At 74.8% G+C, this 57,671-nt stretch carries 35 protein-coding genes (1 of these 35 running past the window's edge); 22 read left to right on the plus strand and 13 right to left on the minus strand.

From position 1 onward, the window contains the following. The first annotated feature begins 78 nt into the window (after positions 1–78). The 10 genes from AB0I16_RS23095 (at position 79) to AB0I16_RS23140 (ending at position 30,027) form a co-directional block, all read left to right on the plus strand. Positions 79–10,659 (plus strand): amino acid adenylation domain-containing protein, encoded by a 10,581-nt coding sequence (locus AB0I16_RS23095; RefSeq protein ID WP_363251382.1) that lies wholly within the window; start codon positions 79–81, stop codon positions 10,657–10,659. Positions 10,660–10,671: 12 nt separating this feature from the next. Further along, positions 10,672–21,939, plus strand: a complete 11,268-nt coding sequence (locus AB0I16_RS23100; protein WP_363251383.1) for an amino acid adenylation domain-containing protein — start codon at positions 10,672–10,674, stop codon at positions 21,937–21,939. Between the two features lie 48 nt (positions 21,940–21,987). Further along, positions 21,988–23,196, plus strand: a complete 1,209-nt coding sequence (locus AB0I16_RS23105; protein WP_363251384.1) for a cytochrome P450 — start codon at positions 21,988–21,990, stop codon at positions 23,194–23,196. A 79-nt stretch (positions 23,197–23,275) separates the two neighbouring features. Further along, entirely contained in the window at positions 23,276–24,388 is a 1,113-nt protein-coding gene (locus AB0I16_RS23110) for a cytochrome P450 (protein ID WP_363251385.1), read from the plus strand. Positions 24,389–24,403: 15 nt separating this feature from the next. Next, positions 24,404–25,609: a cytochrome P450 gene (locus tag AB0I16_RS23115; protein WP_363251386.1), complete on the plus strand. Its 1,206-nt coding sequence runs from the start codon at positions 24,404–24,406 to the stop codon at positions 25,607–25,609. Positions 25,610–25,649: 40 nt separating this feature from the next. Further along, positions 25,650–25,868 carry a ferredoxin gene (locus tag AB0I16_RS23120; protein WP_363251387.1) on the plus strand — a complete coding sequence of 73 codons (219 nt, stop codon included), beginning with the start codon at positions 25,650–25,652 and terminating at the stop codon, positions 25,866–25,868. Between the two features lie 160 nt (positions 25,869–26,028). Next, positions 26,029–26,628 (plus strand): hypothetical protein, encoded by a 600-nt coding sequence (locus AB0I16_RS23125; RefSeq protein WP_363251388.1) that lies wholly within the window; start codon positions 26,029–26,031, stop codon positions 26,626–26,628. Beyond that, a complete protein-coding gene (locus AB0I16_RS23130) occupies positions 26,625–28,040 on the plus strand; it encodes an efflux RND transporter periplasmic adaptor subunit (RefSeq protein WP_363251389.1) in 1,416 nt (471 codons plus the stop codon). Before AB0I16_RS23125 ends, AB0I16_RS23130 begins: the two co-directional genes overlap by 4 nt. Beyond that, positions 28,037–28,780, plus strand: a complete 744-nt coding sequence (locus AB0I16_RS23135) for an ABC transporter ATP-binding protein (protein WP_363251390.1) — start codon at positions 28,037–28,039, stop codon at positions 28,778–28,780. Before AB0I16_RS23130 ends, AB0I16_RS23135 begins: the two co-directional genes overlap by 4 nt. Beyond that, positions 28,777–30,027, plus strand: a complete 1,251-nt coding sequence (locus AB0I16_RS23140) for an ABC transporter permease (RefSeq protein ID WP_363251391.1) — start codon at positions 28,777–28,779, stop codon at positions 30,025–30,027. The genes AB0I16_RS23135 and AB0I16_RS23140 overlap by 4 nt, the downstream gene beginning before the upstream one ends. 97 nt (positions 30,028–30,124) lie before the next feature. On the opposite strand, the gene AB0I16_RS23145 is transcribed toward AB0I16_RS23140, so the two are convergent. Then, on the minus strand, positions 30,125–31,135 hold the full coding sequence (locus AB0I16_RS23145) for an MsnO8 family LLM class oxidoreductase (protein ID WP_363251392.1): 1,011 nt from the start codon (positions 31,133–31,135) through the stop codon (positions 30,125–30,127). A 102-nt stretch (positions 31,136–31,237) separates the two neighbouring features. Between AB0I16_RS23145 and AB0I16_RS23150 the strand changes: the two genes are divergently transcribed. Next, positions 31,238–31,726, plus strand: coding sequence for a hypothetical protein (locus AB0I16_RS23150; protein ID WP_363251393.1), 489 nt, complete (start codon positions 31,238–31,240; stop codon positions 31,724–31,726). A gap of 21 nt (positions 31,727–31,747) precedes the next feature. On the opposite strand, the gene AB0I16_RS23155 is transcribed toward AB0I16_RS23150, so the two are convergent. Continuing rightward, the gene (locus tag AB0I16_RS23155) at positions 31,748–31,969 is read right to left on the minus strand and encodes a dodecin (RefSeq protein ID WP_363251394.1); all 222 of its coding nucleotides are present in this window, start codon (positions 31,967–31,969) and stop codon (positions 31,748–31,750) included. 225 nt (positions 31,970–32,194) lie between these two features. Between AB0I16_RS23155 and AB0I16_RS23160 the strand changes: the two genes are divergently transcribed. After that, on the plus strand, positions 32,195–33,451 hold the full coding sequence (locus AB0I16_RS23160) for an extracellular solute-binding protein (RefSeq protein WP_363251460.1): 1,257 nt from the start codon (positions 32,195–32,197) through the stop codon (positions 33,449–33,451). A gap of 53 nt (positions 33,452–33,504) precedes the next feature. Here AB0I16_RS23160 and egtD read toward each other — a convergent pair whose 3' ends face one another. From egtD to AB0I16_RS23185, 5 genes are all read right to left on the minus strand, one after another. Further along, complete coding sequence (gene egtD / locus AB0I16_RS23165) at positions 33,505–34,467, minus strand: L-histidine N(alpha)-methyltransferase (protein ID WP_363251395.1); 963 nt, start codon at positions 34,465–34,467, stop codon at positions 33,505–33,507. After that, complete coding sequence (gene egtC / locus AB0I16_RS23170; RefSeq protein ID WP_363251396.1) at positions 34,464–35,219, minus strand: ergothioneine biosynthesis protein EgtC; 756 nt, start codon at positions 35,217–35,219, stop codon at positions 34,464–34,466. Before egtC ends, egtD begins: the two co-directional genes overlap by 4 nt. Then, positions 35,219–36,562: an ergothioneine biosynthesis protein EgtB gene (egtB, locus tag AB0I16_RS23175; protein WP_363251397.1), complete on the minus strand. Its 1,344-nt coding sequence runs from the start codon at positions 36,560–36,562 to the stop codon at positions 35,219–35,221. The genes egtC and egtB overlap by 1 nt, the downstream gene beginning before the upstream one ends. Then, positions 36,559–37,887 carry an ergothioneine biosynthesis glutamate--cysteine ligase EgtA gene (egtA, locus tag AB0I16_RS23180; RefSeq protein ID WP_363251399.1) on the minus strand — a complete coding sequence of 443 codons (1,329 nt, stop codon included), beginning with the start codon at positions 37,885–37,887 and terminating at the stop codon, positions 36,559–36,561. Before egtA ends, egtB begins: the two co-directional genes overlap by 4 nt. Before the next feature lie 303 nt (positions 37,888–38,190). Next, on the minus strand, positions 38,191–39,594 hold the full coding sequence (locus AB0I16_RS23185) for an amidase (RefSeq protein ID WP_363251400.1): 1,404 nt from the start codon (positions 39,592–39,594) through the stop codon (positions 38,191–38,193). Positions 39,595–39,748: 154 nt separating this feature from the next. On the opposite strand from AB0I16_RS23185, the gene AB0I16_RS23190 reads away from it, so the two are divergent. After that, on the plus strand, positions 39,749–40,783 hold the full coding sequence (locus tag AB0I16_RS23190) for a LacI family DNA-binding transcriptional regulator (RefSeq protein WP_363251401.1): 1,035 nt from the start codon (positions 39,749–39,751) through the stop codon (positions 40,781–40,783). A 12-nt stretch (positions 40,784–40,795) separates the two neighbouring features. Here AB0I16_RS23190 and trxA read toward each other — a convergent pair whose 3' ends face one another. Beyond that, the gene (gene trxA, locus AB0I16_RS23195) at positions 40,796–41,182 is read right to left on the minus strand and encodes a thioredoxin (RefSeq protein ID WP_363251402.1); all 387 of its coding nucleotides are present in this window, start codon (positions 41,180–41,182) and stop codon (positions 40,796–40,798) included. Positions 41,183–41,347: 165 nt separating this feature from the next. On the opposite strand from trxA, the gene AB0I16_RS23200 reads away from it, so the two are divergent. From AB0I16_RS23200 to crcB, 3 genes are all read left to right on the plus strand, one after another. After that, on the plus strand, positions 41,348–42,772 hold the full coding sequence (locus AB0I16_RS23200; protein WP_363251403.1) for an NAD(P)/FAD-dependent oxidoreductase: 1,425 nt from the start codon (positions 41,348–41,350) through the stop codon (positions 42,770–42,772). Between the two features lie 482 nt (positions 42,773–43,254). Further along, the gene (locus tag AB0I16_RS23205; protein ID WP_363251404.1) at positions 43,255–43,746 is read left to right on the plus strand and encodes a CrcB family protein; all 492 of its coding nucleotides are present in this window, start codon (positions 43,255–43,257) and stop codon (positions 43,744–43,746) included. Further along, the gene (crcB, locus tag AB0I16_RS23210; protein WP_363251405.1) at positions 43,743–44,117 is read left to right on the plus strand and encodes a fluoride efflux transporter CrcB; all 375 of its coding nucleotides are present in this window, start codon (positions 43,743–43,745) and stop codon (positions 44,115–44,117) included. The genes AB0I16_RS23205 and crcB overlap by 4 nt, the downstream gene beginning before the upstream one ends. A 259-nt stretch (positions 44,118–44,376) precedes the next feature. Here the strand turns inward: crcB and AB0I16_RS23215 are convergent, their stop codons facing one another. Beyond that, positions 44,377–44,736: a tetratricopeptide repeat protein gene (locus AB0I16_RS23215; protein WP_363251406.1), complete on the minus strand. Its 360-nt coding sequence runs from the start codon at positions 44,734–44,736 to the stop codon at positions 44,377–44,379. A gap of 172 nt (positions 44,737–44,908) precedes the next feature. Here AB0I16_RS23215 and AB0I16_RS23220 point away from each other — a divergent pair, with 172 nt between their 5' ends. Beyond that, complete coding sequence (locus AB0I16_RS23220; protein WP_363251407.1) at positions 44,909–47,614, plus strand: NACHT domain-containing protein; 2,706 nt, start codon at positions 44,909–44,911, stop codon at positions 47,612–47,614. 85 nt (positions 47,615–47,699) lie between these two features. Here the strand turns inward: AB0I16_RS23220 and AB0I16_RS23225 are convergent, their stop codons facing one another. Then, a complete protein-coding gene (locus AB0I16_RS23225) occupies positions 47,700–49,016 on the minus strand; it encodes a hypothetical protein (RefSeq protein ID WP_363251408.1) in 1,317 nt (438 codons plus the stop codon). Positions 49,017–49,266: 250 nt separating this feature from the next. Here AB0I16_RS23225 and AB0I16_RS23230 point away from each other — a divergent pair, with 250 nt between their 5' ends. Next, positions 49,267–50,478 (plus strand): amidohydrolase, encoded by a 1,212-nt coding sequence (locus tag AB0I16_RS23230; protein WP_363251462.1) that lies wholly within the window; start codon positions 49,267–49,269, stop codon positions 50,476–50,478. A gap of 82 nt (positions 50,479–50,560) precedes the next feature. On the opposite strand, the gene AB0I16_RS23235 is transcribed toward AB0I16_RS23230, so the two are convergent. Next, entirely contained in the window at positions 50,561–52,027 is a 1,467-nt protein-coding gene (locus AB0I16_RS23235; protein WP_363251409.1) for an ornithine decarboxylase, read from the minus strand. A gap of 109 nt (positions 52,028–52,136) precedes the next feature. Between AB0I16_RS23235 and AB0I16_RS23240 the strand changes: the two genes are divergently transcribed. Then, complete coding sequence (locus AB0I16_RS23240; RefSeq protein ID WP_363251410.1) at positions 52,137–53,231, plus strand: glutamate--cysteine ligase; 1,095 nt, start codon at positions 52,137–52,139, stop codon at positions 53,229–53,231. Positions 53,232–53,846: 615 nt separating this feature from the next. On the opposite strand, the gene AB0I16_RS23245 is transcribed toward AB0I16_RS23240, so the two are convergent. Next, complete coding sequence (locus AB0I16_RS23245) at positions 53,847–54,218, minus strand: helix-turn-helix domain-containing protein (protein ID WP_363251411.1); 372 nt, start codon at positions 54,216–54,218, stop codon at positions 53,847–53,849. 117 nt (positions 54,219–54,335) lie between these two features. Between AB0I16_RS23245 and AB0I16_RS23250 the strand changes: the two genes are divergently transcribed. From AB0I16_RS23250 to AB0I16_RS23260, 3 genes are all read left to right on the plus strand, one after another. Beyond that, positions 54,336–54,974 (plus strand): NAD(P)H-binding protein, encoded by a 639-nt coding sequence (locus AB0I16_RS23250; protein WP_363251412.1) that lies wholly within the window; start codon positions 54,336–54,338, stop codon positions 54,972–54,974. Positions 54,975–55,524: 550 nt separating this feature from the next. After that, positions 55,525–56,007, plus strand: a complete 483-nt coding sequence (locus tag AB0I16_RS23255; protein WP_363251413.1) for a hypothetical protein — start codon at positions 55,525–55,527, stop codon at positions 56,005–56,007. Between the two features lie 31 nt (positions 56,008–56,038). Continuing rightward, positions 56,039–57,460: a M1 family metallopeptidase gene (locus tag AB0I16_RS23260; RefSeq protein ID WP_363251414.1), complete on the plus strand. Its 1,422-nt coding sequence runs from the start codon at positions 56,039–56,041 to the stop codon at positions 57,458–57,460. A gap of 94 nt (positions 57,461–57,554) precedes the next feature. Here AB0I16_RS23260 and AB0I16_RS23265 read toward each other — a convergent pair whose 3' ends face one another. Continuing rightward, positions 57,555–57,671 carry the final stretch of a VCBS repeat-containing protein gene (locus AB0I16_RS23265; protein WP_363251415.1) on the minus strand. Its footprint extends 2,088 nt past the window's final position, so 117 of the gene's 2,205 nt are visible here — the last part of the coding sequence; the start codon falls outside the window, past its right edge; the stop codon is at positions 57,555–57,557.

The following is a 57,671-nucleotide window of genomic DNA, read 5'->3' on the forward strand; positions in this document are numbered from 1 at the left end:
GTGGTGCTCGGCGCCCCCGCCGGCCTGGGCCTCGACGTCCTCACCGCCGGGCTGAACGCCGTACTGGACACCCACGCCATGCTGCGGGCCCGCACGCTCCCCGCAGAGCACACGTCACTGGTGGGCGCGCCGGGTTCCGTGGCAGCGGGGCGCCTCGTCGAGCGCGTGGGCGTGGACGTGGGCGGGAACGTGGCGGCGGACGCGGCCTTGGACGAGGCCGCGGGGCGGGCGGCGCGCGAGGCCGTGGAACTGCTCGATCCGGGCGCCGGCGTGATGGTCCGTGCCGTCTGGGTCGACGCGGGACCCGGCCAGGTGGGCCGGCTGGTGCTCGTGGCCCACCACTCGGCGGTGGACGGAGTGTCCTGGCGGGTGCTGACGGCGGACCTGCGGGCCGCCTGCGAGGCGGTCGCCGCCGGACGCGCGCCGCGCCTCGACCCGGTCGGGACCTCGTTCCGCCGCTGGGCGGAGCTGCTGACCGCCGAGGCCACCGGTGAGCGGCGGGCCGCCGAGCTCCAGCAGTGGCTGGCCCTGCTCGGCGCGGCGCCACAGTCCCCGCTCGGGCACCGGGCCCTCGACCCGGACGTCGACACCGTGCGCACCCTGCGCCAGCGCGCGTGGACCGTACCGCCCGCCCAGGCCGAGTGGGTGCTGAACCGGATGCCGAACGCGTTCCACTGCGGCGTGGACGACGTGCTCCTCGCCGCGCTGGCGGGCGCCGTCGCGCACTGCCGGCCGGACGCCGGCCCGGGAATCCTGGTCGACGTCGAGGGCCACGGCCGGGAGCCGGTCGGGCAGGCGGACCTGTCGCGCACCGTGGGCTGGTTCACCAGCGCCCGGCCCGTGCGCCTGGACGTGACGGGGATCGACCTCTCCCGGGCCCTGGCGGGCGGCACCGACGCGGGCAGGCTCCTGAAGACCGTCAAGGAGCAGGCGCGGTCCGTGCCGGGCGACGGGCTCGGCCACGCCCTGCTGCGCCACCTCAACCCCGCGACCGCCGCCGCCCTCAAGGCCGCGCCCGCCCCGCAGATCGGCTTCAACTACCTCGGCCGGTTCACCCCGGGCGGCACCGGCGCGGGCGCCCCCTGGCAGCTGACCGGCGAGACCGCGATCGGCGGTTCCGTACCCCCCGACGCGCCCCTGCCGCACGTTCTGGAGGCGAACGTGGCCGTGCGGGACACCCCGCACGGCCCCGCCATCGAACTGCGGCTGAGCTGGCCGGGGGCCGTCCTCGGCGAGCAGGAGGCCGAGCGGATCGGCAGCACCTGGACGCGGCTGCTCGGCGGCATCGCGGAACACACGGCGAGCCCCGGCGCGGGCGGCCACACGCCCCGGGACTTCCCGCTCCTGACCGCCGGGACCCTGACGCAGGACGGAGTCGAGCGGCTGGAGGCGGCGGTGCCGGACCTGGCCGACGTATGGCCGCTCTCGCCGTTGCAGGAAGGCATGCTGTTCCACGCCCTGTTCGACGGGGAGAACCCGCGGTCCGCGGCCGGGGAAGGCCCTGACGCCTACCAGAGTCAGCGCGTGCTCGCCGTGGACGGGCCGCTGGACGCCGCCAGGCTGCGGGCCGCGTGGCAGGGGCTGCTCGTGCGGCACGACGCGCTGCGCGCGAGCTTCCACCGCCTCGCGTCGGGCGAGGCCGTGCAGGCCGTGGCGCGGGAGGCGGAACTGCCCTGGCGCGAGGTCGACCTGTCACACCGTACGGAGGCCGAGGCGCTCGCGGAGGCGGACCGCCTCGCCGCGGCCGAGGCGGCCGAACGCCTCGACCTGACGGCGGCGCCCCTGCTGCGGCTCCTCCTGATCCGCGTCGGCGAGCGGCGGCACCGGCTGGTCGTCACCAGCCACCACATCGTCGCGGACGGCTGGTCGACGCCGATCCTCCTCGCCGAGGTGGCCGCCGCCCTCGCGGCGCCGGGCGAGCCGTCCCCGCCCGGCCGCACGGCCTCGTACGGTGACTACCTGGCGTGGCTGCGACGGCAGGACACGGAGGCGGCACGGACCGCCTGGCGCGACGAGCTGGCCGGGGCCGAAGAGCCGACCCTCGTGGCCCCGGCGGAGCTGGGCAGCGCCCCCGTCCCGTGCGAGGAACGCTCGGTGCGCCTGTCGCGCGATGCGACCCGCGCCGTGACCGAACTCGCCCGCGCCCGGGGCCTGACGGTCAACACCGTGGCGCAGGGGGCGTGGGCGCTGGTCCTCGCCCGCCTCGCCCGGCGCACCGACGTGGTGTTCGGCACCACGGTCGCGGGACGCCCCGCGGAGATCCCCGGCGTGGAGTCGATGATCGGCCTGTTCATCAACACGCTGCCGGTCCGCGTACGGCTCGACGCCCGGCAGCCGGTCCTCGCCATGCTGAGCGAACTCCAGGAGCGGCAGACGGCACTGATGGCACATCAGCACCTCGGGCTGCCGGACATCCAGGCGGCCGGTGGGGCCGGTGCCGTCTTCGACACCATGCTGATGTTCGAGAGCTACCCGCGAGGCACCGCGCCCCGGCCCGAGCCCGGCCCGTCCGGCGCCGGCGTCGCGCTCACCCAGGTGGACAGCCGGATCGGCACGCACTACCCGCTGGCCATCGGTGTCGTACCCGACGAGCGCCTGGGCGTCCGCGTCACCTACCGGCCGGACGTGTGCGACGGGCGGCAGGCCCTGCGCGCGGGCAGGCAGCTCGTCCGTGTCCTTGAGCGGCTCGCCGCCGACCCGGCGCTGCGGGTGGGCGACATCGACGTACTGGAGGAGGCCGAGCGTTCCGCGGTGCTCGACCGGTGGAACGCCACCGACAGGCCCGTCCCGGCGGGCACGCTCGGAGAGCTGTTCGCAGCGCAGGCGCGGCGGACCCCGGACGCGGTGGCGGTGATCGCGGCGGACCGGCGGTGGACGTACGCGCGCCTCGACCGGGCCGCCGACCACGTGGCGCGCGAGCTGCGGGCGCGCGGCGTGCGCCGCGGCGACCTCGTCGGCGTGGTCATGGAACGCTCGGCCGACGTGGTCGCGGTCCTGCTGGGCGTGGCCAGGGCGGGAGCGGCGTTCGTCCCGGTGGACCCGGCCCACCCCGCCGAGCGGATCGCGCACGTCCTCGCCGACGCCAGCCCCGCGCTCGTGGTCTGCACGGGCACGACCGAAGCGGTGCTCCCGGCGGACGTGCCCCGCTGGCCGTACGACGCGACGTCCCGGCCGCGCGACGGACGGGCACACCGGGCCGGGCACGGCCGGGCCCGCGCGACGGACCCCGCCTACGTCATCTACACCTCCGGCTCGACCGGGACACCGAAGGGCGTCGTGGTCACCCACGCCGGCCTCGGCAACCTCGCCGCCGGCCAGATCGAGCGGTTCGCCGTACGCCCCGACTCCCGCGTCCTGCAATTGGCGGCCTGGAGCTTCGACGCCGCCGTCTCCGAGCTGTGCATGGCGCTCCTCTCGGGAGCGGCGCTCGTGGTGGCGGGCGCGGACCGGCTGCCGCCGCACGTCCCGCTCGCCGACGTCGCCGCCGAGTTCGGGGTGACGCACATGACGGTGCCGCCCTCGGTCCTCGCGACGGTGGACGCGCTGCCGGACACCGTGGAGACCCTGATCGTCGCGGGTGAGGAGTGCCCGCCGTGGCTGGCCGGGCGCTGGGCCGGCCGCCGCCTCGTCAACGCCTACGGACCGACGGAGGTGACCGTCTGCGCCGCGATGAGCCAACCGCTGCGCGCGACGGGGGAAGGGCCGGTGCCGGTCGGACGCCCGCTCACCAACAGCCGGGTGTACGTCCTCGACGACTTCCTGAGGCCGGTCGCCCCCGGAACCGTCGGCGAGCTGTACGTCGTCGGCCCCGGCCTGGCGCGCGGCTACCTCCACCGGCCGGACCTGACGGCCCAGCGGTTCGTGGCGAACCCCTTCCGGCTGCCGGGCGACCCGGACCGCATGTACCGGACGGGCGACCTGGCGCGCTGGACGCCCGAGGGCGAGCTGCTCTTCGCGGGGCGCGCGGACGAGCAGGTCAAGGTGCGCGGGTTCCGGGTGGAGCCGGACGAGGTGCGGGCGGTCCTCGCCGGACACGAGGCGGTCGCCCAGGCCGTGGTCCTCGCGCGTCAGGACGTGCCGGGGGAGCGGCGGCTCGTCGGGTACGTGGTCCCGGTTCCGGAGCGCCCGGACGTGGACGGGCGGGAGCTGCGGGCCCACCTGGCGGACCGGCTCCCGGAGTACATGGTCCCCGCGGCGGTCGTCGTCCTCGACGCCCTGCCGCTGACCGTCAACGGCAAACTCGACCGGGGCGCGCTGCCCGCGCCGGACTTCGCCGCCCGGGTGACGGGACGCGCGCCGCGCACCGGGACCGAGCGCGTCCTGTGCGGGCTGTTCGCGGACGTGCTCGGCCTGGAGCGGGTCGGGGCGGAGGACGGCTTCTTCGAGCTGGGCGGCGACTCGATCAGCTCCATGCAGCTCGCCGCGCGGGCCCGAGAGGCGGGCCTCGTGCTGACGCCGCGGCAGGTCTTCGAGGAGAAGACGCCGGAACGGCTCGCACGGGTCGTCGCCGCGGCCGGGCAGGAGGCCGAGGCCGCCGACGTGGGCGTGGGCGACGTGCCCTGGACGCCGGTGATGCGGGCGTTCGGCGAGCGCGCCACCGGGCCCGGATTCGCGCAGTGGGTGGTCCTCGGCGTCCCGGCCGGCCTCGGACTCGACGTGGTGGCCGCCGGGCTCGGCACGGTCCTGGACACGCACGACATGCTGCGGGCCCGCACGGTCCCCGGCGAGCCGAAGCTGGTCGTCGGGGAGCCGGGGACGGTGGACGCCGCCGCGCTGGTGTCCCGGGTGACCGCGGCGCCCGGGGACGGCCACGACGTCGCCGAGCGGGCGGCCCGCGAGGCGGCGGGCCGCCTCGACCCGGCATCGGGCGCGATGGTGCGCGCGGTGTGGGTCGACGCCGGACCCGGGCACCAGGGGCACCTGGTGGTCGTCGCGCACCACCTGGTGGTGGACGGGGTGTCCTGGCGGGTGCTCGTACCGGACCTGCGGGCCGCCTGCGAGGCGGCGGCAGCCGGGCGCGAGCCGCGGCCCGCACCGGTCGGCACCTCCTTCAGGCGCTGGGCGGAACTGCTGGCGGCGGAGGCCGCCGACGAGCGGCGCACCGCCGAACTCGACGACTGGCTGACCCTGCTCGGCGAGGACCGGCGGCCCGTCGGCAGCCGGGCGCTCGACCCGGACGTGGACACCCTGCGGACCCTGCGGCGGACGTCCTGGACGCTGCCGCCGGAGCAGGCGGCCACACTGGTGGGCAGGACCACGGCGGCCTTCCACTGCGGAGTCGACGCCGTCCTGCTCGCCGCCCTCGCGGGCGCCGTCGCGCACTGGCGGCCCGAGACCGCCACGGGGCTCCTGGTCGACGTCGAGGGGCACGGCCGGGAGCCGGTCGGGGAGGTGGACCTGTCGCGCACGGTCGGCTGGTTCACCAGCGCCCACCCCGTGCGCCTCACCGTGGCGGGGCTGGACCTCGACGAGGCGCGGGCGGGCGGCCCCGCGGCCGGCGCACTCCTCAAGGCGGTCAAGGAGCAGGTGCGCGCGGTGCCGGGCGACGGCCTCGGGCACGCGCTGCTGCGCCACCTCAACCCCGCGACCGCCCCCGCTCTTGAGGCCGCCCCCCGCGCGCAGATCGGCTTCAACTACCTGGGCAGGTTCGGAGCGGGCCCCGCCTCCGCCGACGGCCTGTGGCAGCCCGCGGGACAGAGCGCGATCGGCGGTTCGGCCGACCCCGGCATGCCCGCCACCCACGCCATCGAGGCCGGGGCCGCGGTGCGGGACACCCCGGAGGGGCCCGAGCTGACGCTCACCCTCAGCCACCCCGCCCTCCTGGTCACGGAGGCGGACGCCGAACGGCTCGGCCGGGCCTGGGCGGCGACCCTCGCCGGCCTCGCCGCGCACACCGGGCAGCCCGGCGCGGGCGGGCACACCCCCGGCGACTTCCTCCGCGCCACCCTGGCGCAGCACGAGGTGGCGGAGCTGGAGTCGGCGGTCCCCGGCCTCGACGACGTCTGGCCGCTGTCGCCGCTCCAGTCCGGCATGCTCTTCCACGCCACCTTCGACGAGGCCGCGCCGGACGTCTACGAGGGCCAGCGGGCCCTCGCCCTGGACGGGCCGCTGGACGCGGGCCTGCTGCGCGCCGCGTGGGAGACCGTGCTGCGCCGGCATCCGATCCTGCGGGCGAGCTTCCACCGCCTCGCGTCGGGCGAGGCCGTGCAGGCCGTGGCGCGGGACGTCGCACTGCCCTGGCGCGAGGCCGACGTGTCGGGCCTCCCGGAGGCACGGGCACACGCGGAGGCGGAACGCCTCGCCGAGGAGGAGCGGGCGGCACGGATCGACGTGACGCGCGCCCCGCTGCTGCGGCTCCTCCTGATCCGCGTCGGCGACGACCGGCACCGCCTCGTCATCACCAGCCACCACATCACGATGGACGGCTGGTCCCTGCCGGTCCTCATCACCGACCTGCGGGCGGCGTACGCGGCACACGCCGCCGGCGGCGACGGGAGCGGCCTGCCGCCCGTCACGTCGTACCGCGACTACCTGGCATGGCTCGACCGGCAGGACAGGGAGGCCGCACACGAAGCCTGGCGGACGGAGCTGGCGGGACTCGACGCGCCGACCCTGGTCGTGCCCGAGGAGTCGGTACGGGTGCCGATGGAGCCCGACCGCATCCGGTTCGCCTTCCCCGCCGAGCTGTCGCGGGGCGTCGCCGAACTCGCCAGGAGCCGCGGACTCACCGTCAACACCGTGGTCCAGGGCGCCTGGGCGCTGCTCCTCGCCCGGCTCGCCCGCCGCACCGACGTGGTGTTCGGGGCGACCGTGGCGGGCAGGCCCACCGACCTGCCGGGAGCGGATTCGGCGGTCGGCCTGTTCATCAACACCGTGCCCGTCCGGGTTCCGCTGACGGCGGGCCAGGCCGCCTGCGACATGCTCGCCGCCCTGCAGGAGCGCCAGGCGGCGCTCATGGCCCACCAGTACATGGGCCTCTCCGAGATACGGCAGCTCGCGGGGCGGGCGGCGACGTTCGACACGCTCGTGGTGTACGAGAACTACCCCCACCCGCCCGCGGAGGCCGCCGACCCGCACTCCCCGCGCATCAGCCCCGCGGGCACACCCAGGGACATGGGGCACTACCCCCTGACCTTCGTGGTGTCGCCCGGTGAGCCCATGCACGGCGACTTCGTCCACCGCCCCGACGTCTGCGACCGGGCCCGCGCCGAGGAACTGGTCGCGGCTCTGGTGCGCGTCCTTGAGCAGTTCGTCGCGGACCCGACGACGCCCGTGGGCCGGGTGGACGCCGTGGCCGCCACCGGACGCGACCTCGTCGTACGGGAGTGGAACGGCTCGCCCGAGGTGGCGCCCGGCGCGGTACCGTTGCCCGAACTGTTCGCGCGGCAGGCGGAGCGCACGCCCCGCGCGGTGGCGCTCGACGCGGGCGAACGGACCTACACCTACGCGGAGTTGGCCGAGTCGGCCGGGCGCCTCGGACGGTATCTGGCACGGCACGGCGTCGGCCCGGAGAGCCGGGTGGCGGTCATCGGCGAGCGGTCGGCCACCATGGTCGAGTCGCTGCTCGCGGTGTCGATGGCCGGCGGCGCTTTCGTGCCGGTGGACGCCGGATACCCGGCGGAGCGCATCGCGTACGTGCTGAACGACGCGGCCCCACCGGTCGTGCTGTGCACCGAGGGCTCACGGAGCGCGGTGCCCGCCGCTTTCCCCGGCCGGATCGTGGTGACCGACGACCCGCACGTCGCGGCCGAGGTGCGGCGGTGCGCGGGCGGCCCCGTGCGCGCCGACGAGCGGACGGCGCCCCTGGGGGCGGCCAACGCCGCGTACGTCATCCACACATCGGGGTCGACGGGTGCGCCCAAGGGCGTCGTCGTCACCCACGCGGGCCTCGGCAACCTCGCGCGGGCGCAGATCGACCGCTTCGGCGTGCGGCCGGACTCACGCGTGCTCCAGTTCGCCTCCCCGAGCTTCGACGCGGCGGTCTCCGAACTGTGCATGGCGTTCCTGTCGGGCGCGTCCCTGGTGGTGGCGGCGCCGGACGAGCTGCCGCCGCGGGTGTCGCTCGACGAGGCGGTGCGCCGGGCGCGGGCGAGCCACGTCACCGTGCCGCCGAGCGTCCTCGCGGCCGAGGAACGGCTGCCGGACGAGCTGGCGACCGTCGTCGTGGCGGGCGAGGCGTGCCCGCCCGGGCTCGTGGACCGCTGGTCGCCCGGCCGGCGGATGGTGAATGCGTACGGCCCCACGGAGACCACGGTCTGCGCCGCGATGAGCGCCCCGCTGGCGCCGGGCGGCGACCTCGTGCCCATGGGGCGCCCGATGACCGGCGTACGGGCGTTCGTCCTCGACGCGTTCCTGCTGCCGGTGCCGCCCGGCGTGGCCGGTGAGCTGTACGTCGCCGGGGCCGGGCTCGCGCGCGGCTACCTGGAGCGTGCGGGGCTCTCGGCGGAGCGGTTCGTGGCCTGCCCGTTCGGGGCGGGGGAGCGGATGTACCGCACCGGGGACGTGGCGCGGTGGACGGCCGGGGGCGAACTGCTCTTCCTCGGCCGGGCCGACGACCAGCTCAAGATCCGCGGCCACCGCGTCGAACCGGGCGAGATCGAAGCGGTCCTGACCGCGCACCCCGACATCGTGCAGGCCGTCGCCGTCGCGCGCGCCGACCACACCGAAGGTAGCCGTCTCGTCGCGTACGTCGTCGCGGACCCCGCGCGGCACACCGGCGGGACGGACGCCACCGCCTGGGTCGCCGAGCTGCCCGCGTACCTGCGCGCACGCGTACCGGAGCACCTGGTGCCCTCGGCGTTCGTGCCGCTCGACCGGCTGCCGCTGACCGCCAACGGCAAGGTGGACCGGGCGGCCCTGCCCGCGCCCGACTTCGCGGGGCGGGTGACGGACGGCGGGCCGCGCACCGCGGACGAGCGGGTCCTGTGCGACCTGTTCGCCGAGGTGCTCGGCCTGGAGCGGGTCGGGGTCCGCGACAGCTTCTTCGAGCTGGGCGGCGACTCGATCATGTCGATGCAGCTCGCCTCGCGGGCGCGCGGGGCGGGGCTGCTCCTGACGTCACGTCAGGTCTTCGAGGAGAAGACCCCCGAACGCCTCGCGGAGGTGGCGGAAGCCGTGGGCTCCGAGGCCCCCGTCACCGACATCGGTGTCGGCGAGGTGCCCTGGACGCCCGTGATGCGGGCGCTCGGCGAGCGCGCGGCGCGCCCCGGGTTCGCGCAGTGGACGGTCCTCGGCGCCCCGGCCGGCCTCGGCACGCGGACGCTGGCGGCAGGTCTCGGCGCCCTGCTCGACACGCACGACATGCTGCGGGCCCGCACGGTGCCCGGCGAACCGAAGCTGATCGTCGGCGAGCGGGGCCCGGTGGACGCCGCCGGCCTGGTCGACCGCGTGGACGCGACCGGTGCCGCCGACGCCGCGCTGGACGGGATCGCGGGGCGTGCGGCGCGTGCGGCGGTGGAGCGCCTCGACCCCGCGTCCGGCGTCCTCGCGCGGGCCGTCTGGGTCGACGCGGGGCCCGGACGCACGGGCCGCGTCGTGCTGGTGGTGCACCACCTGGTGGTGGACGGGGTGTCGTGGCGGGTCCTCGTACCGGACCTGCGGGCGGCGTGCGAGGCGGCGGCCGCGGGGCGCGAACCGGCGCTCGACCCGGTCGGCACGTCCTTCCGCCGCTGGGCGGAGCTGCTCGCGGCGCAGGCGGTGGACGAGGCGCGGACCGCCGAACTCGACGCGTGGCTGACCCTGCTCGGCAAACCCCGGCCACCGCTCGGAGCACAGGAGCTGGACCCCGGCCTGGACACCGTGCGCACCCTGCTGCACCACACGTGGACGCTGCCGCCCGAGCAGGCGGCCACCCTGGTGGGCCGGGCCACGGCCGCCTTCCACTGCGGGGTCGACGACATCCTCCTCGCGACGCTCGCGGGCGCGGTCGGTCACTGGCGGCCGGACGCCGCCGCGGGGCTCCTCGTCGACGTCGAGGGACACGGCCGCGAGCCGCTGGACGGCGTGGACCTGCTGCGCACGGTCGGCTGGTTCACCAGCGTGCGTCCCGTGCGCCTGGAGGTGGCCGCTGAGCACTTGGACGCCGCTATGGCGGGCGGCGCGGCTGCCGGTAGCTTGGTGAAGGCCGTCAAGGAACAGGCCAGGGCGGTGCCCGGGGACGGCCTCGGGCATGAACTGCTGCGCCATCTCAACCCCGTGACGGGGCCGGTCCTGCGGGCCGCGCCCGCCGCGCAGATCGGCTTCAACTACCTGGGCCGGTTCGCGGCGGGCGGCGACGCGGGCGGTGGCACCGCCGCGGGCCCGGCAGGGCCCTGGCACCTGGCCGGCGAGACCGCGATCGGCGGTTCCGTCGACCCGGGCATGCCCGCCACGCACGTGGTGGACGCCGGCGCGGTGGTGAGGGACACCGCCGACGGGCCCGAGCTGACGCTCACGCTGAGCTGGGCGAGCCGGCTGCTGGAGGAAGCCGACGCACGGCGGCTCGGCGACACCTGGCTGAAGATGCTGGACGGCCTCGCCGGTCATGCCGCCGACCCCACGGCAGGTGGACACACCCCGTCCGACTTCCACCTCCTCGACCTCGCACAACACCAGATCGACGAACTCGAAGCCGGATTCTCCGGTGAGCAGCCCCAGCCGTCAGGCACCCAGCCGTTGTGAGGAGAGAGAACGATGACCCGACCCCGATCCCTCGTCGAGGACGTGTGGCCCCTCTCGCCGTTGCAGGAGGGGATGCTGTTCCACGCCTCCTTCGACGACCAGGGCCCGGACGTCTACACCGTGCAGTCGGCGGTGGACGTCAACGGCCCGGTGGACTCGGGTCGGCTACGGGCGTCGTGGGAGGCCCTGCTGGCCAGGCACGCCGCGCTGCGGGCCTGCTTCCGGCCGGTCACCGGCGCCCACATGGTGCAGGTCATCCCGCGCGAGGCCGTGCTGCCCTGGCGGGAGGCGGACGTCAGCGGGCTCACGGAGAGCGAGGCCGCGGCGGAGGTCGACCGGCTCACGGCGCGGGAGCGCGCGGAGCGCTTCGACCTCGCGGTCCCGCCGCTGCTGCGCCTCCTGCTCGTCAGGTTCGGTGAGGACCGGCACCGCCTCGTCATGACGCTCCACCACATCCTGCTCGACGGCTGGTCGATGTTCGTGCTGCTGGGTGAACTCTCCGCGACGTACGCGGCGGGAGGCGACACCTCTGCCCTCAAGCGGGTCGCCCCCTACGGCGAGTACGTGGCCTGGCTCGCCCGCCAGGACAAGGACGCGGCCTCGGCGGCCTGGCGGGCGGAGCTCGCCGGGGCCGAGGGACCGACCCTGGTGGCACCGGCCGACCCGGGCCGCACCCCCCTGCTCCCCGAGCAGGCGCACGCGGCCGTATCCCCCGAACTCACGGGCGCGCTCGCGGAGTTGTCGCGCGCCAGGGGGCTGACGCTGAACACCGTTGTGCAGGGCGCGTGGGCCCTGGTCCTCGCGCGGCTCGCGGGCCGCACGGACGTCGTGTTCGGCGCGACGGTCGCCGGGCGCCCCGCCGAACTGCCGGGCGTGGAGTCCATGGTCGGCCTCTTCATCAACACCCTGCCGGTGCGCGTGCCCCTCGACGGCCGCAGGCCGGTCGTCGAGACGCTGACGGAACTCCAGGAGCGCCAGTCCGCGCTGATACCCCATCAGCACGTCGGACTCGCCGAGGTCCAGAAGCTCGCCGGGGCCGCCGCCGTCTTCGACACCCTCGTGCTGTACGAGAACTACCCGCTGCCGCCGGCCGGGCCCGCGCCCGGACCCGGCGCGGTGACGCTCAGCCCCGCGGGCGCCTCGCGCGACGCCTCCCACTATCCCCTCACGCTCGTCGCGGTCCCCGGCGGCGACCGGATGCGCCTGAAACTGGACTACCGCCCCGACCTGTTCGACCGCACCGCGGCCGAGTCGATCGTCCAGCGGTTCGTACGGGTTCTGGAGCAGATCGCGGCCGACCCCTCGGTGCGGGTCGGCGACATCGACGTGACGGACGGGACCGAGCGCGCGACCGTCGTGGAGCGGTGGAACGCCACGGACAGGCCGGTCGCCGCGGGCTCGGCCCTGGCGGCGTTCCAGGAGTGGGCGGTGCGCTCACCCGGCGCCGTGGCCGTGCGCTGCGGCGCGGACGAGGTGACGTACGGCGAACTGGAGGCGCGCGCGAACCGGCTCGCCCGGCACCTGGTGGGGCTCGGCGTCGGCCGCGAGGACCGGGTGGGACTGTGCCTGCCGCGCGGCGTCGACATGGTGGTGGGCGAGCTGGCGGTGTGGAAGGCGGGCGGCGCGTTCGTCCCGCTGGACCCCGAGTACCCGGCGGACCGGCTGGCGTACATGGTGGCCGACAGCGGCGCACGGGTGGTGCTCCGCGCCGGTGGGCCGCCCGTCGAGGCCGACCGCGTCGTCCGCCTCGACGACCCGGACACCGGGCGGACGATCGCGGCGGAGTCCGCCCGGCCGCTCGGCCTGCCCGTCCATCCCGAACAGCTCGCCTACGTCATCTACACCTCGGGCTCGACGGGCCGCCCCAAGGGCGTGGCCCTCGCCCACCACGGCGTGGCGAACCTCGCGGAGGCGATGCGTCCGGCCCTCGGCATCGGCACGGGCGTGACGATGCTCCAGTACGCCTCGTTCGGCTTCGACGGTTCCGTGCTCGACGTGGCCGTCACGCTGGCCGCGGGCGGCACCCTGGCCATCGCCGGGGCCGAGGAGCGCACCGACCCCGCGGCGCTGGCGGGCATGATCCGCGAGAGCGGCGTCGGGGCCGCCAGCGTCGTGCCCTCGGTGCTGCGCGTCCTGGACCCGGACGACGTGCCCGGCGTACGGAACTGGGTCCTCGGCGGCGAACTGCTGACCGCGGACCTCGCGAGCCGCTGGACCCCGCGGGCACGGGTGTGGAACACCTACGGCCCGACCGAGGCCACCGTGATGGCGACCTCGGGACCGGTGGCGAAGGACATCGGCCCGCGGGACGAGCCGCCGCCCATCGGACGCCCGCTGGGTAACATGCGGACCTACGTGCTCGACGGCTTCCTGCGGCCGGTGCCGCCCGGCGTGACCGGCGAACTGTACGTCGCCGGGCCGGGAGTGGCGCGCGGGTACACGGGACGGCCGGACCTGACGGCCGAGCGGTTCGTCGCCTGCCCCTTCGGCGCGGGCGGCCGGATGTACCGCACGGGCGACCTCGCCCGCTGGACCGGCGAGGGAGAGCTGGTCTTCGCCGGGCGCGCCGACGACCAGGTGAAGCTGCGGGGCTTCCGCGTGGAGCCCGGCGAGATCGAGGCGGTCATCGCCCGGCACCCCTCGGTGGGCCGGGTCGCGGTCATCGCCCGCGAGGACCGGCCCGGCGACCGCCGCCTGGTCGCCTACGTCGTCCCCGGCACCGGCCCTGCCGACGGCGCGGTCGACCCCGAGGCGCTGCGCGCGTACGCGGGCATCCGCCTCCCCGACCACATGGTCCCCTCGGCGGTGGTCGTCCTCGACGCGCTGCCGCTCACCGTGAACGGCAAGCTCGACCGCGACGCCCTGCCCGCGCCCGAGCGGACCGCGCGGGGCCGCGATCCGCTGACACCCGTCGAGGCGGTCCTGTGCGGACTGTTCGCCGAGACGCTCGGGATCGAGCGGGCCGGCGCCGACGACTCGTTCTTCGCCCTCGGCGGCGACTCCATCCAGTCGATGATGCTGGTGTCGGGCGCCCGCCGCGCGGGCCTCGCGATCACCGCGCGCCAGGTCTTCGAGCACCGCACTCCGGCCGCCCTGGCCCTGGTGGCCTCGCCCGTCGACGGCCCGGCCGGGGACGGCGGCGATCCCGGCACCGGTGAGGTGCCCCTGACGCCGGTCATGCACGAACTGCTCGACCGCGTCGGCGCCGGACACGTGGGCCGCGTCGTGCAGTCCGCCCTGGTCGAGGCCCCGGCCGCGCTGCGGTCCGAGACCCTGGCCGACGCGGTGCGCGCCGTCGTCGACCACCACGACGTCCTGCGCGCCCGCCTGGAGACGGAACCGGAGCGGCGGCTCGTGATCTCGGGCCCCGGCACGGCCCCGGCCGGATCGTGGGTGCGCCGGGTCGACGCGGCGTCCGTGCCCGCCGACGACCTGCCCCGGACGATCGCCGAGGAGAGCCGGGCCGCGGTGGCGCGGCTCGACCCGCGCTCCGGCGTCATGCTCCAGGTGGTCTGGTTCGACCTCGGCCCCGACACGGCGGGACGGCTGCTGCTGGTCGTCGACCACCTCGTGGTCGACGCGGTGTCGTGGCGCATCCTGCTGCCCGACCTGGAACAGGCATGCGCCGCGCTCGCCGCGGGACACAAGCCCGAACTGGAACCGGTCCCCACCTCGTTCCGCCACTGGGCGCGCGCACTGGCCGAACAGGCCGGCGGCGCGGAGCGGACCGCGGAACTCCCGCGCTGGAAGGAACTGCTCAAGGGCCCCGACCCGCAGCTCACCGAGGTCCCCGCCGACCCGGCGCGCGACGTCGCCGCCACCGTCCGGCGGGTCTCGGTGACGGTGCCGGCCGACGTCACGTCGGCCCTGCTGACCGGCGTGGCCACCGCCTACCACGCGGGCGCCGACGACGTACTCCTGACCGGTCTCGCCGCCGCGGTCACGCGCTGGCGCGGGGACGGCGACACGGCGGGCGGCTTCCTGGTGGACGTGGAGGGCCACGGCCGGGTGGAGCTGACCGACGGCATGGACCTGTCGCGGACCGTCGGCTGGTTCACCGGCACCCATCCCGTACGCGTCGACGTGGGCACCGCCGACCTCGACGAGATCCTGTCCGGCGGCCCGGACGCGGGCGACACCGTGAAGCGCGTCAAGGAACAGCTGCGCGCCGTGCCCGGCGACGGTCTCGGCCACGGCCTGCTGCGCCACCTCAACCGAGCGACCGCGCCCGAACTCGCCGCCCTGCCCGCCGCGCGGGTCGGCTTCACCTACCTCGGCCGGGTCCCCGGCGCCCCCGCGGACACGGACGACGCGCCGGCGGGCGGCGCCGCCGACGGGCACCTCCCCGTCGCCCACCCGCTGGAGGCCGTCGCCGTCGTCCACGACCTCGCGGAGGGGCCGCGGCTCACGCTGAGCCTGGCCTGCCCGGAACACCTCGTGGCCGAGGAGGCGGCGCGCGCCCTGGTCGAGGGCTGGGCGGCGATGCTGGCCGGCCTGGCCGCCCACGCGGGCGACCCGGCGGCGGGCGGCCACACCCCCTCAGACTTCCCCCTGGTCACGCTCACCCAGGCCCAGGTCGAGAAGCTGGAGCAGGCGGCACCGGGCCTGGCCGACATCTGGCCGCTCTCACCGCTCCAGGAGGGCCTGCTGTTCCACTCGATGTTCGCGGACGAGGGCCCGGACGTGTACGTGGAGCAGATGATCGTCGGTCTCGAAGGGCCGCTGGACACCGAGGTGCTGCGGGCGTCCTGGCAGTCGCTCCTCGACCGGCACGCGAGCCTGCGCGTGGGCTTCCGGCAGGTGGCGGGGTCCGGGCAGGCCGTCCAGACCGTCATGCCGAAGGCCGTCCTGCCGTGGCGCGAGGAGGACCTGTCGGACCTCGGCGAGGACGAGGCCCGCGAGGAGTCCGACCGCATCGGGGCGCAGGAACGGGACAAGGGCTTCGACCTGACGCGCCCGCCGCTGGTGAAGGTGCTCCTGGTCAAGACGGGCCACGAGCGGTACCGCATGATGGTGACGCTCCATCACATCGTGCTCGACGGCTGGTCGCTGCCGGTCCTGCGGCGCGAGCTGTGGGCCTGCTACGAGGCGGGGGGCGCCGCCGGCGGGCTGCCCGCGGTCACCCCCTACTCGGAGTTCCTCTCCTGGCTGGGACGCCAGGACAAGGAGGCCGCGCAGGAGGCGTGGTCGGCGGAGCTGTCCGGCGTGGAGGAGCCGACGCTGGTCGTGCCCGTGACGCCGGGGGCGACCGTCGAGGCGTCCGGAGCCTCCGGCGAGGTCTTCACCGTCGCGGACGAGGAGCTGAACGCCGCGCTCGGCGAGCTGACCCGCGCCCACGACATCACCCTGAACACGGTGATCGAGGCCGCGTGGGCACTGGTCGTCGGTCAGCTCGCGGGCCGCAAGGACGTGGTCTTCGGCGCGTCCGTCGCGGGCCGCCCCGCCGAACTGCCGGGCATGGAGAACATGCTGGGCCTGTTCATCAACACCGTCCCGGTGCGCGTGCCCTGCGACCCGGCACGGACCGTGGCCGAGCTCCTGACCGACGTACAGGCCAGGCAGTCGGCCCTGATGGACCACCAGTACCTGAGCCTGGGGGACATCCAGCGGATCGCGGGGCCGGGGGCGACCTTCGACTCCCTCATGGCGTTCGAGAGCTTCCCCACCGGGATGGACGCGCCCGAGCAGTCCGGTGAGGGCGGCCCCCGCGAGCCCGCGCCGGCCGGCCTCGTCCTCACCGAGGCCGGGATGCGCGAGTCGATCAGCTATCCGCTCGGTCTCGTGGTGGACCCGCTCGGCGGGCTGCGGATGCGGCTCAGCTACCGCTCCGACGCCTTCGACGAGCCGGCCGCCCGCGCCCTGCTCGACCGGCTGGTGCGGGCCCTGCGGCAGATGACCGCCGACCCCGGGCTCGCGGTGGGCCGCATCCGGCTCTCCGACGAGGCCGAGCGGTCCCTGGTGACCGAACGGTGGAACACGCCCGCGGCGGAGGTCCCCGCCGCGCCGGTGCCGGAGCTGATCCGCACGCGGGCCGGCCGGTCGCCCGGCGCGGTCGCGGTGCGCGGCGGCCAGGAGACCCTGACCTACGCGGAACTCGAAGCCCGCGCGAACCGCCTGGCGCGGCATCTGGCCGGGCTCGGCGTGGGACGGGAGACGCGGGTGGGCCTGTGCCTGCCGCGCGGCATCGACATGGTCGTCGCGGAGCTGGCGGTGTGGAAGGCGGGCGGCGCCTTCGTCCCGCTCGACCCGGAGTACCCGGCCGACCGCCTCGCGCACGTCGTCGCCGACAGCGGCGCGCGGGTCGTCGTCGGCACGGGCGACACCCTGGACGGCCTGTCGGCGGGCGCGGCGCGGGCGGTCCTGCTCGACCAGGTGGAGACCGTACGGGCGCTCGCCGCGGAGTCCCCCGAACCCCTCGGAACCGAGGTGGCCCCGGACCAGCTCGCGTACGTCATCTACACGTCGGGCTCCTCCGGCCGCCCCAAGGGCGTGGCCGTGGCGCACGGCGGCGTGGCGAACCTGGCCGAGACGATGCGGCCGGCCCTGGGCGTGGCCGAGGGAGTGGCCGTCCTGCAGTTCGCGTCGTTCAGCTTCGACGCGTCGGTCCTCGACGTGGCGGTCACCCTCGCGGGCGGCGGCACGCTCGTCATCGCCTCGGGGCAGGAGCGGGCCGAGCCGGGAGCGCTCGCCGAACTGGTGCGGGCGTCCGGCGTCAGCACCGCCAGCGTGGTGCCCTCGCTGCTGGGCCTGCTCGACCCCGACGAACTGACCGGCGTGGAGAACTGGGTCCTCGGCGCGGAGCTGCTCACCGCGGACCTGGCCAGCCGCTGGACCCCGCAGGCGCGGGTGTGGAACACCTACGGCCCCACCGAGGCGACCGTGATGGCCACCGCGGGGCCCGTGGACGAGGAGATCAGGTCGAACGACGCGGCACCGCCGATCGGCCGCCCGCTGGGCAACGTCGCCACATACGTCCTCGACGGCTTCCTCCACCCTGTCCCGCCGGGCGTCACCGGTGAGGTGTACATCGCGGGCCCCGGCGTGGCGCGCGGCTACGTCGGACGCCCCGACCTGACCGCGGAGCGGTTCGTGGCCTGCCCGTTCGGTGACGCCGCCCGCATGTACCGGACGGGCGACCTGGCCCGCTGGACGGCCGGCGGGGAGCTGCTGTTCGCGGGGCGTGCGGACGAGCAGATCAAGATCCGCGGGTTCCGGGTGGAGCTGGGCGAGATCGAGGCGGTGCTCGCCGCCCACCCGCTGGTGCGCCAGGCGGTGGTGGTGCTCCGCGAGGACCGGCCGGGGGAGCAGCGCCTCGTCGGCTACGTGGTCACCGCGGGCGAGGACGGCGAAGGCAGTGGAGCCAGTGGAGCCGGTGAGGGCAGTGAGGGCAGTGAGGGCGGCGAGGGCGGCGAGGGCACGGACACCGAGGTGTTCCGCGAGCACCTGGCGCGCACGCTGCCGTCGTACATGGTCCCCGCGGCGGTGGTCGTCCTCGACAAGCTGCCGCTGACGCGCAACGGCAAGGTGAACCGCAGGGCGCTGCCCGCCCCGGACTTCGCGGGACGGGTCTCCGGGCGCGAACCGGAGAACGAGACCCAGGCGAGGCTCTGCGCGCTGTTCGCCGAGATCCTGGACCTCGAACGCGTGGGCGTCGACGACAACTTCTTCGACCTCGGCGGCGACTCGGGCCTCGCGATGCGGCTCGCCGCGCGCATCCGCGAGGAGTTCGGCACCGAGCTGAGCATGCGGCGCTTCTTCGGCTCCTCCACCCCCCTCGGCGTCGCCAGGCTCCTGACGTCGAAGGAACTCCCCGAGCTGCGGCCGGTCGACCACCCCGACGAGATCCCCGCCACGGCGAGCCAGCAGCGCACCTGGCGCCTGGAGCGGGAGGACCCCGGCTCACCGGTCCGGCGGGCCCCGATCGCGCTGCGCCTCAGCGGCGCCCTGGACCGCGCGGCACTGGAGGCGGCCCTCGGCGACGTCGCCGCACGGCACGACATGCTGCGTACGACGTTCACCTGCTCCGACAGCGGTGACCTCCACCAGCGCGTCCTGGACGCCGAAGCGGCCCGGCCCGCGCTGCCGGTGACACCGGCGGCCGAGGACGAGCTGCCGCGCCTCCTCGCCGACCACGCCGACCACGAATTCGACCTCACCAGGGAGACCCCCTGGACGTGCCGCCTGTTCGCGGTCTCCGCCACCGAGCACGTCCTGCTGATGGTGGTGCACCGGGTCGCGACGGACGACCAGTCGCTGACCGTCCTGGTCCGCGACCTGGCGGCGGCCTACGGCGCGCGCCGCGAGGGCCGCGCCCCCGAACGCGCCCCGCTGCCGCTGCAGTTCGCCGACTACGCGCTCTGGGAGCGCGAGATGCTCAGGGACGAGCAGGACCCCGACAGCCTGATCGGCGAGCAGGCCGCGTACTGGAAGAAGGCCCTGGCCGGTCTGGAGCCCGAGCAGGAACTGCCGACCGACAGGCCGCGCCCGCCGGTCGCCTCGCACCGGACGGACTCGGTGCCCCTCGCCGTCGACGGCGACCTGCACGCCCGCCTGATGGAGGTGGCCGAGGCCGAGAGCGCGACGCTCTTCATGGTCGTGCAGGCCGCCCTCACGCTGCTCCTCTCCGGCCTCGGCGCGGGCCCCGACGTCACCTTCGGCACCGTGCTGGCCAACCGGGACGAGGAAGGCGACCTCGACGGCCTGGTGGGGCCCTTCGCCGACCCGCTGGTCCTGCGCACGGACGCCTCGGGCAACCCCACCTTCCGCGAACTCATCGGCCGGGCACGGGACACCTTCCAGCAGGCGGTGCAGAACCCGGACGTGCCCTTCGCGCGCCTCGTCGACACCCGGTCACCGCAGGCCCCCGCGGCGCGGCACCCGCTGTTCCAGGTCCTCCTCGACCTGCGCAGCGACGCCTCCCAGGTGTGGGAGTCGCCGGAGCTGCCGGGCCTGAGCACCACCCGCCTGCCGGTGGGACGGCCGGTCGGGGAACTCGACCTCGTGCTCGCCCTCACCGAGCGGCACGGGAGCGGAGGCACCCCGAAGGGCGTCGACGGCACCGTCCGGTACGCCACCGACCTGTTCGACCGGCCCACCGTCGACGCGTTCGCGCGACGGCTCGGCAGGGTCCTCGAACAGATCGCGGCCGACCCCGGGCTGCGCATGGCCCAGGTGGACCTGCTCCTCGGCCCGGACGAGCACCACCAGGCGATCGGAGCCGGGCACGACGAGGCACCCGCGCTGCCGGAGGGCACCGTCGTCGCCCGCCTCGCCGAGCAGGCCGCGCTGCGCCCCGACGCGCCGGCGGTCCTCGGCGGGGACGGCGCGCTCACCCATGGCGCACTGGACGCCGCGGCCGGCCGGCTCGCGCGCAGGCTGGCCGGGCAGGGCATCGGCGCCGAGGACGTGGTCCTCGTCGCGCAGCCGCCCACGGCCGCGCTCGTGGTCGCGCTGCTCGGGGTGCTCAAGGCCGGCGCCGCCTGCCTCCTGGCCGATCCGAACCGGCCCATGGAGGACATCCCCGCCTGCCTGCGCAGGGCCGAACCCGCCGCGCTGGTCTGCGACGCGGCGACGGCCCCGCTCCTGGCCGACGGCATCACCGTACCGATGCTGCCGCTCGACGACCCGCGGACGGCCGTGGCCGACGGCGGGCGCGCGGCGGACGGCGCGGCGGGGCCGCTGCCGCTGCCCCTGCCCGGGCAGGCGGCGCTCGTGCTCGGCACCACGGAGCCCGAGGGCGCCGACGGCCCCGGCACGGGAGCGGTCATCGAACACCGGACGCTGCTCCACCAGGCGGCACACCGCGCGCGTGTCTCACCGGCGGGGCACGCGGTGACGGCACTCGACCTGCGCGCCCCCGTGCCGGCGCTCCTGGCACCGCTGTTCGCGGCCCTGTGCGAGGGCGGCGCCGTCCGCCTGGCGGCGGCCGACGACGGCCCCGTGCTCGCCGCGACGGACGGCGCGGCACTGCTCGTCACCACCGACGAGCTGCTGGCCACCGCCCCCGAACCGGGCCCCGGCGAGGCGCGGCCGGCCGGCGCCACGGTCGTGGGCGGCACCGGGACGCCGGCGGGCGCGGACGCCGCCCGGCAGTGGCTTGAGCGCCATCCGCGGGCCGCCCTGGTCAGCGTCCACGGCAGCACGGAGACCGCGGGCGCGTGGCTCGACCACACGACCGCGCCCGGCGGACGGCTCCCCGCCGAGGCCCCCGCGGGACGCCCCGTCGCCCGCACCCGGGCCTTCGTCCTCGACGACTACCTGCGCCCGGTACCGCCCGGCGGCACCGGCGACCTGTACGTCGCGGGAGCCGCGCTGGCCCGCGGGTACGCGGGCGGTCCCGCGCCGACCGGTGAACGGTTCGTCGCCTGCCCGTTCGGGACCGGCGGCGAGCGGATGCTGCGCACCGGCGAGCGCGCGAAGCGGACGTCCGGGGGACTGCTCGCCCTGCGCGGCAAGGCCAGGGACGGCCGTCCCGTCACCAGGGCGGCCCGCGGCGGCGGGGACCACGAGGACGTGGAGATGCTGCTGCCGCTGCGCCCGACGGGCGACAGGCCGCCGCTGTTCTGCCTCCACACCGGTACGGGACTCAGCTGGGCGTACGCGGCGCTCCTCCGGCACCTGCCGCAGGACCTGCCCGTCTACGGCGTGCAGGCGCGCGGACTCGCGGGACCGGAGCCCATGCCCCGGAGCATGGCCGAGATGGCGGCCGACTACGCCGAACAGATCAGGACCGTCCAGCCGACGGGCCCCTACCACCTCCTCGGCTGGTCGCTCGGCGGCCTCATCGCCCAGGCGGTCGCCACGCACCTCGAAGAGCAGGGCGAACAGGTCAGGCTGCTCGCGGTGATCGACGGCTACCCCGAGGGGACCGGCGGGGCCGACTACCGCGACGTGTCGCCCGGCGCCCGCCCGGACGGCGACGTCCAGCCGCGGCCGGGAGACCGGCGGCAGCCGATGAGCCAGGACGTCGGCGAAGGCATGGACGAGGGCCTGAGGTCCCACATGCGCGAGGTGATCGACAACCTGGGCCGCATCACCCCGCACCACACGCCGCGCCGCTTCCGGGGCGACCTGCTGCTGTTCATCGCCGCCGAGGACAGGACCGCCGAGCGGCCCGCGCCGGACGCGAAGGAGAGCTGGGAGCCCTTCGTCGAGGGCGAGGTCGAGGCGCACGAGATCGCGGCGAGCCACTTCACCATGCTCCAGCCCACGCCGTCGTCGCACATCGGAGGCGTCCTCACGGCGAAGCTCCGGGCAGCCGGCGACACCGGAGAGGAGTGAGTCCGACATGCCCCTGACGCGGAACACGGCCGGCGAGAGGAACCCCTGATGTCCAAGCCGATCAACACCGCCGCGCACATCCGCCGCAACGGCATCGAACCACCGCCCGAACTGGCGCGGATCAGCGCGGAGACACCACTCGTCCAGGTCGAGGCCGAGGGGCTGCTGTTCTCCGGCCGCCACTGGCTCGCCACCGGCTACGACGAGGTGCGGGCGATCCTCGGCGACAACCGGTTCAAGATGCTGCCGCCCGCACAGGCCAAGCTCGGCGGAGGAGGACAGGTCGAGGTCGGCAACCTCCTCCAGTACGACCCGCCCGACCACACCCGGCTGCGCAAGATGCTGACGCCCGAGTTCACGCTGCGGCGGATACGGCGCCTCGAACCGTTCGTCGCGGAGATCGCGGAGGACTGCCTCGACGCCCTGGAGAGCGCCGGGCAGCCCGGCGACCTCATCCGCACCTTCGCCGTGCCCATCCCGGGACTCGTCGGCTGCGCCCTGCTCGGCGTGCCCCGCGACGACGCGGCCGACCTGGCACGGAACTTCAACGCCAGCCGCGCCGTCGCCAACTTCGGCAACCGCATCGACGACCGCGAGCGGGAGCGGCAGCGCGCCGCGGGCAACGCCTTCGTGACGTACATGCGCAGGCTCGTCCGGCAGAAGCGCCGCGCACCCGGCGACGACCTGCTCAGCATGCTGATCCGCGACCACGGCGCGGACATCACCGACGAGGAGCTGACGGGCACCGCCGCGACCCTCATGGGCTCCGGCATCGAGAACGTCGGCGGGATGCTGGCACTCGCCCCGCTCGCCCTGCTCCAGTACCCCGACCAGCTCGCCCTCCTGATGGACCGGCCCGAACTCATCGACCGGGCCGTGGAGGAACTCATCCGCTACCTCTCGTCCGTCCCCAACTCCATCCCGCGCTACGCGGGCGAGAACCTGCGCGTCGGCGGACACCTGATCAAGACGGGCGAGCTCGTGATGTGCTCGCTGCTGGCCGTCAACCGCTCCCAGCTCCCCGGAGTGCCGAGGGACACCCTCGACATCACCCGGGAGAACAGCGGCCACATGGCCTTCGGGCACGGCATCCACCACTGCCTGGGCGCGTCGCTCGCCAGGATGGAGCTGCGGATCGGGCTGCCGGCCCTGCTGCGCCGGTTCCCCAAGCTGCGTGTCGCGGTGCCGCCCGAGGAGATCCGCTTCCGGACCTGGACACCCAACTACGGGGTGGACGAGCTGCCGGTGGCCTGGTGAACGCACATCCGCACAGCACACCGGACAACCCATCGCCGAGGTCGCCGTACAGGACCCGTACCGGAGAGGAAGGCCCCCCATGCCCAAGTCGTTGAAGGCCCCCGACCAAGCGCCGCTCGTCGAGACCGTCGTGCCGGGGACCTCCGACCGCGCCTGGATCGCCAACGGCTACGACGAGGTGCGGGCGATCCTCAGCGACAACAGGTTCTCCACCACGCCGCCCGCCGAGACCGCGGAGGCCTCGCGCCGTCTCGTGCAGCCCGGCAACCTGCTGCAGTACGACCCGCCCGAGCACACCCGGCTGCGGAAGATGCTGACCGGGGAGTTCACGCTCCGCCGGGTCCGCGCCCTCGAACCCCTCGTCGAGGGCATCGTCGAGGACCGGCTCGACATCGTGGAGGGCGCCGGGCGGCCGGTCGACCTCGTGGGGCAGTTCGTCTGGCCGATCGCGAGCCTGACAGGCTGCGCGATGCTCGGCATCCCGCGCGACGACCAGACGGAACTGACCCGCCACCTCGACAACAACCGCCTCGACAACCCCGACAGGGAACAGCGGGACATGGCGGGCACCGCCTACCTCGTCTACCTGGGCAAGCTGATGCGGCAGAAGCGCCGCGCCCCCGGTGACGACCTGCTCGGCCGGCTCGTCCGCGACCACGGCAGGAGCCTCACGGAGGCGGAGCTGACCGGCACCGCCGCGACCCTCCTCGCCTCCCTCATCCCCATCACCGGCGGCACCCTGGGCCTCGGCCTCGTCGGACTCCTGGAGAACCCCGACCAGCTCGCCCTGCTCGTCGAACGCCCCGAACTGCTCGACCACGCGGTCGAGGAGGTGATCCGCAGCGTCACGATCATCCCGCACGCCTCACCCCGTACCGCCAAGGAGGACGTGCCCGTCGGGGATCAGGTGATCAAGGCCGGTGACTTCGTGGCCTGTTCCCTCCTGGAGGCCAACGGGGCCAGGCCGCCCGGGGAGCCGCAGGACAGCCTGGACATCACCCGTGACAACAGCGGCCACATGGCCTTCGGCCACGGCCTCCACTACTGCCTGGGCGCGTCACTGGCCCGCATGGAGCTGCGGGCCGCCATCTCGGGGCTGCTGCGGCGCTTCCCGAAGGTGCGGCTCGCGGTGCCGCGCGACGAGCTGCGCTTCACGGCGAAGTCCGTGGAGACGCTCCCGGCCACCTGGTAGGGGAGGGACGCCGCCGTGCCGCACGAACCAGCGCCTCTGCCGCTGCACACCCGCCGTACCCGCTTCGACCCGGCCGACGAACTGCGCCGCCTCGCGGCGGACGGCCCCGTCTCCCGGGTCAGCCTGGCGCCCGGCGCCGGTGACCGGCCCCTGTGGCTGGTCACCGGCTACGACGAGGTGCGCCAGGTACTCGGCGACCACGTCCGGTTCTCCACCAGCCGCTTCGTCCCCCGGACAGCGGCGGGCGGCAGACCCGCCCGACGGCCCGACGAGGGCATCGGGCTGCTCATGGACTACGACCCGCCCGAACACACCCGGCTGCGGAAGATGCTGACACCGGAGTTCACGGTGCGGCGGATACGCCGGCTCGCGCCCCGCATCGAGGCCATCGTCACCGAGCGCCTCGACGCCGTGGAGCGCGCCGGGCCCCCGGCCGACCTGGTGGAGCTGTTCGCGTCCGCCGTCTCCGGGCCCGTGCTGTGCGAGCTGATCGGGGTGCCGCGCGACGACCGCGACGACTTCCTGCGCCGCTGCGCCGCCCATCTGGAGACCGGCAACGAGCGGGGGGAGCGGACGGCGGCGGGAACGGCGTTCACCCGCTACCTCGCCGCCCTCGTGGCCCGGCAGCGCAGGAACCCCGACGAGGGCTTCCTCGGCATGCTGGTACGCGACCACGGCGAGGACTTCACCGACAAGGAGCTGCGCGGCATCTGCGTCCTGCTGATGCTCGCGGGCCTGGACAACATCTCCGGCATGCTGGGCCTCGGGGCGCTCGCGCTCCTGGAGAACCCCGCGCAGCTCGCCCTGGTCCGCGACGACCCCGCGGCCCTCGACCGGGGCATCGAGGAGCTGCTGCGCTATCTGTCCGTGCCGCACGCCCCCACGCCCCGCACCGCCGTCGAGGACATGACGCTCGGCGGCAGGCGGGTCAGAGCGGGCGACACCCTCGTCTGCTCGATCCCGCTCGCCAACCGCGACCCGGCGCTCACCGACGACCCGGACCGCCTCGACGTCACCCGCGAACCGCCGCCGCACGTGGCGTTCGGGCACGGCGTCCACCACTGCCTGGGCGCCGCCCTCGCCCGGATGGAACTGCGCATCGCCCTCACCGGCCTCCTGCGGCGCTTCCCGGAGCTGCGCCTCGCGACGCCCGCCGAGGACGTGCCGTTCAGGACCCGGTCGACCGCCTACGGGGTGGAGCGGCTGCCGGTCACCTGGTGACCGGGGACGCGAGCACGGGGACGAGGGAGAGGAGATGGGGATGGCGATGGAGATCCGGGTGGACCGCGACCGATGTGCCGGTTCCAGCCTGTGCGTGAGTTATCTGCCGGACGTCTTCGACCAGTCGGACGACGACGGCAAGGTGCTGCTCAGGACGGCCGAGCCCGGCGCCGACGCCGCGCAGGCGGTGCGCGGCGCGGTCACGAGGTGCCCGACCGGCGCGATCACCGTGCACGCGCGCGACGCCCAGGACGCGTAGGCGGCGGACCGTCACGCGCCCCTGGACACGACGGCCACCTGCCCTCGCGGCACGTGGCCGTCCGGCATGCCCGCACACGGGAACGGAGGCGATGAGCGCACTGTGTGAGCCCCGTTCTCTGTGTCCGCCGTGTGACCGCCCACCGCGTAGAAGTTGGCCCATGTCCTTCACACACAAGCGAGCGACCGCGCAGGAACGAGTCGCACACAGGCGGGTCGTCGCACCCGTCCTCCTGGCCGTCACCGCCCTCGTCGGGGGAGCCCTCGCGGGCTGCTCGGGCGACGGCTCGTCCAACGCGTCGTCGGAAGACGACCCGGGGACCAGCGCCTTCGACCGGGCCCTCGACTACTCGAAGTGCATGCGGAGCAACGGGGTCCCCGACTTCCCCGACCCGGAGGAGGACAGTGGCGGCGTCAAACTGACCCCGGAAGGGGGCGCCGACCCCAACTCCGACGCGTTCAAGAAGGCCGTGGAGGCCTGCAAGGACAAGGCGCCGCAGGGCCTCGGCGGTGGCGGTGGCGGCGGCGGAGGGGGCGAGGAGCTCGACTCCGCCAAGGTCGCCGCCTGGGCGAAGTGCCTGCGCGAGAACGGCGTCCCGAAGTTCCCCGACCCCGACATCAACGGCTCCAGCATGAACATCGACCTCGTCGGCGCCGGCGTCGACCCCCAGGACTCCAAGTTCACCGAGGCCATGCAGACCTGCCAGAGCAAGTACCCGGGCGGGGGCGTCATGTTCGGGCCCGCCGGAGGTGGCCAGTGACCACGGACGGCACCGATGCGCCGGCCGTGGCGGGCGAGCACTCGGGGGCCCTGGAGCGCCACACCTCCGGGCAGGTGGCCACGAAGACCGCCAAGGACCTCGACAAGGCCGCCGAAGCCACGGAAGCCACAGAACCCGCAGGGGCCGCGGGGGAGAGCCCCGTCAGGACCCTCGACACCGAGTCCGGCAGGGACGGGGCCGGGGACCTGGAACCGGCGGCGGCCACCCGCAGGCGCCGCCCGCTGCGCACCTCGCTGATCGTGCTGGCCGCGACGGCCGTCGTGGCGGCGGCCGGGATCACCGCCACCGGCGCCCTCGGCGGGGACGGCGAGGGCTCCGCGGGCACCGCGCCCTCCGCGCCGCCCGACACGGCCGAGGTGGAGAGGACCACGCTGACCGACTCCGAGACCGTGGACGGCAACCTGGGCTACGGCGACGCGTCCACCGTCCAGGCACCGGCCTCCCCCTCGGGAACGGGCTCCGACACGGACAGCGGCCAGTCGGGATCGGGACAGAGCGGGCAGGGCAGCGCGGCGGGCGACGGCATCGTCACCTGGCTGCCCGAAGAGGGCAAGGTCATCGAGCGCGGCGACACCGTCTACCGCGTCGACGAGCAGCGCGTACCGCTCCTGTACGGCTCCTTCCCGCTCTACCGCACCCTCCAGGCGGGCACCGAGGGCGCCGACGTCCGCATGCTGGAGAAGAACCTCCGCGCCCTCGGCTACAACGGCTTCACCGTCGACGACACCTACGACGCGGCCACGGCCGCCGCCGTACGGGACTGGCAGGACGACCTGAACCGCGAGGAGACCGGCACCGTCAGGACCGGGGACGCCCTGGTGGCCCCGGGCGCCCGTCGCGTCGCCGACGTGCAGGCCTCCCCGGGCGCCGCCCTCAGCGGCGGTCTGCTGTCCTGGACCGGCACCGAGCGCATCGTCGGCGTCGACCTGGACGTGCAGTTCGAGGACCTGGTCGAGAAGGGCACCGAGGCCAGGATCACCCTGCCGGACGACACCACGGTCAAGGCCGAGGTGACGGACGTCGGTACACCGTCGACGTCCAAGGGCGACGACTCCGCGAGCGGATCGGGTGACTCCGGGTCGGACTCCGGCGGGTCCGGCGACGACGACCCCACGCTGCCCGTGGAGCTGACGGTGAAGGACCAGAAGGGGCTCGGCCGCTACCAGGCCGCGGCCGTCGACGTCACCCTGAAGGCCGAGAGCCGCGAGGACGTGCTCGTGGTCCCCGTCAACGCCCTGGTGGCACGGAAGGGCGGCGGGTACGCGGTGGAGGTCGTCACGGCCGACGGCACCGAGTTCCGCCCCGTCAAGACCGGCATGTTCGCGGACAGCAGGGTCGAGATCTCCGGCAAGGGCATCAAGGAAGGCACCGTCGTGGGGGTCCCCAAGTGACCTCACGCCTCCCGGAGCCGCCGAAGGACCACCCGGTGGTCGAACTGGCCGGTGTGACCAAGACGTACGGGGACGTGGCCGCCCTGCGCGGCGCGGACCTCGTCATCCGGCGCGGCGAACTCCTCGCCATCGTCGGCCCCTCGGGATCGGGCAAGTCCACGATGCTCAACATCATGGGCACCCTGGACCGGCCCTCCGAGGGAAGCGTGCGCATCGACGGCCACGACATCGCGGGGCTCAGCGACCGCGAACTGTCCGCGCTGCGGGCCGGCACCATCGGCTTCGTCTTCCAGCAGTTCCACCTGGCCTTCGGGGTACCGGCGCTGGACAGCGTGGCGGACGGGCTGCTCTACAGCGGCAGGCCGCGCGCCGAGCGGCGCCGCCTCGCCGAACAGGCGCTGCGCAGGGTGGGCCTCGGCCACCGGCTCTACCACGAGCCGCACCAGCTCTCCGGCGGTGAGAAGCAGCGCGTCGCCATCGCGCGGGCGGTGCTCGGCGATCCGCCGCTGCTCCTCGCCGACGAACCCACCGGTGCCCTCGACTCGCGCTCGGGCGCGATCGTGATCGAACTGCTCAACGAGCTGCACGAGGCGGGCACCACGGTCGTCGTCATCACGCACGACCGCGACATCGCCGCCACGCTGCCCCGCGAGGTGCGGCTGAAGGACGGCCACATCGAACACGATTCCGAAGGTGTGCCGTCCTCCCGATCCCTCGTGCCCGAGGAGGCCGCGCGATGACCATGACGAACGCCCCCGGGGAACTCGACCGCCGCGCGGACGCCGAACCGCGGCGGAAACCGCGGCCCGCCCGCATGCGCCCCGCCGACGTGCTGCGGGTCGGCGGCTCGGGGCTGCGCTCACGCCCGATGCGGGTCTTCCTCTCGGCGCTCGGCATCGCCATCGGCATCGCCGCCATGGTCGGCGTCGTCGGCATCTCGACCTCGTCGACGGAAGACCTCGACCGGCGGCTCTCCGCGCTCGGCACGAACCTCCTCACCGTCACGCCCGGCCAGTCCTTCACCGGCGGCGCCGCCCATCTGCCCGCCGAATCGGTCGGGATGATCGGCGCCATGGACCACGTGGAATCGGTCTCCGCCATCGGCAGGACCAGCGCCAAGGTCTACCGCAACGACCGCACGCCCAAGCAGGAGACCGGCGGCCTCAGCGTCGCCGCCGCCCGTACCGACCTGCCGCGGTCCGTCGGCGCCGAGATCGTCGACGGCCGCTGGCTCAACGCCGCCAACAGCCGCTACCCCTCCGTCGTCCTCGGCCCCAAGGCCGCCGAGCAACTCGGTGTGCACAAGGCGGGCCCCGACGTGCGGGTGTGGCTCGGCGGGCGCTGGTTCACCGTCGTCGGCCTGCTCGCGCCCAACGAACTCGTCCCCTCCCTGGACTCGTCGGCCCTGGTCGGCTGGTCCGTCGCCAAGAGCGAGCTGGGCTTCGACGGCTACCCCACGACGATCTACACCCGCGCCGACGAGTCCTCCGTGGGCGACGTCCAGGCCGTCCTCGGGGCCACCGCCAACCCGGAGACCCCCAGCGAGACCACCGTCTCGCGGCCCTCCGACGCGCTCGCCGCCAAGGAGGCCACCGACGACGCGCTCAGCGGGCTGCTGCTCGGCCTCGGCGGAGTGGCGCTGCTCGTCGGCGGTGTCGGCGTGGCCAACACCATGGTCATCTCGGTCCTCGAACGCCGCTCCGAGATCGGACTGCGCCGCTCGCTCGGCGCCACCCGCGGCCAGATCCGCACCCAGTTCCTCGCCGAGGCCCTGCTGCTCTCCGCCCTCGGCGGCCTGGGCGGCGTCCTGCTCGGCATCGCCGTCACCGGCGGCTACGCCTCCTACCAGGGCTGGCCGTCCGTGGTCCCGGTGTGGGCCATGGCGGGCGGGGTCGGCGCCACGCTGGTGATCGGCGGCCTCGCGGGGTTCTATCCGGCCGTGCGGGCGGCGAGGCTGCCCCCGACGGAGGCGCTGGCCACCACCTGAGACCGCGGTGCTCCCGGTGGATCTTCCCCCGGACCTCTGGGAGCACCGCGCCCGTCCGCGCCGCTCCCGGTGACGCGGACGGGGCCCCTCGGGGGTCTCAGCGCGCGGAGGGCAGCTCCGCCACGCGGGCCAGACGCCGGAAGGAGTCGAGCAGGCCCTCCCTGTCGTGCGTACTGGTGGTCACCATGACCTCCTGGGCGCCGCTCTCCCCGATGACCCGCTCCAGCTCGCCGGCGACCTGCTCCTCCGTGCCGTACACCTGGCCCCGGAGCCCCGCCTCGTAGAACCCGCGCTCCTTGCCGGTCATCGTCAGCGACTCCACGCGCTCGGCCGTCGGGAGCGGCGGGAACGTGCCGTGCGTGCGCGAGTACGCCATCGACCAGGCCTCCGGCAGCAGCAGCCGGCGCGCCTCCTCCTCGCTCGCCGCGACCGCGACGGTGCCCGCGATCACGACGTACGGCTCGGCCCGCCAGGGCGAGGGGCGGAAGGCCCGGCGGTAGGCGTCGATGCCGCGCAGCATCTTCTCGCGGCCCCTGATGTCCCCGATGACCAGCGGAAGCCCGGCCTCGGCGGCGATGGCCGCCCCCTCGCCCACCGCGAGGACGAACGGCGGGACGGTGAGCCCTTCGGCCGGGCGGGCGTGCACGCCGGTGCCCGACGTGCCGCGGAACCAGGCCAGCAGCTCGGCGAGGAGCGCCGCGAAGTCCTCGGCGTCGTGCTTGCCGCGCCCGAGGGCCTTGCGCACCCCGTCCGTGAATCCCACGGAGCGGCCGAGCCCCATGTCGATCCGGCCGGGGAACAGCGATTCGAGGACGCCGAACTGCTCGGCCACGACGAGCGGCCGGTGGTTCGGCAGCATCACGCCGCCGGTGCCGACCCGGATGGCGCGCGTGGCCGAGGCGACGGCCGCCGCGAGGACCGTGGGCGCGGAGCCCGCGACCCCGGGCACACCGTGGTGCTCGCTGACCCAGAAGCGGTGGTAGCCGAGGCCCTCGACGTCCCGCGCCAGGCGCACGGTGTCACGCAGGGCCTCGGGGCCCTCGTGCCCCTCACGGGTGCGCGAGCGGTCGAGGACGGAGAAGCGGGTTGCCGCGATCACGGAGCTCACAACTGGTTCAACGCCGGGCGCCCGGCAGGATTCCCGCCCCGCCGCCGGGGCCCGCGGCGTCCGCGCCGATGCCGCGGCGTCCGCGCTGGCTACGCTGGGTCCGTGACCGGAAGCAGCAGGCCCCTGGCCGTCTTCGACCTCGACAACACCCTCGCGGACACCGCCCACCGCCGGCGGCACCTGGAGCGCAGGCCGCGCGACTGGGACGCGTTCTTCGCCGCGGCGCCGCACGACCCGCCGCTGCCGCGAGGCGTCGCGCTGGCCCTGGAGAGCGCCCGCGCGTGCGAGGTCGTCTACCTCACCGGGCGCCCCGAGCGCTGCCGCGCGGACACCCTCGCCTGGCTGGCGCGCCAGGGGCTGCCGGAGGGGCGCGTGTGGATGCGCCGTGACGGCGACCGGCGCCCCGCCCGCCGCACGAAGCTGGAGATCCTGCGGAACCTGGCGCGCACCCGCGAGGTCCGGATGCTCGTCGACGACGACGAGCTGGTGTGCGACGAGGCGGAGCGCGCGGGCTTCACCGTCGTACGGGCCCGCTGGGCGGACCCGTCCGACGACCTGAGGGACGCCCAGGAGCGCGAGGGCAGGACCTGAGCGGCGCCGGCCGTGCGGTGGTCAGGCGCTGTCGCCGTCCTCCAGGCGGAAGCCGACCTTGAGGCCCACCTGGTAGTGCTGGATCTGCCCGTCCTCGATGTGGCCGCGGATCTGGGTGACCTCGAACCAGTCCAGGCCGCGCAGGGTCTGCGAGGCGCGGGAGATGCCGTTGCGGATCGCCTGGTCGACGCCCTCGTGCGAGGTGCCGTAGATCTCGGTGACGCGGTAGGTGTGGTCCGACATGAGGGGGTTCCTCCCGGCCTGGGTGATGTCATGGCGTGCGTCACTCCACCGTGCCCCAGCCGGTCCCGACGCGCGAGATGACGAACGCCCCTTGACCGACTCATTGGTACATACCTAGATTCAGCCGTACCCGTTCGAGCCATCCGCTCACCCCCCACGTCGGGCCGACCTTCCCCTGTCCGCAGGCAGAAAGTGACCCACGTGAAGCCGCACCGCCGTGCCGCCATGCCCTTGGCGCTCGTCCTCTCCACCACCGTCCTGCTGGGCGGCTGCGGGCTGCTGCCGGGGAACGAGGACCGCAGGACCGTCACCGTCTGGCTGATGAAGGGAAGCGCGTCGCCGGACTTCGTCGAGCGCTTCACCGAGGACTTCGAGAAGGAGCACGACGACATCCGCCTGGACATCCGCGTCCAGGAGTGGAACGGCATCACCACGAAGGTCAAGGAGGCGCTCAAGTCCTCCGGCGGGGACGGCCCCGAGGTCATCGAGGTCGGCAACACGCAGGTGGCGCAGTACGTCGAGCAGGGCGGCCTGTACGACCTCACGCTGGAGTCCGCGCGCGACCTCGGCATGGACGACTGGCTGCCCGGCCTCGCCGAACCCGGCCGCTACGACGGCGCCCAGTACGGCATCCCCTGGTACGCCGCCAACCGCGTGGTGATCTACAACAAGGACCTCTTCGAGAAGGCCGGCATCACCCGCCCGCCCCGCACCCGCGCCGAGTGGCTCGCGGCCACCGAGAAGCTGAATTCCGGCGGCGACCAGGGCATCTACCTGGCGGGCCAGGACTGGTACACGCTGGCGGGGTTCATCTGGGACGAGGGCGGCGACCTCGCCACGGAGACCAAGGAGTCCTCCGGCGACTGGCGCGGCAGCCTGCACACGGCGGCGGCTCTGCGCGGCATGGACTTCTACCAGCGCCTCCAGGCGCTCGGCCGCGGCCCGCGCGACGCCGACGAGGAACACCCGCCGCAGACCGGCGTCTTCGCCAAGGGCGACGTCGCCCAGATCATCGCGGTGCCGGGCGCGGCACGGCTCATCGAGGAGAAGAACCCGGCCCTGAAGGGGAAGCTCGGCTACTTCCCCGTCCCGGGCAAGAAGGCGGGCGAGCCCGGCGCGGTGTTCACCGGTGGCTCCGACTTCGTCGTGCCCGAGCGCAGCGACGACCACAAGGGCGCGGTCGCGGTGATCGAGGCGCTCGCGGGCAAGAGGTGGCAGGCCGACCTCGCGAGGACCATGGACTACGTCCCGAACAAGGCGAAGCTGGCCCCGGCCGTCGCGGGCCAGGAGGGCGCGGCGGCCATGGCCGCGGGCGCGGCGAACGGCCGCGCGACGCCCAACTCGCCCCGCTGGGCCGCCGTCGAGGCCGACAACCCCATCAAGGGCTACATGACGGCCGTCCTCACGGGCGGCGACCCGGCGGCCGAGGCCCGCAAGGCCTCGGAGCGCATCACCAGGGAACTCGGCGTCGGCAGCATGTGAGGCGAGGTCCGGCCCCGCCGGGCGGCGGACCGGACCGTACGGCTCCGCCGCCCCTACGCGGCCGTGCTCAGGGACAGGGCGAAGCGGCCCCGCTCGTCGGTCCACCAGTGGTCCAGGTGGAGTCCCGCCGCGGCCAGTTCGGTGCGCACGCCCTCCTGCCGGAACTTGGCCGAGATCTCCGTGCGCAGCTCCTCGCCCTCGGCGAAGTCGACGGCCAGGTCGAGCGCGGCGATCTTCACCGTCTGGTGGACGGTGGAGCGCAGCCGCATCTCGATCCACTCGTTCTCCGCGTCCCAGACGGCGACGTGCTCGAAGGCGCCGGGGTCGAAGTCGGCGCCGAGTTCACGCACCATGACGGCGAGCACGTTCTTGTTGAACTCCGCCGTCACCCCCGAGCGGTCGTCGTACGCGGAGACGAGCACCGAGGGGTCCTTGACCAGGTCCGTGCCGAGGAGCAGCGCGTCGCCGGGGGAGAGGAGGTCGCGTACGGAGGCGAGGAACGCGGCGCGCTCGGCGGGCAGCAGGTTGCCGACCGTGCCGCCGAGGAACGCCACGAGGCGCGGCCCCGGGGTGCCCGGCAGCGCGAGGCCGCGGGTGAAGTCGGCGATCAGGGCGTGCACGGCGAGCGAGGGCCGCTGGGCGAGCAGGGTGTTCGCGGCGCCGGTCAGCGCGCTCTCGCTGACATCCACGGGGACGTAGGTGTGCAGGGACTCCATGGCGTCGATCAGATGGCGGGTCTTCTCCGACGAACCCGAGCCCAGCTCGATCAGCGTGCGGGCGCCGGTGATCCGCGCGATCTCGCCGGCCCTGGTGATGAGGATCTCGCGCTCGGCGCGCGTCGGGTAGTACTCGGGCAGGGTGGTGATCTCCTCGAAGAGGACGCTGCCGCGGGCGTCGTAGAACCACTTGGGCGGCAGCGTCTTGGGGGTGCGGCTCAGGCCGTGCAGGACGTCGGCGCGCAGGGCGGCCCCGGTGGCGTCCTCGGGCAGGGTGCGGGTCAGCAGGAACGGGCTCACGCGGAAGGCTCCTTGAGCGGTGTCAGCAGTACGTCGGTGCGGCTCGCGGCGAGCAGGGTGCGGTCGGGCACCTCGCACCAGTGGGGGTCGTCGTCGTAGGGCTCGGAGGCGACGACGGTGCGGCGCCCTGGTTCGGCGAGGTACCACAGGGTGTCGCCCCAGGCGGTCGCCGTGATCGTGTCGCCGCCGGTGAGCAGGAGGTTGAGGCGGGACCCCGGGGCCGCCGCTGCGACCTCCAGGACGGTGTCGGCCAGCGCCCGCGCCTCGTCGTCGCCGCGCCGCAGCCGGTTGAGGACGAGCGCCCACACCAGCGCGGAGTCGCAGCGCGCCTCCATCGAGAGGAGTTCGTCGGGCGGCAGGCCGCGGGCCAGCGGGGCGAGCGAGCGCGGCCAGCCCGTCACCGCGCCGTTGTGGCTGAACAGCCAGCGCCCGGCGGCGAAGGGCGCCGCCGCCGCCTCGCCGTCCGCGCCCGCCTCGGTGGCGTCGCGCACCGCGGCGAGGAGCGCTCCCGACCGGACGACACGGGCGATGTCGGCGAAGGAGCCGTCGGCCCAGATCGGTCCCGCGCGCCGGTAGCGGGCGGGCTCCGGGTCCCCATCGGCGTACCAGCCGACCCCGAAGCCGTCGGCGTTGACGGTGCCGTGGCGCTGGCGCCGCGGCGCCCACGACTGGCGGTAGAGGCCGTGCGGGGGCGCGACGACGAGGCTTCCCAGCGGCTCCGGCGGGCCGAGGAAGGCGAGGTGACGGCACATCAGCCGACCACCGGGTCCGGGGCGTCGGCGGGCCCGGCGTCACGTGCCGTGCGGAAGCCGGAGAAGATCTGCCGCCGCACCGGATGGTCCCAGTTGCGGAAGGTGCCGCGGCAGGCCACCGCGTCCACGGAGAACGCCCCGCCGCGCAGCACCTTGTAGTCGCCGCCGAAGAACACCTCGGAGTACTCCCGGTAGGGGAAGGCGGCGAACCCCGGGTAGGGCAGGAAGTCGCTGGACGTCCACTCCCACACGTCGCCGATGAGCTGCCGTACGCCGAGCGGCGACGCGCCCGCGGGGTAGCTGCCCGCGGGGGCCGGGCGCAGGTGCCGCTGGCCCAGGTTGGCCCGCTCGGGCGTGGGGTCCTCGTCCCCCCAGGGGTAGCGCAGCGAGCGGCCCGTCGCCGGGTCGTGGCGCGCGGCCTTCTCCCACTCCTCCTCGGTGGGCAGGCGCCGGCCCGCCCAGCGCGCGTAGGCGTCCGCCTCGTACCAGCTCACGTGCAGGACCGGTTCGTCGGCGGGCACCGGCTCGGTGGTCCCGAAGCGGCGCCGCAGCCACTGCCCGCCCTCGCGGCGCCAGAAGAGCGGCGCACGCAGCTCGTTCTTCCGCACCATCGCCCAGCCCTCGGGCGTCCACCAGCGGATCTCGTCGTAGCCGCCGTCGTCGATGAAGCGCTGGTACGCGGCGTTCGTCACCGGCGTGGTGTCGATGAGGAACGGCGGCACCAGGCGGCGGTGCGCGGGGCGTTCGTTGTCCAGGGCCCACGGCTCGGTGGAGGTGCCCATCGTGAACGGGCCGCCGGGGACGAGGACCTCGGCGGGCCCGGTGAAGGGCAGTCCCGGCAGCGGGTCGGGGGCCGTGAGCACGGCCGGGCCCGAGCGGAGCTGGTGGGTGACGAGCATCGTCTCGTCGTGCTGCTGCTCGTGCTGCGCGATCATCCCGAAGGCGAAGCCGGCCTCGGTGAGCGCGGTGCCGCGGAACGGCGTCCTCTCCAGCACGTCGAGGACGCGCCCGCGCACCTCGGCCGCGTAGCCGCGGGCCTCACCGGGGGCGAGCAGCGGCAGGCTGGGCCGCTCGGCGCGCGGGTGCTCGAAGGCGTCGTACAGCGAGTCGATCCCGGGCCGCATGGCGTCGCGGCCCGCGACCGCGCGCAGCAGCCACTGCTCCTCCTGGTTGCCTATGTGCGCGAGGTCCCACACGAGCGGCGACATCAGCGGTGAGTGCTGTGCGGTCAGTTCGCCGTCCTCGACGCTGTCGGTCAGGGCGGCGGTGCGCCGCCGCGCCGTCAGGAGGGCGGCGAGCGCGCGTTCCCTGAGGACTTCCGGTTCGGTGCTCGGCCCGGTCATCGATGTGTGTCCTTCCCCGTGGCGTCGTGCGGTCGTGAGGCGTCGAGCAGGTCGTCAGCGGGGCAGCGGCCCCGGGCGACGTACTCCTCGGCGTACGTGGCGACGGCGTCCCGCACGGACATGTCGGCGCCCATCCGGGCCAGCGCGTCGCCCGCGGCGGCGAAGCAGGTGACGGCCGCCTCGCGCAGCTCCGCGTCGGCGGGCCCGTGGCGCGCGGCGTCCAGCCAGAGCGGGCTGTGCGGCCCCGTGCCCGAACCCGGCGGCCCGTCGCGCTCGGCCAGCGGCTTGACGGTCCGGTAGGCGGTCTCCGCGGCCTCCGGATCGTCGAAGAGCGCGGTCGTCACGGCCAGCGGCACGATCCAGCCGTCCTCGCCCGGCTGGGCGTCGACCATGCGCAGCTCCAGGTGGCCGCGGGCCCTGACCGGCGGAAACAGCGTGGTCAGGTGGTAGTCGAGATCGTCACGGGTCGGGGGCCTCGGGGCGGCCGAACGGACCCAGGAGCGTAAGGAGAGCCCGTCGGGGACGCTCCACGGCCCGTCCGACTCCGTATTCCTGACGCACATGACCGGTGCGTCCATGACGTGCCGGGCCCAGGTCTCGCGCGGCTCCCCCTCCAGCGGCGGGGCACCCGACCTGCCGGGCGCGATGCCCGCCCACACGGCCTGCCGCGTGGACCGCCAGCCGGTGGGACGGCCCTCCGACAGGGGCGAGTTGGCGAACGAGGCGACCAGGACGGGCCCGAGGAGGTGCGCGAGGCGCCAGCGGCGCGCGTACCCCAGCGGGCCGGGCTCCTCGTGCCCCGCGTCCAGGCAGATCTGCACGGACGCCGTGGAGCACATCATGCGGCGCCCGGCGGGGCCGCCGCGGTCCAGGGAGGCTTCGAGCGCGTCGTAGCGGGGCTCGCGCAGCACCCGTACCGGCGGCCGCCACGGATCGGCGCCGAATCCGCTGAGGGTGAGGCGATGGGAGTGCAGGGTGCGCCGGACGGCTTCGAGATCGGCCCGGACGGTCGTCACGCACTCCGTCAGTGAGGCGGCGGGCAGCGAGCTGAGCTCCAGCTGGCCGCCGGGTTCGACGGTGAGGGGGGAGGTGAGGGGCAGGGCCCGCAGCGCGGCGAGTGCCGCTTCGAGGCGGGCGGCGGAGACGGGCAGATGGGGCTGCCCCGGCTCATGGACAAGCCATTCCAGTTCCACGCCGACAGCGCGGGGCGGGCCCGTCTTGAAGCAGATGCCGCGGATCAGCGCCTCCACCTCGGCCTCGGTCACCGCGTCCGCCGCCTCGCTGCGGGGCGGCGGACGGTGCTTCGTACAGTCTCCTTCGGACATCCGGAGATCCTTCCGCTCGAGAAGTGCTCGATATACCCAAAACCCTTCGGGCGTTCCGCACAAGAGTGCCCCCCAGGCCGATTCCGCACCGGGAATTTCCGTTGCGCCGCCCGACACGCGCGGCTCACCATGCGTTCACGAACGACACGGGCCCCGCCGATGAGCACCAGACCGCGCGGACAGGCGCAGGAGACCGCCGGGAGCAGCTTCGAAGCGGCGCGCGGGCTCACACGGGACGCGGTGTCACCGGTGGCGGTGCTCAGAGCCTGTGCCACCACCCGCTCGACCGCACGAGGGGCACGGTCACTCCGGCCACCGCTCGTACCACCGCTGGTCCGCCTCCAGTTGGGCGGCGAGGGAGATCAGGAGCGGCTCGCTGTTCGCGGGGCCGAGGAGCTGGGCGCCGACCGGGAGACCGCCCCCGACCCGCCCTGCGGGGACGTTGACGCCCGGCCAGCCGAGGACGTTCCACGGCCACGCGTAGGGGCAGGCCGCGATCATCGCGCGGTCGGTGCGCCAGCCGCTCATGGCCGCCAGGGTGCCGATGCGCGGCGGGGGAGTGGCCGTGGTCGGCGTGAGCACCACGTCGTACGCGGAGAAGACGCGGCCCACCCGTCGGTGCAGCGCCGCCTCCGAGCGGCGGGCGAGCCGCAGCGGGGCGCCGCCGAGCAGCCGCCCCATGCGCGCCGCCTCGCGCGTACGCCGGTCGAGGAGCGCGGCGTCCGGCACGCGCCGCGCCCACTCGGCGATGCCCGCCGTGGCGCGCGGCACGAAGGCCGGGCCGATCGGGCCGTAGGCCGGGTCGGCCTCCGCCACGTCGTGCCCGAGCGCGGCGAGGCGGTCCGCGAGCGCCAGGACGCGCCGCCGCACCGCCGGGTGCAGCCGCTTGGGCGTCCCGGTGAACGGCATGCGCAGCGAGAGCGCGATCCGCAGCCGCCCGGGGTCCCGCGTCGCCGCGTCGGCCGCGCGCACGGCGGGCGGCCGGTGCGGATCACCCCGGTGGTTGCCGCTCGCCGCGTCCAGGAGCAGCGCCGCGTCCGCGACGGTCCTCGCGAGCGGGCCGTTGACGGTGATCCCGTGGAACGCCTCGGGCCACGGCCACGTCGAGATCCGGCCCCGCTGCGGTTTGATCCCCACCAGATGGGTCCAGGCCGCGGGGATGCGCACCGACCCCGCCCCGTCCGAGCCGAGGGCGGCGGGCACGAGCCCCGCGGCGACCGCCGCCGCCGAGCCGCCCGACGAGCCGCCCGGCGTATGGGCGGTGTGCCACGGGTTGCGGGTGTCACCGAAGCCGGGGCCTTCGGTGAACGGCCACTGGCCCAGCTCACAGGTGTTGGTCTTGCCGACGACGACCGCGCCGGCCGCCCGCAGCCTGCGCACCGCCTCGCAGTCCTCGGTCCGCGGCGGGAACGCGCCCCGGCAGCCGAACGCGGTCGGCTCGCCCGCCACGTCCATGTCGTCCTTCACGGCCAGCGGCACACCGAGCAGCGGCCGGCCCGCGAAGGGCCCGCCCTTCGCGAGCGCCCGGTCGGCGGCGTCCGCCTCGGCGAGCGCGGCGTCCGCCCGCACCCGCTTGAAGGCGTTCAGCGTGGGCTGCGCCGCCTCGATCCTGGCCAGGGCCCGCTCGGTCAGCTCCCGCGACGACACCTCTCCCGCGGCCAGCGCGCGGGCGGAGCGCGCGAGCCCTTCGGCACGGTCGCCGGTCATGGGGCACCTCCGGATCAGGACGGGTGCCCGAACGTTAGCCGTCCGGCGGCCCAACGGGGAACGGCGGCCCGGGAGTTCGCGGCGGAACCGGCGGGAAGACCGGCCCTCGCCCGCTCGAAGAGCGCTCGCGGGGGTCTGCGAAGATGCCGGTGTCATGGTGCACATACCGAAGAAGCAACCCGCGCGGCGCTCCGTGCCGACCAGCGCCGACGTCGCGCGTCTGGCAGGGGTCTCCCGCGCGACCGTCAGCTACGTCCTCAACAACACCAGCGCCGTCCGGATAAGCGAGCCCACGCGCCGCCGCGTCCACGCCGCCGCGAGGGAACTGGGCTACGTCCCGCACGCCGCCGCCCGCAGCCTGCGCGCCGGGCACAGCCGCATGGTCCTCATGCCCACCTCGGAGACGCCGCTGGGCCCGCTCCTCAGCCGGTTCTTCAACGAACTCCAGTGGGCGCTCAGCCGCCTCGACTACACCGTCGTGCAGTACGCGAGCCTCGGCATGACCGGCGAGGGCGCGGCCCGCGCCTGGGCCGAGCTGCGGCCCGTCGCGGTCCTCGCGCCCGACGCCTCGGCCCTGGGGCCGCGCGGCGTGGAGGTCCTGAAGCGGTCCGGCGCCAAGGCCGTCTTCACCCTCGGACCGCAGCGCGTCGAGGGCGCGCACGCGCTCCTGATGGACGGCCGCCGGGTGGGGGAGGCCGCGGCCCTGCACCTGCTGGCCCGCGGCAGGCGCAGGATCGGTGTGATCGTCCCCGAGGAACCCGGCCTGGAGATCTTCTCGGAGCCCCGCGTCGAGGGACTGCGCAAGGCACTGCGCACCGTACGCATCACCGGCGCGTCCATCACGGAGGTGCCCCTCGCCTACGACGAGGCGTCCGCCGCGCGGCTCGCGGCGCGCTGGCGCTCACTGGGCCTCGACGGCGTCTTCGCGTACAACGACGAGTACGCGATGCTGCTGCTGCGGGCGCTCCAGGACGAAGGCGTCGAGGTCCCCGGCGAGACGGCCGTCATCGGCTCCGACGACCTCATGCTCGGCAGGCTGCTGCGGCCCCGGCTCAGCACCGTCCGCATCGAGCTGCCCTCCGGGCGCGGGCTCGCCGAACTCGTGGACCGCGTGGTCCGCGACCCGGGAACCGAACCCGAGGTGCACGACGTGCTCGGGGCGGACGTCGTGCACCGCGAGTCCAGCTGAGAGCGGTGCGCCCTACTGGCCCTGCTCCTGCTGCTTGGCCTGCTCCTCGGCGACCTGCCTGCGGACCTCGTCCATGTCCAGGTTCCGCGCCTGGCCGATGACGTCGGTGAGCGCCGACTCGGGCAGCGCGCCCGGCTGGGCGAACACCGCCACCTGGTCGCGCACGATCATCAGCGTCGGGATGGACTGGATGTTGAACGCCGAGGCGAGCTCGGGCTGCGCCTCCGTGTCCACCTTGGCGAAGACGAGGTCGGGGTTGGCCTCGGCCGCCTTCTCGTAGACGGGGGCGAACTGCTTGCAGGGGCCGCACCACTCGGCCCAGAAGTCGATCAGGACGAATCCGTTGTCCGTGACCGTCTGGTCGAAGTTCTCCTTGGTGAGCTCCACTGTCGCGCTCATGGGTGTGTCCCTGCTTCCTGTGTGTGGCATGGCCGCTGTTGGTAACGGCCGATGGTGCGAACGTATTCCGCCCGTCGCGCGTGCGCGGCGAACCGTGCACGCACCGGCATGTCCGGCGCGCTTACCCATGTGGCCACGGCGCACACCTGCGGCAAGACTGTCCCCATGACGGATACCAGGACGTACGACGTAGTAGTCATCGGCGCGGGCCCCGTGGGGGAGAACGTGGCCGACCGGGCCCGCGCGGCCGGCCTGAGCGCCGCGATCGTGGAGAGCGAACTCGTGGGGGGCGAATGCTCCTATTGGGCGTGCATGCCCAGCAAGGCACTGCTGCGCCCCGTCATCGCCCGCGCCGACGCGCGCCGCGTCCCCGGCCTGCGGCAGGCGGTGCGGGGACCGCTGGACACCGCGGAGGTCCTCGCCCACCGGGACGGCTTCACCTCGCACTGGAAGGACGACGGCCAGGTCGGCTGGCTGGAGGGCGTCGGCGTCGACCTGTACCGCGGCCACGGGCGCCTCGCCGGGCCCCGCAGGGTCACGGTGACCGGCAAGGACGGCTCCGAGCAGCTCCTTGAGGCCCGCCACGCGGTGGCCGTCTGCACCGGCACCCGCGCCGCCCTGCCCGACCTGCCCGGGCTCGCCGGCGTCAAGCCGTGGACCAGCCGCGAGGCCACCGCGAGCGACCACGTGCCCGGCCGCCTGCTGGTGGTCGGCGGCGGCGTCGTCGCCGTGGAGATGGCCACGGCCTGGCAGGCGCTCGGCTCCGCGGTGACGGTACTGGTGCGCGGCGGGGGCCTGCTCCCGCGCATGGAGCCCTTCGCGGGCGAGCTGGTGGGGCAGGCGCTGACGGAGGCGGGCGCGGAGATCCGCTCCGGCGTCTCGGTCACCGCCGTCACCCGCGAGGACGGCACGGTCAGGGCCACCCTCGACGACGGCTCGGTCCTGGAGGCCGACGAGATCCTGTTCGCCACGGGCCGCACGCCGCGCACCGACGACATCGGCCTGGAGACGGTCGGCCTGGAGCCCGGCTCCTGGCTCGACGTCGACGAGAGCCTGCGGGTGCGCGACAGCGACTGGCTGTACGCGGTGGGCGACGCCAACCACCGGGCGCTCCTCACCCACCAGGGCAAGTACCAGGCGCGCGTCGCGGGCGCCGCCATCGCCGCCCGCGCCCAGGGCGTGCCGCTCCTGGAGACCGACCGCTGGGGCGCGCACGCGGCCACCGCCGACCACGACGCGGTCCCGCAGGTCGTCTTCACCGACCCCGAGGCGGCCTCCGCCGGGCTGACCCTCGCCGAGGCCGAGGCCGCGGGCCGCCGGGTGCGCGCCGTCGACTACGACATGTCCGGCGTCGCGGGCGCGAGCCTGTACGGGGAGGGCTACCGCGGGCGCGCCCGCATGGTCGTCGACCTCGACCGCGAGGTGCTGCTCGGCGTCACCTTCGTCGGCCCCGGCGTGGGCGAGCTGATCCACTCGGCGACGATGGCGGTGGCCGGCGAGATCCCCGTCGACCGCCTGTGGCACGCGGTCCCCGCCTACCCCACGATCAGCGAGGTGTGGCTGCGGCTCCTGGAGACCTACCGCGGCTGACCCCCCGCCGCGCGGCGGCGGTCTCGTCGCCGCCCGTGGCCTTCGCGTACAGCCACCGGCAGGTCTCGCGCACCCCCGGCACCATCCGGGAGCCGTCATCGCTGGAGCCCCGGAGAACGTCGGGCGCAGCCGAAGCAGCGGAGCGCGGGCGCCGGCGGCCGGTGATGGCGCCGCGGAAGGGGGCGAGTCCCGTGCCCGCGGGCCGCCGTCGGCGCGGGCCGTCGGGATCGGCGTCGGCTACCGCCTGCGCGTGGCCGCCCAGCGGCACCGCGCCCGCCGCGCGGCACCCCGCGGCGCACGGACCGCGCGGGACGGGTGACCCGGGCGGTCCGGGCGAGGGTTAGCCTGGTGACAGCGGCGGCCCCCGGGGCGGTCGCGCGGCGGTGGGGCCCGCCGTACCCAACCGCGGCGAAGGATGCCGCCGACGGTCCCTACTTGCGTACGAGCGCGCCCGACGAGGGGCGCGGGCGAGTAGGAGGAACATGCCCACCGAGACAGGCCGCCCCCCGGCGGCGGACGAACCCGTCGACCCGGACATCGGCTCCGTCGGCGCCGAGCGGCGGCGGGGCCCGGCACGCGGACAGGCAGGGACGGTCGCGGCGGTGGCCGTCGGGGGTGCCGTCGGGGCATCGGCCCGCTACGCCGCCGCCCTCCTCTGGCCGGCCGCCGCCGACGCCTTCCCCTGGTGGACGCTCGGGGTGAACGCCGTCGGGTGCGCGCTCATCGGCGCCTTCATGGTCCTCATCACCGACGTGTGGTCACCCCATCCCCTGCTGCGGCCGTTCTTCGGCACGGGGGTGCTCGGCGGCTTCACCACGTTCTCGACGTACGCGACGGACATCGAGCGCCTGGTCAGCGGCGGTCATGTGCGCGCCGGCCTCGCCTATCTGGCGCTGACCCTGCTGGCGGCGCTCCTCGCGGTGTGGGGCTCGGCGTGGACGACGCGCGCGATCGTGGCGGCGGTGCGCGCGTGAACTGGCTGTCCGTCATTACCGGGGCGATGATCGGCGCGCCCCTGCGCCACCTCACCGACCGCGCGGTCCAGGCACGCCTCGGCACACGCTTCCCCTGGGGCACCTTCACGGTCAACGTCGCGGGCTCCCTGGTCCTCGGCGTGCTCGCCGGAGCCGTCACGGCCGGGGCCGCCCCCGCGCACCTGGAGCTGTTCCTCGGCACCGGTCTCTGCGGGGCCCTGACGACCTACTCGACCTTCTCCTACGAGACGCTGCGGCTGGCCGAGAGCGGTGCCCGGTTCTCCGCCGCGGCCAACGCGCTCGGCAGCGTCGCCGCGGGCCTCGGCGCCGCCTTCATGGGGGTGGCCGTCGCCGAGGCCCTGTGGGCCTGAGGGGGGCCATAGCCGCTGCCACTGTTGGCCGGTGACGTCAGCGTGCCCGCCACCACCTTCTCCGCGTATCAGGCCGCGGGCGATGACGGCGTCGTAACTGGCCGTCGAGCTCATCCGGCCCCAGCCGTGGGAGAACTGGGCGTTGAAGCACGCGATGTCCCGGCCGCGGCTGCGGTAAAGGGCGTCGCAGTCGAAGCACGCCGAGGCCCCCGCGAAACTCGCGGGGGCCTCGGTGCGCGGCTGCCGCCGAGCGGGACCCTCAGAGCCGGGCCGTCTCCTGGGTGAAGTCACCGTTCAGCGCGGCCGCCACCCGCAGGTGCGGCGCCGCCTCGGCGGCCCTGTTCTGCCGCTCCAGGGTGCGGCCCAGCATCAGCCGGGCGTAGCCCTCGACCGGGTCGAGCTCGATCACCTCGCGCAGCTCCTTCTCGGCGCGCCGCAGCTGGGCCGAGTGGTAGTAGGCACGGGCCAGGAGCAGACGCGGGGCGACCTGCTCCGGCGTCTCGTCGACCAGCGCACCGAGAATGCGCGCCGCCGCCGCGTACTCCTTGGCGTCGAAGAACTGCCGCGCACGCTCCCAGCGCTCCGCCGGCGTCCCGTGGTCGTAATAGGTCATCTCCACTGTCTGCCTCCTTCGGCCTCTCCAACCTCCGCGCGCGCCCGCGTATTCCGGGAGCACGAGGCCGCCCCCGGCCGCGCCCCCGAGGGCTGCCGGACAGCGGGGGCACCCTCTACGCTGGTGCGCGAACCCGGCCGGAGCGCCGCGGGTCTCGCCGCCGTGGAGGTGTGGGGACATGGATGCAGGCGTTGTCGCCGCCCGGCTCGCGTCCAGTGCCGTGGCCCTCTTGGTGAAGAAGTTGTTCGTCAGCGAAGGGGCGGGCGCGGGCCTCGTCGACCGTCCGGTGCGGGTCTCCTCGCTGGTGTCCTTCTCCGGTGAGAAGCGGACGCTGACCGAGCGTGATCTGGTCAAGATCGCCGCGGAGCTGCTGCGCAGGGCCCTGGGGCCGGTCGGCCCCCGCGAGCGGCCCATCGGCGCTCACGAGGAGGAGCCCGTCGTCCTGGCGCTGGCCCGCACGCTCCACCGCCTGGGCGAGCTGGAGATGGAGGACGTACAGGCCGTGCGGCTGGGCGCCCCCGCGCTGGCCCGGGCGCTCAAGGCGGCGGGCCCCGACACCACGCGTGACCTGTCCGCCGATGCGGCGCGGCTGCACGACACCCTGCTGGACAGCGCGTGCCTGCACATCCTGCACTTCTTCACACAGCGGTCGACGTTCGTGGCCCGCACGCTCGTGAGCCACGGCGGACAACTCGCCGAGGTGATCGCGAAGACGGATTCGCTGCTGGCCAGGACAGCGGCCCCGGCCACCGGGGACGCGCTGTTCGAGGAGCGGTACGCGGCGCACATCGTGAGCAAGCACGGCGTGCTCACGATCTACGGGATCGACCTCTCCCGTTCGCCCGACCAGTGGCCGCTCGACACCGCCTACCTCAGCCTTGAGGCGGACCTCGCCAATGACACCCGCCAGGCCCCGATCCGGGCGGAGCACGCCTTCCACGGACGCGACCGCGTGCTGCTCCGCGGCGTCGCCGGGTCCGGCAAGACGACTCTCGTGCAGTGGCTGGCGGTCACCGCCGCCCACCAGGACACCGACGTCATCGGCAGCGGCGACTCCGCTCCCGTACCCCTCATGAGACGTGTGCCGTTCGTGCTGCCCATGCGCACGCTCACCCGTCAGCACACCGACCTGCCCACCCCCGACAACTTCCTCGCTCGCACCCGCTGCCCCCTGGCCGCGGCGCAGCCGCCCGGGTGGGCGGACCGGGTCCTCGCGGCGGGGCGCGGCCTGCTCCTGGTCGACGGCACGGACGAGGCGCCAGCCAACGTGCGCGAGCGGGCCAGGCGCTGGCTGCAGGACCTGATCAGCGCCTATCCCGGAAACCTGTGGCTGGTGACGTCCCGCCCCTCGGCCGTACGCGATCGGTGGCTCGCCGCGGAGAAGTTCACCGAGCTGTCCCTCGCACCGATGAGGCGGCAGGACGTCACGTCCTTCATCCACCGCTGGCACAACGCGGCGCGCAGCGTGAGCGACGAGGAGGAACGGCACCTCCTCGATCAGTACGAGGTCTCCCTGAACCTGGCGGTCCGCACCAAACACGACCTCGCCCGTCTCGCCACCAACCCCCTGATGTGCGGCCTCATCTGCGCGCTGCACTGCGACCGGCGCGGCTATCTGCCGCGTGGCCGCAAAGAGCTCTACGAAGCCGCGCTGTCCATGCTGCTCACCCGCCGCGACCTGGAACGGGACATGGCACCGCCGGACGGCATCGAACTCACGGAGGAACCCAAGATCCGGCTGTTGCAGCGCCTGGCCTACAAGTTCATCCTCAACGGCAAGGCCGAACTGGATCGCAGCCACGCGGAGCGGATCATCGAGCAGACCCTGCCCGGCGTCCCCGTGGCGGCGGCCCAGGGTGACGCCTCCGCCGTCTTCCAGCACCTGCTGCTGCGCAGCGGCCTGCTGCGTGAGCCCGCCGTCGGCAGCATCGACTTCATCCACCGCACCTTCCAGGACTATCTCGGGGCCAAGGCCGCCGTCGAAGAGGGCGACATGTCCCTGCTGGTCCTGCGGGCCACCGAGACCCAGTGGGAGGACGTCGTCCGCATGGCGGTCGCCCACGCCAGGCCCGGTGAATGCGCCGAGTTCCTGATGGACCTGGTCAGACGGGGCGACAGCGCGACCTCCTCGTACCGGAGGAGCCAGCTGCACCTGCTGGCCACGGCCGCCGTCGAACACGCCACGGAGCTCGCGCCGCGGGTGCGCGCGGCGATCAGTGAACGGGCGGGCGCCCTCATCCCGCCCCGCAACGCCACGCAGGCCAACGATCTCGCCGGTATCGGCTCCGTCGCGCTTGAGCTCCTGCCGGGCCCGGACGGACTGACGGACGACGAGGCCCTGTTCACGGCGCACACCGCCGTGCTGATCGGCGGGGACGCGGCGATTCCGCTCCTCGCCCGCTACCAGAGCCACCCCGCGCCCCAGGTGCGGCAACTGCTGTGCACCGCTTGGCACCGCTTCGACGCGGTCTCCTACGCGGAGAGCGTGCTCGCGGGTCTGGTCGGCACCGAGGCGTACATCGAGATCACCGGTGACGAGGAGCTGGCCGCGCTGCGGCGGTTGGACGGTCCGCGGCGCGTCAAGGCGGCGGCGGGCTTCGAGTCCATCGACCTCGTGCGGCAGCTGAAGAGCGACCGCCTGACCCATCTGTGGCTGCCGGGTGACCAGGCCGTCACCTGGTACTGGCTGGCGGCCTTCCCGCACCTGGAGATGCTGACCCTGGACCCCGCCGCCGAGCCGGTCGACGTCTCCTCGCTGGCGGCCCACCCCGCCCTGCGGTTCCTGCGCATCCCACTGCATCAGCTGACAGCGGGGCAGGACTCGCTGGGCGACGACATGACGGTGATCCGCTTCCCGCATGCCGGGGAGGCGGCTCCCGAGTAGGAGCACCGCCGCGCATGCCGCTGCCCCGACCCGGCGCCGCGGCCCGGGGAGCCGTCAGCCGTGGTCGGGGCAGCCGTGGCGGTGTTCAGACGCGCGGCGCCCGGTAGCGGCCGGCGGCCGACATCCGCAGGCCGGCGGCCGTCAGCGCCACGATGACCAGGGCGGCCAGCGCGGCGGCCACCGCGGAGAGCGTGGGCAGCGGAGCGGCCACGCCCGCGGGCCGCAGCACCTGGGCGAGGCCGCCGGGGACGAGCCGGTCCTCGGCGAGGTGTCCGACGGCCAGCGCACCGGCCAGCAGGGTGGCGGCCACCGCCGCGTGCAGCGAGCGGCTCAGGCAGAGCGCGATGCCCGCCGCGGCGCAGAGGGCCGAGACGCCGATCGCCGCCGGGAGGCCGGGGGCGGGCCCCCGCGACCAGTCCATCGGGAGATGCGCCGCCGCGCAGAGCAGCATCAGGACGCCCGCCGCGCGGCGCATCCACACCAGGGGAGTGGTGCCGTTCCGCCTCTGCTGCGGCTTCTGCGGGGAGAGGACCCCGGCGGCCGTGCCGGGCGCGGGGCGCGCGGGCGCCGCGGGCGGGGCCGCCGGTGCGGGAGGCGCCGCCGCCGTGGACGGCTTCGCCGCGGGCACGGGGGTGGGCTCGCGCAGGCTGCCGATGAGCTGCATCAGATCCTCGACGGACCGCGTCATGGCGGCGGCGTGCACCGCTTCGGCGCTGCTGCGCGGGTCGTGCGGGGGCGCGGAGAGCAGCTTGACGAGGCGGGACACCTCCGGGACCGGCCGCTCCTCGGCGGCGTGCCGGATGGCCTCGTCCATGCGGCCGGCGGGGTGCTCCGGCGGGCCGAGCAGTTCCACCAGCCTGCTGACGTCGTCCACGGAGCGGGCGACGGCGGCCAGCCGGAGGACCGACGCGGCGGTCGGCTCGCCCTCCGGTGTCTGCTCCAGACGGGTGACCAGGTCGGCGACGTCGTCCAGGGGACGCGAGACCACGGCGCAACGTATGAGCTCCTCCACCGCCTCACCGTCGGCATCGGGGCCCGCCCCGGACGCGGGAGCGGCGGGCGTCCGGTCGGGAGGGGCGGGGGCGGCCGTCTCCCGGACCACCGCGGCCTCCCGGGCGACGCCCGGCTCCTGGACGACGCCCGGCTCCTGGACGACCGCGGTCTCCTCGGCGACGGCCGGCTCCCGGGTGACGCCGATGTCGATGTCGGGGGTGTGGTGCGGCGCGTGGGCCGGCGGGGCGCCGGCCGGGCCCACGTCCGCCACCTGCGGCCACGGTGTCGGCCGGACAGCCGGCGGAGGCGGGGCGCCGAGCTGCGCGGTGCCCCGGTGGACCGGCGTGGAGACCAGGGGTTCGCCGGTCCCCGGGGGCTCCGGCGGGGCAGAGAAAGACTCAGCGGCCATCTTCGCTTCTCCATTCCGGCGGGACGTTCTCGCCCCGCGCGTCAACGTCATCCCGTTCTATGCAGGCTTGCCGCGCCCCGCCACTGGAGGAGCCGCCCGGTGACGGCACCCGGGGGCGAAGCCCGGCGGCGGCGCCTCGGCGGTGGGTACGCGGCCGGTTCGGGGAACACGTGGGGGTGCGCGTGCGCAGCGACGACCGCCCCGACCCGAGGAGCCCGACGTGTCATCCACCGCTGATGTGGCAGGGGCCATGGAGCCCGTGTACGCCCGTGTCCGGCAGGAGGTGGCCGCGAGGGCCGACCGGCTCTGGGACGTGAGCCTCGCCCTGCACCGCGATCCGGAGACCGCGTACGAGGAGCACGGGGCGGCCCGTCTCCTCGCCGGTGAACTGGAGAGGGAGGGCTTCGAGGTGGAACGCGGCGCGGCGGGGCTGCCCACCGCCTTCGTCGCCCGCGCGGACACGGGCACGGGCACGGGCACCGGCACCGGTACGGCCGAGGCCCCCCGCGTGGCCCTGCTGATGGAGTACGACGCCCTGCCGCTGCTCGGCCACGCGTGCGGGCACAACCTGATCGCCGCCGCCGGCCTCGGCGCGGCCCTGGCAGCGCGGGCGGCGCTCGGCGACGCGGGCGGAACCCTCCTTGCGGTGGGCACACCCGCGGAGGAGAGCGGCGGCGGCAAGGTGGCCGAGGTGGCGGCGGGACTGTTCGACGGAGTCGACGCGGCGCTGATGTTCCACCCGGGGGTGTACGACTGGGCGTGGGCGCCGCTGACCGCGAGCGCGCAGCTCAGGGTGGGGTTCCACGGGCGGGCCGCGCACCCCACCGGCAACCCCACGGAGGGCGTCGACGCGCTCGGCGCGCTGATCCAGTTCTTCAACACGCTCGGCGTACTCGACAGGCGGCTGCCGCCGGGGTCACACGTCCAGGGCATCGTGACGGACGGGGGCCGGGCCACGAACATCGTCCCCGAGTACGCGGAGGGGCTCTTCGGGCTGCGCGGGGGAACGAGCGCCGCGCTTGCGGAGCTGGCGGACGAGCTGCGCTCGTGCGCGGAGGGCGTGGCCCGCGCGACCCGTACGAAGGCGGAGGTGACCGACGTCGGCGGCAGGTACGAGCACTTCAGGGACAACGACGTGCTCTCGGGCGCGTTCGCGCACCACCTGGAGCGGGCGGGCATCGCGCTGTCGCAGCCGGCGCCGGGTGTCTACCTGGGCTCGTCGGACATCGGCAACGTCAGCACCCGGGTGCCCGCGATTCACCCGTTCGTCGCCATCATGGGCTCGGAGGGCTCCGACCACACCCCCGAGTTCGCCCGCGCCGCGGCCGGTCCGCGCGGCCGTGCGGTGATGCTGGCGGCGGCGGAGGCGCTCGCGTGCACCGCGGCGGACGTGCTGCTCCGTACCGACGTGCGGGACGGGGCCTGGGCCGCCTTCCGGGAGAAGGCGGCCCTGGGGCAGTGAGGACGCGTGACCGACGTCAGCTACGCCGACGTCGGTCCTCCACCGGAATCAGTCTTCCACCGGAATCAGTACTCCACCGAAATCAGTCCTCCACCGACACCCGAATCGTCTTGACCTCGGTGTCGGCCGCGTCCGGTACGACCATCCCGGCGTCCACGCCCTCGCGCAGGTACCGCAGGACCTCGTGGTTGAGCTTCTCGCCGGGGAGCGCGGCCGGGATGCCGGGCGGGTAGGGCGTGAGCATCTCGGCGGTGACGCGGCCGACGGCCTTCTCCCACGGCACCTGCTCGACGCGCCCGAAGAAGGCGTCGCGCGGCAGCATGACCTGCTCCAGGCGGAGGGAGGCCGGGTCGGGGACGTCCACCCGCTCCGCGGGGCGCAGCTCGTCGGCGTGGGCCGCGACGTCGCGGAGCGCGGTGATCAGCTTCTCCGTGGTGTCGGCGTCGTCCGCGTGGGTGAGCTGGGCGCTGGTGCGCCGGTGGTCGGACAGGTGGAGATTGATGTGGTGGTGCTCGCGGATCCAGTCGGCGACCCGGTAGCCCGTGGTGCCCAGGCCGGTGACGTCCACGATGACCTGGAGCGGGTCGAGGTCGTACGCACGGCCGGGCCCGCAGAAGTCCTCGCGCCCGTGGACGTGCATGCCCTCGATGTCGCCGATCCTGGCCCGTACGGTTCCGGCCAGCGCGAGGGCGTCGTCGAAGAGGGCGCGGCCGTGCTCCACCATCTGGCGGCGCCAGCCGTCGAGCGCGGCGTAGAGCAGCACGGAGGGGCTGGTCGTGCCGAGCAGGTCCTCGCGGTTCTTGAGCACCTCGGGCTGGATCAGGTCGCCCTGGAGATGGAAGACGGAGCCCTGTTCGAGCCCGGAGCCCATCTTGTGCACGGAGGTGACGCACACGTCGGCGCCCGCGTCCATGGCCCAGGTCGGCAGGTCGGGGTGGAACGGCAGATGGGCGCCCCACGCCTCGTCGACGACGAGCGGCACGCCGTGCCCGTGGCAGACCTCGGCGATGGCGGCGAGGTCGGAGCACGTGCCGTACGGCGTCGGCGTGGTGACGAGGGCGCCGCGGGCGTCGGGGTGCTCGGCCAGGGCGGCGCGGAAGGAGTCGGCGGACGGCGGGTGGGCCAGATGGCGCTCGGCGTCCCACTGCGGGTCCACCCAGATCGGCACGATGCCCGCGAGGACGAGGCCCGAGACCACGGACTTGTGCGCGTCACGCCCCACGAGCAGCTTCTCGTGCGGTCCCGCCACGGAGAGCATGGCGGCCTTGACCGACAGGGAGCTGCCGCAGGTGGAGAAGAAGGTGTGCTCGGCGCCCACGGCGTCGGCCATCAGCTCCTGGGCCCTGCTGAGCACGCCCTTGGAGGAGGTGCGGTCGTCCAGACCGCTGGTGGCGAGGACGTCGGAGCGGAACACGGCGTCCCCGAGAACCTCGCGGACACGGGGGTCGGCGCCGCGCCCCTGCTTGTGGCCGGGCGGGGTGAACGGAGTCTGTCCTTCCGTGTGGTACGCGGCCAGCGCGTCGAGCACGGGTGCCTGTGAGTGGTCCATGGCACTCCGGGTTCCCCGGGCGATCCGGGCAAAAACACCACGGTCCCGAACGGCGGTCCCGGCGCAACATGTCCGATTAGTCGCTTTGATCCGGGGGTACTCGGGACGCATGATCACGATTGGGGTCGAGGAAGAGTACCTGCTGCTCGATCCGGAAACCTGCTTGCCGGTACCGCTCGCGGACCAGGTGCGGGCGGCTGCCGGACTTGAGCCCATCACGGAGGACGGAGAGGTCCAGTCCGAGCTGCTGCAGGCCCAGGTGGAGGTCGCCACGCCCGTCTGCACCGACCTGGACGAGGTCGGCGGCCACCTGCTGAGGCTGCGGCACGCCCTCGGCACGGCGGCCGAGAAGAACGGCTGCCGCATCGCCGCCAGCGGGGTGGCGCCCTTCCGGACGGAGGCACCCGTACCGGTGACGCGGAACGCCCGCTATCTGGCCCTGCGCACCCACGCCCCGCAGCTCGTGGCCGAGCACCTGGTCAACGGCATGCACGTGCACGCGGCCGTGCCCGACAAGGAGACCGGCGTCGCCGTCCTCAGCCGGGTCAGGGCCTGGCTGCCCGTCCTGGTCGCCATGTCCGCGAACTCGCCCTTCTGGGACGGCAAGGACACCGGCTGGGCGAGCTGGCGCACGGTCATGTTCGGTCGCTGGGCCGTCAGCGGACCGCCGCCCCGCTTCACCTCGCTCGCCGACCACGACGCCCGCATCAAGTCCCTCATGGACACCGGCATCATCACCGACACCGGCCAGCTCTACTGGCAGGCCCGCCTCTCCGAGCGGTACCCCACGATCGAGGTGCGCTGCGCCGACGTGCAGCTCCGCGCCGACGCGGCGGTCATGTTCGCCGGGATCGTCAGGGCGCTCGTCGCCACCGCCCTGCGCGAACAGAAGGCCGGCGCCCCGCTCCCCGAGTGCCCTCCCGAACTGCTCCAGGCCATGAACTGGCACGCCGCGCGGCACGGTCTGAGCGGCCGTCTCGTCGATCCGGAGGGCCGGTCGCGCAGGGCGGGCGACGTCCTGTGCATGCTGCTCGACCACCTCACCCCGGCCCTCGACGAGGCGGGGGACACCCGGGAGGTGACCTCGCTGGTGCACCGGCTGCTCCAGGAGGGCACCCCCGCCGACCGCCAGCGCCGCGCCCACGCCGAGGGCGGTCTGCCCGGACTCACCCGGCTGATCACCGGCGAGACGGTGGCCACCTGACGCCGGGCCGGGCGGGCACCTGAGGCGGCCAGGTGCGGGGGAAGCCCATCGACCACCGGTCCGACCTGTACTCCCCGGGCTGCCTCCTGTACGAGCTGCTCACCGGCTCCCCGCCCTTCGGTGGGCGCGATCCGCCGGCCCAGCTCATGGCGCATGTCACGGAGGACCCACCCGCGCCGAGTGAGGGCGGGGGTACCGCCGGAATCCCTCCCGTACTCGACCGGCTCGTACTCGACCTGCTGGCCAAGGCCCCGGACGAGAGGCCCTCCGAGGTGTCCCCGGTGCCCGCCCCGCCCGCGGACCCGCCGCGGCCGGCCGGAGGGAGGGAGCGGGACGACGGGCGCAGTCGCAGGCGGCGTGGATCTCCCGCCCTCGCTCCCGCCGCCCTGCCCGCTCCCCGGGGGGACCGCTCTGCCGGAGGCGACAGCGGGACAGACGGTTCTGACGAAGCTGCCCGGGGACGTCTACGCCGGCTTCGAGGCCAGGGACGCCCGCAGCGGAGACGTCCTGTGGACGTTCCGCCCAGAGAAGGACACCGACGGGGACTCCGAGACCTCGGCGTGGACCTCGACCCGCAGGGCACCACCGCGTCGACTGATGGATGTCCGAGGTACGTCACCGCCGATCATAGGACTCCCGCGCGTCGAGCAGTTCGTCCCAGTGCGCGGTCGCCCATACGCACGCCGCCTCCATCGGCGCCAGCATGCTGCGGCCCAGGGGAGTCAGCGCGTACTCCACCCGTGGCCGGGCCGCCTCGTGCACCGTGCGGGAGACGAGCCCCGAGCGTTCGAGGCCGCGCAGCGACTGGGTGAGGACCTTGGGGGTGACCCGGTGCAGCGGCACGCGTAGTTCGGAGAAGCGGCGCGGGCCGTCCCGCAGGCAGCGGAGGACCAGGGCCGCCCACTTGTCCCCGAAACGGAAGGGCAGCAGGGCGGACGGGCACAGCTCGTCGAACATGTCGCGGGGCAGCGGCTGACGGCGCGTCATCGTGGTCTCCCGTCACTTGTCGGCGGTCCGGCGGTCCGGCGGTCCGGCGGTACCCGGTCGGTAACCGCCCTCACCGGTACCTTCCGGAGCACCGACTCACCAGGAGGTATTCCGCAGATGAGCGACATCGTGGTTTTTGGCGCGGGCGGCCGGGCAGGACGGCGGACCGTCGCGGAGGCACGCCGGCGCGGGCACCGGGTCACCGCGGTCGTACGGGACCCCGCGCGCTACGGCGGCCCGGCGGACAGCGGCGTACGGGTCGCCGCCGGTGACGTCACGGAGGCAGCCGACGTCGCCGCCCTCGCGGACGGCCACGACGCCGCGGTCAACGCGGCGGCGGTCCACGGGGAGGGCACCGACCCGGAGGCGTTCTTCACGGGCGCGGCACACGCCCTCGTCACAGGTCTGCGCCAGGCCGGGGTGGACAGGCTCATCGCCGTGGGGCTCTCCACCCTGCTGCCGGGCCCCGACGGCGTGCGGCTCCTCGACGCGCCCGGATTCCCCGCGGAGTTCCGGCCGTTCTGCCTCGCCCACGCCGCCGGTCTCGACCTCCTGCGCGCCCAGGGCGCCACCCTGGACTGGCTGTACGTGAGCCCGTCCGGCGACTTCGACCACGACGGCGGACGGACCGGGCGCTACCGCACGCGCGCGCTGGGGGACCTGGCGGACCGCGTCTCCTACGAGGACTTCGCCCTCGTCCTGCTCGACGAGATCGACACGCCACGGCACCACCGCAGCCACCTCGCCGTCACCTGAGACTGCGGGCCCGCGGCAGATCTGCGGCCCCCGCCTGGAGCGCGGTGTCCTCCGGCGGCCGGCGCGCACCCGCGCGGAGCTCCCGGGGCCGCCCGCCCGCACCGCCGCCCCGTACAGCGCCCCGGCGTCCGCGTCGAGGTAGGAGCTGTACGAGACGTCGGCCGTGTCGCCGCCGGTGCGCCAGCCGCCGATGACGCCGACGATGCCCCAGCCCGCGCCCCGCCGGACCAGGAACGGGCCGCCCGACGTGCCGCCGGAGTAGCCGTCACAGGCGATCCGCAGGAAGCTGCCGGGGATCGCGGGGTCGGTGCTGTCGTGGCGCACGGTCCTGTCCGTGCAGTCCAGTGGCCGCCGCCGGTTCGCCGGGTAGCCGACCAGGCGGACCGGGTCGTGCTCGTAACCGGCGTCGATCAGCAACTCGGCGCCCCCGACCGCCTCTTCCACGTCGGTTCCGCCGTTCGGCGCGACCCGGAGGAAGGCGAAGTCGAGGTCGGCCGCGGCGTTCCGGCCCCGGGCCGGGTACCGCGCGTCCACGTGGACACCCCCTGGGATGACGGCGAAGACGCCGTGCGGTCTCCTGCCGTCGTCGTACTGCGGCACGAAGACCAGGTTCCCGCGCGTGCCCCTGCGGTCGAAGCAGTGGCCCGCGCTCATCACCACGTCCTTGCCGGGGCTCCTGACCACCGTCCCGCCGCAGAAGCGGCCGGCGCCGGTGCCGTCGTCCCAGAAGAACGTGCCGACCATCGGCAGCCCCTCGAAGGGGGTGCCCGGCGACCCCGGCGGGCGATCCGGCGCCGCGGCACGCTCCACCACGGGCCGCGCGGCCCGCATGCGGTCGGGGGTCCAGTGGGCGGCGGCCACGGCGGCCGGGGACGGGCCGTTGAGCGCCCGCCCCGTCACCCCGGCCACCAGGAGCAGTGCCGCGGCGCCGAGTGCCGCGTGTGACGACCGCATGGCCATCCCCTCGCGTCTCTGTCGATGGACGGTGGGCGATACGCCCCGGTTGGCGTGGCCGCACCCGTATGGTCCATGATCGTATGGTCGTGCCGCACAGGGGGAGAGACATGAGCCGAGCCATACGGCCGTACGCGTGGTGCGCCGCGCTCGTCCTGGTGGCGGGGGCCGCCTGCACGGGACCCGGCGACGGCACCCCGGCGGGCCGGCCGGGCGCCCGCGGAGCGGGGGACGCCCTCTTCCCGGACCTGGGCAACGGCGGCTACGACGTCGCGCACTACGCCCTGACCCTCGACTACGTCCCCGAGACCAACCACCTGAAGGCCACCGCGGTCATCACCGCCCGCGCCACCCAGGACCTGAGCCGCTTCGACCTCGACCTCGCGGGGCTGAAGGTGCGCCGCGCCGAGGTCGACGGCGCCGCGGCCCGCTTCACCCGCGAGAAGAACGAGCTGGTGCTGACGCCCGCCGAGACCGTGCGGGACGGCGCGACCTTCGAGACGACCGTCACCTACGACGGCACGCCGAGGACGATCGAGGACGCCGACGGAGGGCTTGAGGGCTGGATCGAGACCGACGACGGCTCGACCGCGCTCGGCGAACCGACGGGCTCCATGACGTGGTTCCCCGGCAACCACCACCCCTCCGACAAGGCCACGTACGACATCGCGGTCTCCGTGCCCAAGGACGAGGACGGCGACCCGTACGACGTGGTGAGCAACGGCGTGCTCCGCAAGCAGGAGGACGAGGGGAAGCGCGTCACCAGCCACTGGCACACCGGGGAACCCATGGCCAGTTACCTCGCCAACGTGACCGTCGGCTACTTCGACCTGCACAGGGGCAGGACCTCCGAGGGCATCCCCGTGCACATCGCCGTCGACCCCGACGAGGCCGAGGACGCCGAAGGCATCGAGGAGCTGGTGCCCGAGGTCACCGACTGGGCGAGCGAGCGCTTCGGGCCCTACCCCTTCTCCTCGGTGGGGGCCACCGTGGACCACCTGCCCGGACTCGGCTACGCCCTGGAGACCCAGACGCGGCCCTACTTCGAGGAGGCGCCCGAGGACACGCTGGTCGTGCACGAACTGGCCCACCAGTGGTTCGGCGACTCGGTCACCCCGCGCGAGTGGAAGGACATGTGGCTCAACGAGGGCTTCGCCACGTACGCGGAGTGGCTCTGGCAGGAGGACCACGGCGGCGACACCGCTGACGAGATCTTCGACGCCTTCTACGACGGCAGCCACCCCGAGAGCGAGGGGATCTGGGACTTCCCCCCGGCCGCCCCGCCGAGCGGTCCGCGCACCTCCGACCCGCCGGTGTACGGAAGGGGCGCCATGGCGCTGCACACCCTGCGCGAGGAGGTCGGGGACGACGTCTTCTTCGACGTCGTCCGGGAGTGGACGCGCCGGCACCGTCACAGGAACGCGGACACCGAGGACTTCATCTCCCTCTGCGAGGAGGAATCGGGGTCAGACCTCTCCGGCCTGTTCGACACCTGGCTCTACGAGCAGGGGAAGCCGGGGAGGCCCGGGTGAATCCCGCTCGCTGAGGGTGCCCTCGTGCGCGGCACCCCGGCGCGTCCCGGCCGTAGCCTGGCGCGCCGGGGCGGTGCCGCGCGGGCGGCGCGGCTCAGCCGATGGACGACCAGCTCTTCCAGTAGCTCGCCTCGCCGAAGGCGACCCGGTTCTGCAGGGTGCCGTCGCCGTCGCCCGCGTTGAGCCACACGCGGTCGGACGTGTCGCGCGA

The organism is Streptomyces sp. NPDC050703, assembly GCF_040654435.1.
Taxonomy (GTDB): Bacteria; Actinomycetota; Actinomycetes; order Streptomycetales; family Streptomycetaceae; genus Streptomyces.

What these genes read in the sequence shown, in the direction of transcription:
- AB0I16_RS23095 (WP_363251382.1), top strand. Translation starts at nt 79, where the DNA reads ATGCTGCGGGCCCGCACGCTCCCCGCAGAGCACACGTCACTGGTGGGC.
- AB0I16_RS23100 (WP_363251383.1), top strand. Translation starts at nt 10,672, where the DNA reads ATGACCCGACCCCGATCCCTCGTCGAGGACGTGTGGCCCCTCTCGCCG.
- AB0I16_RS23105 (WP_363251384.1), top strand. Translation starts at nt 21,988, where the DNA reads ATGTCCAAGCCGATCAACACCGCCGCGCACATCCGCCGCAACGGCATC.
- AB0I16_RS23110 (WP_363251385.1), top strand. Translation starts at nt 23,276, where the DNA reads ATGCCCAAGTCGTTGAAGGCCCCCGACCAAGCGCCGCTCGTCGAGACC.
- AB0I16_RS23120 (WP_363251387.1), top strand. Translation starts at nt 25,650, where the DNA reads ATGGCGATGGAGATCCGGGTGGACCGCGACCGATGTGCCGGTTCCAGC.
- AB0I16_RS23125 (WP_363251388.1), top strand. Translation starts at nt 26,029, where the DNA reads ATGTCCTTCACACACAAGCGAGCGACCGCGCAGGAACGAGTCGCACAC.
- AB0I16_RS23140 (WP_363251391.1), top strand. Translation starts at nt 28,777, where the DNA reads ATGACCATGACGAACGCCCCCGGGGAACTCGACCGCCGCGCGGACGCC.
- AB0I16_RS23155 (WP_363251394.1), bottom strand. Translation starts at nt 31,969, where the DNA reads ATGTCGGACCACACCTACCGCGTCACCGAGATCTACGGCACCTCGCAC.
- AB0I16_RS23160 (WP_363251460.1), top strand. Translation starts at nt 32,195, where the DNA reads ATGCCCTTGGCGCTCGTCCTCTCCACCACCGTCCTGCTGGGCGGCTGC.
- egtC (WP_363251396.1), bottom strand. Translation starts at nt 35,219, where the DNA reads ATGTGCCGTCACCTCGCCTTCCTCGGCCCGCCGGAGCCGCTGGGAAGC.
- egtB (WP_363251397.1), bottom strand. Translation starts at nt 36,562, where the DNA reads ATGACCGGGCCGAGCACCGAACCGGAAGTCCTCAGGGAACGCGCGCTC.
- egtA (WP_363251399.1), bottom strand. Translation starts at nt 37,887, where the DNA reads ATGTCCGAAGGAGACTGTACGAAGCACCGTCCGCCGCCCCGCAGCGAG.
- AB0I16_RS23185 (WP_363251400.1), bottom strand. Translation starts at nt 39,594, where the DNA reads ATGACCGGCGACCGTGCCGAAGGGCTCGCGCGCTCCGCCCGCGCGCTG.
- AB0I16_RS23190 (WP_363251401.1), top strand. Translation starts at nt 39,749, where the DNA reads ATGGTGCACATACCGAAGAAGCAACCCGCGCGGCGCTCCGTGCCGACC.
- trxA (WP_363251402.1), bottom strand. Translation starts at nt 41,182, where the DNA reads ATGAGCGCGACAGTGGAGCTCACCAAGGAGAACTTCGACCAGACGGTC.
- AB0I16_RS23200 (WP_363251403.1), top strand. Translation starts at nt 41,348, where the DNA reads ATGACGGATACCAGGACGTACGACGTAGTAGTCATCGGCGCGGGCCCC.
- AB0I16_RS23205 (WP_363251404.1), top strand. Translation starts at nt 43,255, where the DNA reads ATGCCCACCGAGACAGGCCGCCCCCCGGCGGCGGACGAACCCGTCGAC.
- AB0I16_RS23220 (WP_363251407.1), top strand. Translation starts at nt 44,909, where the DNA reads ATGGATGCAGGCGTTGTCGCCGCCCGGCTCGCGTCCAGTGCCGTGGCC.
- AB0I16_RS23225 (WP_363251408.1), bottom strand. Translation starts at nt 49,016, where the DNA reads ATGGCCGCTGAGTCTTTCTCTGCCCCGCCGGAGCCCCCGGGGACCGGC.
- AB0I16_RS23230 (WP_363251462.1), top strand. Translation starts at nt 49,267, where the DNA reads ATGGAGCCCGTGTACGCCCGTGTCCGGCAGGAGGTGGCCGCGAGGGCC.
- AB0I16_RS23235 (WP_363251409.1), bottom strand. Translation starts at nt 52,027, where the DNA reads ATGGACCACTCACAGGCACCCGTGCTCGACGCGCTGGCCGCGTACCAC.
- AB0I16_RS23240 (WP_363251410.1), top strand. Translation starts at nt 52,137, where the DNA reads ATGATCACGATTGGGGTCGAGGAAGAGTACCTGCTGCTCGATCCGGAA.
- AB0I16_RS23245 (WP_363251411.1), bottom strand. Translation starts at nt 54,218, where the DNA reads ATGACGCGCCGTCAGCCGCTGCCCCGCGACATGTTCGACGAGCTGTGC.
- AB0I16_RS23250 (WP_363251412.1), top strand. Translation starts at nt 54,336, where the DNA reads ATGAGCGACATCGTGGTTTTTGGCGCGGGCGGCCGGGCAGGACGGCGG.
- AB0I16_RS23255 (WP_363251413.1), top strand. Translation starts at nt 55,525, where the DNA reads ATGACGGCGAAGACGCCGTGCGGTCTCCTGCCGTCGTCGTACTGCGGC.
- AB0I16_RS23260 (WP_363251414.1), top strand. Translation starts at nt 56,039, where the DNA reads ATGAGCCGAGCCATACGGCCGTACGCGTGGTGCGCCGCGCTCGTCCTG.